The following is a 56,787-nucleotide window of genomic DNA, read 5'->3' on the forward strand; positions in this document are numbered from 1 at the left end:
GTCCTGCCTTTCGGCGTTCCGTCCTGGCGACGTTGTAAACAGTAGACCCTGTGTTGCTCGCCGGTCAAATCCGTGTTTCGCGATTTGAAAAGCGATAGAGCATTCCCCTGAATGCGTTAGCAATGGCCGATGAAGGTCACTCCTGAGAGTGCACAACAATTGGCTTAAGCCTTGGCAGAGGAAAGAGTTTTTATCACCCCGGAACCGGCCACGTGTGTGTCCGTTGCTTCCGGGGAGCCGGCGTCCGCGTGAGCGACCCGCCGAAAACCCTTGGAGAACACTACCAGCACTCTGGTACGCCTCCGACCACAACACCGTCACCGTCGTGAAGCAGTGGCCTCGCGCCTTGCCTTCCTACTCATCGGCCACCCGGGCGACGACCTGAGCCTGTCGTTCACGTTCTCCGCCCGAGGCTGCCACCACCGTGCTGCTGACGACCTCGAAGCCCGCCGCGACCAGCACCTCCTCGTACTCGGCCACCGTGCGGCGGTGCAGCGTCAGGGACAGGTCGTCATGCCCGTAGGCCTGCGTGATGTGCCGGGTCTGCTCCCCCTCCTGGAAGGCGAGCAGCAGGTAACCGCCCGGCATCAGCACCCGGCGGAACTCCGCGAGCGCGACCGGGATCAGCCGGCCGGGCAGATGGATCAGCGAGTACCAGCCGAGGGCCCCGGCGAGCGAGGCCGTCGCGATGTCGAGAGCGGTCATGGTGCCGACCTCGAACCGCAGCTGCGGATGCTCACGCCGGGCCACATCGATCATGGCCGGGGACAGGTCCACCCCGAACACGTCCAGACCGAGATCGGCCAGATACCCGGTGATCCGCCCCGGACCGCACCCGATGTCACCGACCGGACCGCGTCGTCCCTCTGCTCGCACCAGGTCGGCGAAGAGACCGAGCACGGCCCGGGAGGTCCAATTGGTGGCGAGGTGGTCGCGCAGCCGGTCGGCGTAGTCGCCGGCAACCTGGTCGTACGTGGCCCGGACGGGGCGGAGGGCGGGATCGAGGCCGGCGCTCGGACCGGCGGGCTCCCTGAGGTCGGCGGTCCTTTCGCCCCGAACTCTAGGAACGGGGTCCGACATAAACCCATCGTCCCTGTTCACGGCGGAAGGATGAGTCCTCGTGCTGGACCTCGCGGGTTCCCTGGTGGCGGTAGTGGGCCTCGAACTCGACGGTGCCCTCGGTGCCGAACGGTCCGCCGCCGGTGCGGTCCAGCACGATCAGGCGCTGCCAGATGACGTCCTCGTCGAGGTCCAGGCTCTCCGGGCGGTTCTCCGGGGCCCAGGTGCGCAGCAGGTAATCGCTGTCCCCGACGACGAAGGCGCAATAGCGGCTGCGCATGAGCGCCTCGGCCGTCGGGGCTGCCTCCCCGCCGTGATAGCGCCCGCAGCACTGCGGGTAGGGGTCGCCCCATCCGCACGGGCAGCGGTCGTTCTTCTCTCTGGTCGGTTCGCTCATGACTGTGCCTCCGGCACCACGAAGGGCGTGTAGCCCGCTTCCAGATCGGTGACCGTCAGGTCGGAGAACAGCAGGTGCAGCTCGTGGCCGTTGCCCTCCAGCCTGACCTCGTAGAACGAGACGCCCAGGCGCGAGGACCAGCGTTTCGTCTCCCGGGAGGTCTCGGCCCGGCCCGCGCCCGGGTAGAGCGCCTGCCGGCGCATTCCCCAGGCGTAGACGTCGTTGCTCTGCGGTGTCTGCTGATGGACGAGGGACTCGTCCAGCGAGCGCGCCCACACGTCGGTGCCGACGCTCGAGGTGACCGAGACCTTGGGGCAGTGCCGGAACAGGTAGCGCCGGTACCCCTGCCCGGCGGCCGGGTCGGCGCTGCCCTGGACGACCATCTCGTAGTCCCGCATGTAGTCGGTGTACCCGTGGTACACGAGGGCCTGGTCGAAAAGGTCGTCGAGGGCCTGCTCGATCTCGTCCGCGTTCACGGCGGACATCCCATCACGCCGCCCGGCCCCGGCCCGCCCCGACCGGCCAGGACTGTCGGTGGGCGCTGTTATCACTGGAGCATGACCAACGAGAGCATGCGCTTCGGCTTCATCCTCCCCGGTGGTTCGGCGACCGAACAGCTCCGGCAGGCCGTCCTGGCCGAGCGGGCGGGGTGGGACGGCGTCTTCGTCTGGGAAGTGGCCTACGGGGTGGACGCGTGGGGTCTCCTCAGTGCGATGGCCGCCTCGACGTCCCGGATCCGGCTGGGCACCATGCTCACCCCGTTGCCGTGGCGTCGTCCGTGGAAACTCGCGTCCCAGGTGGCCACGCTGGACGATCTCTCGGGTGGGCGGGCCGTCGTCGGTCTTGGTCTGGGGGCACTCGATCCGGTACTGCCCACCGGCAGCGGTGAGGTCACCGACCGCAGGCAGCGGGCGGCCATGCTCGACGAGGGCATCGACCTCCTGCGTGAGCTCTGGCGAGGTGGGCGGTCCTACGCCGGTGAGCACTATCAGTTCGACGCCGGCACCGGAGGTCTCGGCAGTGGCGGTCTGAGGCCGGTGCAGCAGCCGATCCCGATCTGGGCGGTCGGGGCCTGGCCGCGGCCGAAATCGATGGCCCGCATCCTGCGCTGCGACGGCGTGATCCCGGAGTACCACCGCGGCGACGGCCAGGAGGCCCTGCCCGACGACCAGCGTGAGCTCATCGCCTGGCTGGCCGAGCGCGGCCGTACGGATCTCGACGTCGTGCACGAGGGCGAGACCCCGGCCGACGACCGCGCCGCCGCGATCGCGAAGGTGACCCCGTGGGCCGAGGCCGGCGCCACCTGGTGGCTGGAGTCACGGTGGGGCGGGGATCAGCACAGGGAAAAGAAGATGCACGAGGTCATGAAGCGTCTGGAGGCCGGACCGCCACGGGTCTGAGGAAGCCGCCGCAGGCCTGAGGAACAGGTGCACAGCCTGAGGAACAGGCCTGAGGAAAACGTGCGCACCGCCCGAGAACGAGGGACGGGACAGTGACGCCGGGAAGGTTTGCATGATCACGGCAAGCGGGAGGCGGCCCGGGGGCGCTCCCCCTCGTGGCACCGGGACGGAAGGGGCCGGGGACACTTTGCATGATCACGGAGGGGAAGGGGCAGTCGGTGTCCGCCAACCTCTTCACGAGGAACTGGGGTCGGAGGTCTGACGTGGAGTTGCGGGGTCCCCTGGTGGGGGTGAGCGCGGTCGTGGTGCGGGACGGGGCGGTGCTGCTCGGGCGGCGGCTCGGGGCGCACGGGGAAGGGACCTGGTCGTTCCCGGGCGGGAAGGTGGATCCGGGCGAGAATCCGGGGGTGACCGCGGCCCGTGAGCTGGCGGAGGAGACGGGGCTGCGGGCCGTGCGGGTGTCACCGATCCTCTGGACCAGCGACGTGTTCGCCGACGCCGGGCTGCACTACATCACGCTGCATCACCTGGTCGAGGCCGAGGGTGAGCCGCAGGTGATGGAGCCGGAGAAGGCCCAGGAGTGGGTCTGGTGGCCGGACGCCGAGCATCTGCCCTCCCCCATGTTCGGCCCGGCGCAGGCGTTGTGGGCCACGGGGTGGCGTCCGCGAGCGCGCTGAGGCCTCCCGACATACTCGTCCCCATGTCAGTCAGGAACGAGTTTTACGATCTCTTCGTCGGCACCTACACCGAGCGCCTGCCCCACGTGGATGGGCAGGCCCCGGGCATCATGCGCGCCCGCTGGACCGGCGAGGGCGGGCCGGGCGAGGCGACCCTGGCGGCGGTGTTGCGGAACCCTTCCTGGGTCACGATTTTCAAGAACGTTCTGTACGCGGTCTCGGAGACCCGGTCGGACAACGGCGAGGGTGACGTCAGTGCCTACCGCATCGACGAGGAGTCGCACCGGCTGGTGCTGCTGGGCATGCAGCCCTCGGGCGGCGCCGACCCGGCGCACCTGGCGGTCTCTCCCGACGGCCGGTACCTGGCGGTGGCGAATTACAGCGGCGGCTCGGTGGCCCTGTTCGCCCTGGAGGAGGGGGCGGGGCGGATCGGCGAGCGCCTCGACGTCGTCCGGCACGAGGGCTCGGGCACCGACCCGTCCCGCCAGGAGGCCCCGCACCCGCACATGGCCGCCTTCGACCCGCAGCGGCAGGACCTCTACGTGCCCGACCTCGGCCTGGACGCCGTGCTGGTGTACCGGGTCGACGAGGGACGGCTGGTGCCCAAGGGCCGCATCGACTGCCCGGCGCGGACCGGCCCGCGGCACCTGGCCTTCCACCCCTCGGGCGACGTGTTCTTCCTCGTCGGTGAGCTGGGCAACACCCTGTCGACGTTCCGGCGGTCCGAATCCGGTTTCGTCCCGGTGGGTTCGGTGCCGCTGCTGCCGCAGGCCGAGCGTGAGCGGGGCACGGAGAGCTCCGCCGCCGCGGTCCGCGTGCACTCGTCGGGCACCCTGGTGTTCGCGAGCAACCGCGGACACGACAGCGTCAGCATCTTCCGGTACGGCAACGGCGATGCACTCGAGCTGATCGGGTGCGTGCCCACGCAGGGGCAGCAGCCGCGGGACATCGCATTCACCCCGGACGAGCAGCATCTGCTGGTCGCGCATCAGAACAGCGGGTCGGTCGCGGTGTTCGCCGTGGACGCCGGGGCGCAGGGCGAGAAGGTGCTCTCCTATGTGCGGGACTACCAGGTTCCTACGCCGGTGTGCCTGGCCTGGGCCTGATCCCGGCCGGGCCGGAGCCGGACCGGGCCGCCCGGAGTCGATCACTCAGACCGCCCGAGGAGGCGACGCTGTGCAGCGGCCGGGGCCGGAACGGCGGGATTCCGCTACCTTCTGAATACGGCCGCTCACCCGGTGCTGTCTTACTGTACCGGGTGTCGCCTTCGTGCGGATCTTCGGTGCGGAGCATGTATCTGAGCCGATTCTTGCGTCTCCTACCACTGGGACCCCGCCGGACGGCATCATCACGTCTACGTTCTCGGGCGGGGGATGCCCGGCAGCGACGGAGGAGTCTCGATGCATACCGGCAACAGCACGGGGATCAGTCTGGCGACCGGCCTGAACCGGCCCAGGGTACTCACGCAGCACGGAAAGCAACGCCCCGACCAGTACCCGAATCAGGCCGGGGCGCAGAACGCGGGCCGCGGCCCCGGCACGGTGCCGGGCGCCGGCCCGCTCCCGCAGACGGGTCAGCCGGGCGGAGCCCGCTCGACGAAGGTGTTCGTGTTCGGCTGCGACCGGTTGTCGCAGGCCGGGATGGTCGCCTACCTGCGCGACTGCCCGGGCATCGAGCTGGTGCCCGAGGCGGGGATGTCCACGGCCGACGTGACGGTGGTGGCGGCCGAGTCGATGGACGAGCCCAGCCTGCTGGCGCTACGGGCGGTGCAGGAGTCCGGCGCCCGGCGCACCCTGCTGGTGGTGGGCGAGATCGACGCCCGCGGCATGGCCGACGCGTTCGACGCCGGGGTCATCGGCATCCTGCGGCGCTCGGCGATCACGACGCGCTCGCTGACCCGGGCCATCTCCTGCACGCAGGCCGACGAGAGCGTGCTGCCGGCCGAACTGCTGAGCCGGCTGGTGCGGCAGGTGCGCGCACCGCGTCCCCGGGTGTCACCGCTGAAGGAGGGCGATCACCTCGGCGCCAGCTCGACGGTGCAGGTGCCCGCGGCGCAGCCGCACACCGAACGCGAACTGGAGGTGCTGCGGATGCTCGGGGAGGGCTGCGACACCCGGGAGATCGCCCGGCGCCTGGCCTACTCCGAGCGCACGGTGAAGACGGTGATCCAGGACCTGTCCCAGCGTCTGGGTCTACGTAACCGCTCGCACGCGGTCGCCTACGCGGTGCGCAACGGCCTGATCTGATGCCATCGGCAACCCGGTAACGAAAGGATGACCGGACGAGGGGCATTCATTCGTCTCTCATCCGTTACAGGTAGATTCGCCGGTCAGTGATCGCCCGACCGCCGAACCTCAGGAGAAGCTGTGCCGTTGTCGCCCCTGCGGGCCGGTGACCCGGCGACGATCGGGACCTTCCGGCTCGTCGCCCGTCTGGGAACCGGCGGTATGGGAGTCGTCTACGTCGGCACCGACGCCGCGGGCCGACCCGCCGCGGTGAAGGCGGTCAAGGCCGAGTACGCCGCCGACCCGAGATTCCGCTCGCGGTTCCGCCGCGAGGTCGAGGCGGTCCGCGCGGTCACGGGGGCGTGCACGGCCCGCGTGCTGGACGCCGACCCGGACGCCGACGAGCCCTGGCTGGCCACCGAGTACGTCGGCGGCGCGAGCCTGGACGACGTGGTGAACGCCGACGGTCCCCTCACCCCCGAACTGCTGCACGCGCTGGCCTCCGGACTGGCCGAGGCGCTGTGCGCGATCCACGCGGCCGGAGTGGTGCACCGCGACCTGAAACCGGCCAACGTGCTGCTGGCCCCGGACGGCCCGAAGGTCATCGACTTCGGCATCGCGGCGCTGGAGACGGCCACGCTCTCGTCGCGCACCGGGGTCGGGATGGGCAGCCCGGGCTACATGGCGCCGGAGCAGATCACCGGCACCACCGCGATCGGCCCGCCCGCCGACGTGTACGCCTGGGGCCTGACCGTGCTCTTCGCGGCGACCGGCCACCCGCCGTTCGGCTCCGGGCCGGCGCCGGCCCTGATGTACCGGGCCGTGCACGCCGACGTGGACCTGTCCGGCCTGCCGCAGTGGATCGAGCCGCTGGTGCGCGCCACCCTCGACCCCGAGCCGGCCCGACGGCCCGACGCCGGGCAGGTCCTGGCCGGGCTGGTCGACGAGAACGAACGGACGAGGTCCGCCGGCCGGGGCGCGCAGGCTGCCGAACCGGGCAGTCGCCGGGGCCGGCGGGCGGCCCGCGAGGCCGCCGCGGCGCCCGGCCCCGCAAACGCCCGGGAACCGTGGAACCCCGACGAGCCCGCCGTCGCCCGCACCGCCCTGTTCCCGGCCGAGCCAGCAGCGGCAGAAACCGGCGCCACCCAGCGCGTCCTGCGCCGGGAATGGCACCAGCCCGCCGCGGCCCAGGCCCCGAGCCTGCCCTCCCAGCCGCTGTACGCACCGGGCCCGACCCAGATGACCGGCCCCGACAACCACCGCTCCCGGGTCGCCCTGGCCCTGACCAGCGCCGCCGTCGTCGTCCTGGCCGGCGCCCTGGTCTGGATCCTGTTCCTCGCCCCGGACGGCCAACCCGACGACAGCGCGGACCCGGCGCCGACAGCCTCGGTGACATCGACGTCCTCAAGCTCGCCCGAGGAGACCACCACCCCGGGCGAGACACCGACGCCCGAGGCGACCGAGACGTCCTCAAGTACCGAGGAAACCACCCCGGCGACCACGTTCGACGAGAACGGGATCGCCTCGTACAGCACCGAACTGGGTGACCTCGACCTGGCGTCGAGCTTCAGCACCTTCATCGTGTCGCACAACCAGCAGGTGGTGCGGATCGATGCCTCGGCGCCGAACTCCGACCACATCGACAAGAACTTCGTCGAGCACCCGGGTGACGACGACGAGCACGACGAACCGCACTTCACGCTCTTCGAGTGCAACGGGCTCGCCGACGGGCAGGAGCCGGACTACGCGCCGGACGCGCCCTGCGCCGCGGCCACCTACCTGCTCGACCTGGACGACGACGGCGAGGCGACGTTCGACTTCAGCAAGGGCGCCTACCACCTGGACGGCTACTTCGAGGTGGACATCGACGGCGACCCCGACGACCGCGGTGCGACCGTGGTGACGCTGTCAGGCGTCAGCACCGAAGACGCCGTGGAGAACTGACCCGGCCTGCGGGATCAGCACCTCCGGGGTCAGGTCACGCACCCCGCCACGCCCCAGAAGCGTGAGCACCGTGCGGATCTCGTCGTACAGCAGCGAGTGCACCCGCTCCACCCCGGCCTGCCCACCGGCGGCCAGCCCGTACGCCGCGAGCCGGCCGATCACCGCCACGTCCGCGCCCAGGGCCAGGGCTTTGACCACGTCGGCGCCGCGCCGCACACCGCTGTCGAACACGATCGGCAGGCGCCCGTCGATCGCCCGGCGCACCTCGACCAGGGCATCCAGCGCCGCCGGGACGCCGTCGAGCTGACGTCCACCGTGGTTGGAGACGTAGACCGCGTGGGCACCGGCGGCCTCGGAGGCCAGGGCGTCGTCGGCGGTCATGATGCCCTTGGCGAACCAGGGCAGGCGGGTGTGGGACATCAGTGACGCCAGGCGGTCCCACGACCACACCGTGGCGCTGCGCTCGAAGAGCTGCCCGAACACCTGGATCAGGGTGGTCTCCCCGCTGTCGGGGTAGTTGCCGCCGACGTACCGGGCGTCCAGGTCGAAGGAGTTGCGCAGCACCCGTTCGCGCCAGCCGCCGGTCGGGCAGTCGACGGTCAGGCAGATCGCCGCGCACCCGGCGTCCTCGATCCGGGCCAGCATGGTCAGGAAGTTCTTCTCCGGACCCATCGGGTGCAGCTGCGCGATGCGGGTCGCCTCCGGGGCCGCCTGCACCACCTCCTCCAGGCCGAAGGTGCCGGCCTCGGGCACGATGCTCGTGATCCCGGCCATCCGGTTCGCCCGGGCGACCGCCTTCTGGCCCTCGGGGTGGAACAGGCCGTCGGCACCGAACGGGGCGGTCATCACCGGCATGGCCAGATCGATGCCGAGGAAGGTCGCCGACAGGTCCGGGCCGGCCAGGCCGCTCATCACCCGCTGCCGGAAACCCCAGTGGGAGAAGGCGGACCGGTTGGCTAACAGGGTGCTCTCGTCGCCCGCACCGCCCTCGAGGAAATCGGCGACCTCGGGGGCGAGACGGGACAGGGCGGTCTGACGGATCACCGGGAGCGTGGCCACCTCGGGGGCCGCGACCGATTTGAATGCGACCATCGGGCATCCCTCCATCAAAGTGAGAAGATTTTCTCAACTATAGTGCTCAAATAACCACATATCACCCAGACCCGAGAAGTTTTTCTCGTCTTTACTGCGCTTAACGGATGCGAAATCATCAGAGAGAAGCCCGGGATGGGAGGATCGTCGGCAATGGCAGGCGACAACCTCCGGGCCGACACACTGAGAACCCGGCAGAAACTGCTGGACGCCGCGGGCGATCTGCTCCGCGAACGCGGCCTGGCCTTCAGCCTGCCCGACCTGGCCCGGCACTCGGGCGTCTCGACGGCCACCACCTACCGGCACTTCGACGACGTGCACGCGGTGCACGACGCGTTCTACCGGCGCATCCAGAACGCCCTGCTGGCCCGGCTGCACGCGGCCGGCGAAGACCCCGACCCGCTGCGCTCGTTCGAGATCGTCTGTCACGAGTGGGTGCTCAGCGCGATGACCTGGGGCCGCGCGGCCACCCACATCCGCAGCGCCCGCGGTTACCTGGAGCGCGTCCACGACGGCTCCGACCCCCTGCTCTCCGAGCTCGACACCACCTTGACCCGGGCGGTGACACGGCTCGTGGAGGCCGGCGAGATCCCGCCCGTGGACCGGCGCTACTCGGTGCTGCTGTGGATCACGACGTTCGACGAACGGGTGATCGTCGACCTGTCCGAGACGCTGCGCTGGCCTCCGGAGAAGATCGCGCAGATGCTCGGGCATTCGGTGCGGGCCGCCTGGACAGCCACCCTTTCGGCGCAGTCCGATCACTCGACGTGAGCGCTCGGGCACAGATCAGGATGTTGAAATTCAGTGTGCGTGAACGGATCTGAGCATTTGGGAAGACGGTTCAGATGCAGGGCGGGAAATTTCCGCAGTCCTGCATTAACCACCGCTTAGACATGTGATGATGCTCCCCGGAGGGCCGCGCATCGTTACAGGAGGGTCGCCATCAGTACCGCCAGCGAACTGCCGCTGACCGCGGTCCGAGCACGTCCGTCGCTCGTGATCGCCGGCGTCGTCGGACCGACAGTCCATCCCCAGGGACGCTCGGCCGGGCGTCGCTGTGTCGTCGTCCAGATGGGCGGATGCAATCTCTCCTGTACCTGGTGCGACTCGGCCTTCACCTGGGACACGTCGCGCTTCGACCTGGCCCGCGAGGTCGGCTACTGGCGGATCGAGGAGATCGCCGAGACGGCCCGCTCGGCCAACACACCCCTCATCGTGATCAGCGGCGGCGAGCCCCTGCAGCAGCAGAACTCCCCCGCCTGGCCACAGTTCCTCGAACTGCTCGGCGGTTACGAGATCGGGGTGGAGACCAACGGCACCTTCCCGCCGACCGAACTCACCCTGCAGCGCGTCAGCTGGGTCACCGTCTCGCCGAAGCTGGCCCACTCCGGCGACCCGGCCTGGTCGCGCATCAACCGCGAGTCGCTGGTCGCCTGGGGCCAGGTCGCCCTCCAGTACGACATCGACTTCTCCTTCGCCGTCCGGGATCTCAGCGACATCGAGTCCGCCGTGCAGATCGCCAAGCTGCACGAGCTGCCGATCGACCGGATCTGGATCGTGCCCGAGGCGACCACCGCCGCTCTGTCGGCCAGCCGCCTCGCGGCCGTCTCCGAGGCCGCGGTACAGGCGGGCTTCAACCTCTCCGCACGGCTGAGTGCCCTGACGAACCTGTAGGACGGGTCCGCCGAAGGCGCATTCGGCGCCCCGGCCCGATTAAAGTTCATCCTCGTGAGTTCGAACCAGGCCTTCAGCTACCTCCGCACCCGTGAATGGCACCTCAACCTCGGTGTGGGAGGTGGTGGCCGAGGGCAACTGGAGCTGATGGCCGAGGACCGGGAACGGTGGAGCGCGGCCGACGGCCGGGTGCGGGTGATCGAGCAGCGGCCGAACACGGCGCTCAGCGACACCACCGACACCGCGCAGGTCGAGTGGGCCGCCGACCTGCCGAACGACCCCGGCCAGCTGCGGGCCTACCTGCTCAAGGGCGCTCCCTCACCGCAGCACAACGTGCCCGAGACCCTGGTGCTCATCGCCTCGGTGCAGCGTCTGCACACCCAGGCGATCCCGGCCGAGCTGGCCGCCGCGTTCCACGAGATCCTCATCGGTCAGCCCGATCTCGTGGCGCTGGGCGAGACGGTGGACCGGGCCGGGCGCACCGGGCCGGGCTACTCGTTCGAGTTCACCTTCGGGCCGGCCCGGCGGCTGACGCTGATCTTCGACCCGGCGTCGAAAGCACTGCTGGCCACCGAGGAGATGCTGATCGAGCCCGGCCGCCTGGCCGTCGAGGTCCCGGCCGTGGCCAGCTATGTGCTCTACCTGGAGCAGGGACGCGTCGCGAGCACCGACGAGCGGCCCTCCGCGGTACTGCCGGGGTAGCGTGGCGGGGTGTCCGAAACGCCAAAACTTCTTGCCGTCAGTGACCTGCACATCGGTTACCAGGAGAACCGGAAGATCACCGAGTCGCTGTACCCGGACGGTCCCGGCGACTGGCTGATCGTCGCCGGCGACGTCGCCGAGAAGGTCGAGGACGTCGAGTGGGCGCTCCGGCTGCTCGCGGGGCGCTTCGCCCGGGTGATCTGGGTTCCCGGCAACCACGAACTGTGGACGCATCCCAGCGACGAGGTCACGTTGCGCGGGCTCGCGCGGTACGAGCGTCTGGTGGAGCTGTGCCGCGAGATCGGCGTGCTCACGCCGGAGGACGAGTTCCCGGTGTGGACCGGCGACGGTGGCCCGGTGACGATCGTGCCGATGTTCCTGCTGTACGACTACTCGTTCCTGGCCCCGGGTACGACGACCAAGGAGGCCTCGCTCAAGCGGGCCTACGACACCGGCGTGGTCTGCTCGGACGAGCGCTTCCTGCATCCCGACCCCTATCCGGAGCGGGAGGACTGGTGCCGCGCCCGGATCGAGTACACCCAGGCCCGGCTCGAGGCCCTGGCTCCCGACGTGCGCACGGTGCTCATCAACCACTGGCCGGTGGAGAAGCACCCGAACGACATCTTGCGGTACCCGCAGTTCGCGCAGTGGTGCGGCACCTCGCTCAGTGGTGACTGGCACCGGCGCTACCGGGCCGACGTGGTGGTCTACGGCCACCTGCACATCCCGCGGCGCACCTGGGTGGACGGCACGCGCTTCGAGGAGGTCTCGGTGGGTTACCCGCGCGAGTGGCGGATGTGGGGGCAGCGTGCGTGGCTACGCCAGGTGCTGCCGGTGCCCGAGGGGGTAATGGCGCCGGAGGGCGGCACGGACACCACATTTCACCGGTTGTGGCCCAAGCCCGAAGACGACGCCGCCCACGCCTGAGTTTTGGCCCCGGCGGCAGTGACGGCGGCTCTCGCCGCACCCTGACATACGGCGACCTCCGCCGCGCACCACCGCCGGGTATCCATTCAGACTCACCAAGGCCCCGTTCGGTTCCCCGGTTTCTCGAAATTCTTCCGAGTCACGCGTACCGCACCCGGGCGTCGTCGGCGCCACGGGCCGGGGCGATCAGCCGGGCCTCCTGCGCGACCTGCTGTTTCACCCCGGAGGACAGGTCGCCGAACGCCGTGATCTCGAGGTCCAGGACCTTCCCGGCGCGTTTCGCCCGCCAGGTGCCGGCCACGTCGCCGTCCACCAGCACCACCCCCGGGTTGCTCAGCGCCTTGTAGACCACCCGGTGACGCTCCGCCTCCGGCACCACCAGCTCCCGGTCGCGCACCGTCAGCCAGGGGTCCCCTCCGGGCAGCAACCGCACTGCTTGAGGACGCGCATCACGGCGCAGATCCTCCAGGTCGCCTTCCGGCGCCCAGGCTTTCCCGGTGGTCCCGGCGCTCACCCCGGCCAGGCCGGCGGGCAGGTACGGCTTCAGCGCGGTCGCCGACATCCCGGCGTGGGCCGCGAGCGCCGCCGTCGACGCCGGGCCGTTGACGCGCAGGTACCGCAGCAGCATCTCGTCCAGACCGCTGCCGGCCTTCGGGATCTCTTGTCGGCGCAGGGCGGCCGGCAGGGGCTGCAGGAAGGTGGACCGGCCTTCGGTGACCACCTCGACGCCGGCCGCGACCCCGACGAGCTGGAACAGGCCCCCGCTGATGTGCCGGGCCTCGCAGGTGGGGCAGTCGAAGTTCAGGTCGTCGGGCACGGTGGCGCTGACCCGGCGGCTCACCTCGCCCTTCGGCAGCTTCTCGGTGACGGCCTCGCGCAGGGCCGTGGCCGCGGCGACGAAGGCGCCGAGCCCCCGCCGGGCGCCCTCCTTGATCCGGGGGTTGGAGATGCGGCGTGTGGCGTCGGCGTCGTCCACCGGCCAGGTGGCTGCGGCGAGCCGTTTCAGGTCGGCCTCGGCGTGCACGTGCGGAGCCCCGCGCCACGACCAGACAATGCGGGTGCCGGGCGGGCGTTCGGCGTCCCGGGACGCGAGCGCGGTGGCGGCCGTGCCGGCGGGCGTGTCCTGGATGCCGAGACCCAGCAACCCGCCGACCCCCGAGCTGCGATCGAGCCCCTGCCCCCGGAACCGGTACCCGAGCACGTTCTCCCTGGTCAGGTTCATGGATGACGTTCTATCCGAGATGCGGGCATCTCGGGGAAAGTTTGCATGATCACGAAGAAGCTCATCTCTTTGTCCGTGATCATGCGAACCTTCCCCGTCACACCCTGCCGTGTCAGAGCACGGCGCCGGGGTTCATGATGCCCAGCGGGTCGATCGCGGCCTTGATGCGGCGGCTCAGGTCGATGACGTCCTCCCCCAGCTGAGTGGCCAGCCAGGGTTGTTTCAGCCGTCCCACGCCGTGCTCGCCGGTGATGGTGCCGTCCAGGGCGATGGCCAGGTCCATCACCTCGCCGAAGGCCAGGCCGGCGCGGGCCGTGGCCTCACTGTCGGCCGGGTCGAAAACGATGAGGGGATGGGTGTTCCCGTCACCGGCGTGGGCGATCAGCGCGATCGTGACCTCGCGCGCGGCCGCGATCTGCTCGATCCCCGCGACCAGGGCGGGCAGCGCGGCCACGCCGACACCGACGTCCTCCAGCAGCAGTTTGCCCTTCTTCTCCAGCGCCGGGATGGCCTGCCGCCGGGCCACCGTGAACGCCTCGCCCTCGGCCGGGTCGTCGGTGGCGAGAACCTCGGTCGCGCCGTGACGTTGGCAGGCCTCGACGATCGCGGCGAGCTCCCGGTCGGCGGTGGAGCCCTCGGCGTCGGTCTGCGCGACGAGCAGCGCGGCCGCGGAACGGTCCAGGCCCATCCGCAGATGGTCCTCGACCGCGTTGACGGTGGTGCGGTCCAGGTACTCCAGCATGGACGGGCGCAGGCCCGCGGTGATGGCGACGACCGCCCCGGTCGCGGCCCGGGTGTCGGCGAAACCGGCCACGACGGTGCGCGGCGGGGACTGCGGTGGCATCAGGCGCAGGGTCGCCTCGGTGACGATGCCGAGAGTGCCCTCACTGCCGACGAACAGCTTGGTCAGCGACAGGCCGGCGCAGTCCTTCAGCCGGGCCCCACCCAGGCGCAGCGCCCGGCCGTCGGGCAGCACCACCTCCAGGGCCAGCACGTAGTCGGTGGTCACGCCGTACTTCACGCAGCACAGACCGCCCGCGTTGGTGGCGATGTTGCCACCGATGGAACAGATCTCGAAGGACGACGGGTCGGGCGGGTACCACAGGCCACACTCCGCCACCGCCTGCTTGACCTCGGCGTTGAGCAGGCCGGGCTGCACCACCGCGACCCGGCCGGGCCGGTCGACACGGATGTCCCGCATCCGTTCGGTGGAGAGCACGATCCCACCGGAAACCGCTGTGCTGCCGCCCGACAGACCCGTCCCGGCACCCCGCGGCACCACGGCCACCCGGTGTTCCGAGGCCCACCGCAGAGCCGTCTGCACCTGCCCGGTGCTCTCCGCCCGCACCACCGCCGCGGGCGTGCCCGCATCCGGGTCGGCCGCCCGGTCGAAGCGATACTTGTCGGTGCGCACGGGATCGGTGATCACCACGCCCTCCGGCAGCGAGGCCACCAGCTCGTCGAGGGCGGACGGGGTCGGTGCCGGCATGCGTGCTCCTCAGCGTCGAGGGACCTTCCGGCCACCATAGGCGAGCGCGGCCGCCGCGACGAGGAGCGCCCAGAGCAGATGCACCCCGGTCATCGCCAGAAGGGCGAGCACGGTCAGCATCGCGGTCCCGGCGACCACACGGCGCTCGAGCAGGCGCAGGGCCGCCGCCACCCCGACGGCGTACACGGTGACGAACAGGCCGCTGGTGGCCAGCACGATCGAGCCGAGGTCCAGGTCGAGCGCACTGACCACCCCCAGCACCGCGAGCGACGCGGCCACGTTCACCGCGAGACTGCGGCGCGGCACCTCACCCGCCCGGCTTCCCCTCCCCAGCCAGGCGGGCAAGGCCCCGTCGCGGCCCAGCGCGGCGCCGAGCTTGGCCGCGCCGGCGTAGTAGGCGTTCATCGTGCCCAGGGTCAGCAGCACCGCCGCGACCGCCGCCAGTACCCGGGCATTCCCGCCGAACGCCGTGGCCAGCAGCTCACCCAGCGGTGCGGCCGAGTCGGCCGCGGCCGGGCCGAGCACGAGGATCACGGTCAGCGCCACCGCCAGATAGATCACCCCGACAATCACCACGGCCGCCGCCGTGGCCCGGGCCAGGTCCCGGCCCGGGTCGCGGAACTCCCCCGTCAGATGAGTGATCGCCTCCCAGCCGACGAAACTCCAGACCAGCAGGGCCGTGGCCGGGGCGATCGCCGTGAACCCCTGCGGCGCGAAGGGTTCCAGGCGGCCCGGATCGGCGTGAGGCAGTGCGAAGAGCACCGCGACCAGCAGGAACCCGACCAGCAGCACCGACAGGGCCAGCTGCACCCGGCCCGACACCCGCACCCCGAACCCGTTCACCCCCGCCGCGGTGAGCACCATCGCGAAGGCCGTGACGATCGCGGTGGCCCGTCCTCCCCCGACAGCCGACTCGACGTAGTACCCGGCGAAAAGCGCTGCGGCGGAAGAACCCGGCGGCACCGCGGCGTAGAAGCACCAGCCCACCACGGCCGAGGCCCGGGGCCCGAACGCCAGGCGGGCGTAGTGGGCCACCCCGCCCGCGTCCGGATGCCGGGCCCCCAGTGCCGCGAACGTGAAGGCCAGGGGCGCGGAGGCCACGACCATGAACACCCAGCCGATGAGGGACGCGGGTCCCGCCGCCTTCGCGGCGAGGGCGGGCAGGGCAATCACCCCGGTCCCCAGCACCGCCCCGACGTAAAGAGCTATCCCCTGCCCCAGCCCCAGCCCGACCACCCGTTCCGCGCCGGGCGTCCCCAAAACCTTGTCCGTGATCATGCAAAACCTCCCCGGAGTTCTAGAACTGTGATCTCGAGAGTTCTAGAACACTGGGGAGGTTTTGCATGATCACGGAGGGTTGGGGGGCGGCGGCCGAAGGGTGGGCGCGTTGTCATGCGCCCACTGTGGGCCGGGCGGGGTGGGCCTCGACAGTGGCAGAAATGCCTTCCGGCGCTGGATTCCTGCCAGTACCGTGAACCGTGTGCACACGGTCGCGCTCGCCCTCACCGACGGCATGCCGATGTTCGAGTTCGCCGTGCCCTGCGAGGTGTTCGGGCTCGACCGGTCCGATCTCGCCGACCCCTGGTACGAGCTGCGGTTCTGCGGTGCGCAGCCGAAATACCGCACGGCGGCGGGTCTCACCCTCACCCCGGACGGCGATCTGGACACCCTGGAGCACGCCGACACCGTGCTGGTCCCGGCCCTGAACCGGGCCCATCAGCTGAAGCCCCCGCCCGACCTGGTCGACGCCGTGCGCCGGGCCCACGATCGCGGGGCACGGATCGTCTCCATCTGCGCGGGCTCGTACCTGCTGGCCGAGGCCGGGATTCTCGAAGGGCGCCGGGCCACCACGCACTGGATGCACGCCGTCGACTTCACCCACCGCTTCCCCGGGGTGCGGTTCACCCCCGACGTGCTCTACGTCAGCGACGGCGACGTGCACACCAGCGCCGGCACCGGCGCGGCCATCGACCTGTGCCTGCACCTGGTACGCCTCGACCACGGGGCGGCGGTCGCGAACGAGGTGGCCCGGCGCATGGTGGTGCCCCCGCACCGCGACGGGGGCCAGCGCCAGTTCGTGCCCCCGGCCCAGATCGGTACCACCGGCGACGACCCGCTCGGCGTGGCCCTGGGCTGGGCGCTGGAGCGCCTGCACGAGCCCCTGACCGTCGCCGATCTCGCCGCCCGGGCCCATCTGTCCCCGCGCACGTTCGCCCGGCACTTCCGCGCACGCACCGGCGTCACCCCGTTGCAGTGGCTGATCCAGCAACGGGTGCGCCTGGCCCAGGAACTGCTCGAGACCACCGACGAGCCGATCGAAGCAATCGCGGTCAGAACCGGTTTCGGCTCACCGGCCGGTCTGCGTCAGCACTTCCAGAGGGTCACGACGATCTCGCCGTCCAGCTACCGGCACCTCTACCGACCCCGTCAGGGAGCCGTGCGGGCGTCATAGTCCTTCTGCCGCTGCCGGATCTCGCCGGCGTGCTCGACGGTCCAGCGGTAGAGCACACCGAACGGCTCCTGCAGCGAACGGCCCAGCGGGGTCAGCGAGTACTCCACCCCGACCGGCGAGGTGGGCAGCACACGGCGCTCGATCATGCCGTTGCGCTCCAGTTTCCGCAGGGTCTGGGTGAGCACACGCTGGGTGATGCCCTCCATCCGGCGCTTGATCTCGTTGAACCGGCGGGGTTCCTCCAGCACCGCCATCGCCATCACCGACCACTTGTCGGCGATCTGGTCGAGGATCGGCCGGCTCGGGCAGTCGACCCGGAAAACCCAGTCCGGGTCGGTGATGTCGAACGTCGCATCGGTCATCGCGTCGGTCATCAGGTATCCTCCACGATCCTTACGATGCTGAAAGTGCGTTATTGACGGCTCCGTCAGCCCCTTGGAGGCTAGGTATACATCAGATACCTGCAAGACGTCACCAGGAGATCCCCATGAGTCACCCCACCCCCGAGACCCTGCACGTCACCCGTGAGAACGGCGTGATGCGGGTCGTCATCGACAACCCGCCCGTGAACGTGCTCAGCCTGACTCTGATGGCCGAACTGGGGACGCTCCTGGCCGGGTTGCACGACGACGCGGACACCCGGGTGGTCGTGTTCGAGAGCGCCGACCCCGAGTTCTTCCTCGCGCACGTCGACTTCACCCTGGTGGACGACCCGACCGCCGGTGACCCGACCGCCGGGGCACCGGCCGGGCTCAACGTGTTCCAGGCCCTCGGCGAGGCGCTGCGCGGCCTGCCCCAGGTCTCGATCGTCAAGCTGGCCGGGCTGGCCCGCGGCGGCGGGGCCGAGTTCGTCGCGGCGGCCGACCTGAGCTTCGCGGCGATCGGCCGGGCCGGTCTCGGCCAGATCGAGGCGCTCGGCGGCATCGTGCCCGGCGGGGGCGGCACCCAGTACCTGCGGGACCGGGTCGGCCGCTCACGCGCCCTGGAGATCGTGCTCGGGGCAGACCTTTTCGACGCCGAGACGGCCGAGCGCTACGGCTGGGTCAACCGGGCCGTGCCGGCCGACGAGATCGACGCGTTCGTCGACCGGGTCGCCCGCAACATCGCGGACCTGCCCGAGGGCACCGTCGCGGCCGCCAAGAGTGCCCTGCCCCCGGCCGATCTCAGTGCGGGCATGCTGCTCGAGCACCAGGCCTGGGCCGGCCAGTTCGTGAAACCCGCCGCGGAGAAGCTGATCCGCGGCGGTCTGGCGGCCGGCGTCCAGACCCGCGAAGGCGAGCGCCGCCTGGAAGACCTGATGCGAGCGCTGTAACCCCCGCCCAACCCCCGTGATCATGCAAAGTCTCCCCGGGGAGACTTTGCATGATCACGAACGAAGGTCAGCCCACCGCCAGCCCGTGCGCGTGGGTCATCGAGTTGACCGCCTTGGCCGCCCGCCGGCGGGCGTGCAGGATCGGCTCGGTGTACCCGCTGGGCTGCTGCGCACCGAGGAAGATCAGGTCGCTCGCGGCCAGGAAGGCCTGACTGCCGTCCAGGTCGTCGGCCATCGGCCGGTACTGCGGGTCACCCTCGTTCTGCCGGTCGACCACGGCCGCCATCCGGGCCAGGCTCTCGCGCACCTGCTCCGGCGAGATCACCTCGTGGCGCAGCCAGTTCGCCAGCAACTGGCTCGAGATACGCAGGGTGGCACGGTCTTCCATCAGACCGACGTCGTGGATGTCGGGCACCTTGGAACAGCCGACGCCCTGGTCGACCCAGCGCACCACATACCCCAGGATCGACTGGCAGTTGTTGTCGACCTGCTCGGCCCGCACCGCGTCGTCCCACTCCTGAGGCGACCCGAGCGGGAGCTGCAGGAGATCCGTGACCGAGGTACGTCGTCCTCTGCTCGAAAGCTCTTCCTGCACCGCCCGCACATCCACCTCGTGGTAGTGCAGGGCGTGCAGCGTGGCGGCGGTCGGCGAGGGCACCCAGGCCGTGGTGGCACCGGCGCGGGGCTGATTCACCTTCTGCTGCAGCATGTCGGCCATCAGGTCGGGCATGGCCCACATGCCCTTGCCGATCTGGGCGCGCCCGGAGAACCCGGCGGCCAGGCCGATGTCGACGTTCTGGGTCTCGTACGAGGCCAGCCAGTGCTGCGAGCGCAGGTCTTCCTTGCGCACGATCGGGCCGGCCTCCATCGAGGTGTGGATCTCGTCACCCGAGCGGTCGAGGAAGCCCGTGTTGATGAACACGATGCGGTCCTTCGCGGCGTCGATGCAGGCGGCGAGGTTGAGCGACGTGCGCCGTTCCTCGTCCATCAGGCCGAGCTTGACGGTGTTGCCCGGCAGCTGCAGCAGTTCTTCGGTACGCTCGAAAAGGCGGACGGCGAAGGCCACCTCGTCGGGCCCGTGCATCTTCGGCTTGACGATGTAGACCGAGTTGGTGCGACTGTTGGAGGCCGACTGCAGGCCGGGCAGCGCGGCGAGCGTGGTGATGACGGCGTCCAGGATGCCCTCGGGAACCTGCTGGCCGTCGGCGTCGAGCACGGCATCGGTGGTCATCAGGTGCCCGACGTTGCGCACGAACATCAGGGCCCGTCCCGACACCGTGAGCTGCTCACCGTGGTTGCGGGGCACGGCGTAGGCGCGGTCGCGGTTCAGGGTGCGCTCGAACGTTTTTCCGCCCTTGCTCACCGGGGCGGTGAGATCGCCCCGGCTCAGGCCGAGCCAGGTGCGGTAGTCACGCACCTTGTCCTCGACGTCGACCGCGGCGACCGAGTCCTCGAAGTCGACGATGGTGGTGACGGCCGACTCCAGCACGATGTCCTGCACGCCGGCGTCGTCGGTGCGACCGATCGGGCCCTGGCGGTCGATGACGATCTCGACGTGCAGCCCGTGGTGCACCAGCAGCAGGCGGTCCGGCTCGACCGCGGTGCCGGTGTACCCGGCGAAGGCGGCCGGGTCGGACAGGGTTGTCTTGCCCGACGGCACGTGCACGACCAGCTCACCGCCGGAGACCGAGTAGCCGCCCGCCTCGCTGTGGCTGCCCGTCACGAGAGGGGCGACCCGGTCGAGGAAGTCCCGCCCGAACGCGATCACCCGGGCGCCGCGGGCGGGGTCGTAGCCGGTGGCGGTGCCGTCCTCCTCGTGGCTGATCGCGTCGGTGCCGTAGAGCGCGTCGTACAGCGAGCCCCAGCGGGCGTTCGCGGCGTTCAGCGAGTACCGGGCGTTCGACACCGGCACCACCAGCTGGGGACCGGCGATGCGGGCGATCTCCTCGTCCACACCGGTCGTGCCGATCCGCACCGACTCCGGTTCCGGCACCAGGTAGCCGATCTCCCGCAGGAAGGCCTCGTACGCGATGACGTCGAAGGTCTGACCGGCCCGTTCCCGGTGCCAGCCGTCGATCGCGACCTGGAGGCGGTCACGCTCGGCCAGCAGCTCACGGTTGCGGGGCGCCAGGTCGGCGATGAGCCTCTCGAGCCCGGCCCAGAACGCATCGGCCCGTACGCCGCCGGCGGACAGGGCCTCGCCCTCGACGAACTCCTTCAGAAGGGTCGCGACCTGCAGCGACCCCAGGGAGGTGTACTCGGTCATGCATCCGCCTCACGTGCCGGGGTTTTCTGGGCCGCACACCACTTTATGGCGTGATCCGGGGCTGTCGAGGGCTTGGGTCCACCGCGCGTTCGGCCATCGGTCACCGGTTCGCCGCCGGAAGTCCTCTGGGCCGCCCGGGTGACAGCCGCCTCCCCCGGGGTCCTGCCCGTTCAGCCGCCCGTTCACCGGGCCGAACCCACATCCGGCAGGTACGGATCAGGGACGCATCAGGAGGACGCAGCAGGTGAGTTCCGGACGTCGTACTGCTGCTCCCCTGCTCGGGGCTCTCGTGACGGTCCTGGCCGTCCTCGTGCCCGGCACCGCTGCTGCCGCCCCCTCCGCGAGCGGACCGACGTCCTCAGGCGGTGCCGAACGGGAGCCGACCCCCGCGGAACTGGCCGCGCAGGCGCAGAAGGTGACCACCCTGCGGGAACTGGCCCAGGCCCGGGCGGGCAGCGTGAAATCGGCCCGGCAGGCGTCCGCGGCCGCCGCCCTGCTCGCGGGCCAGGCCCTGGAGGCCTACACCACCGCGCGCCGGGCGCTGGAGATCGCGCAGGAGCAGGAGGACCGGCTCGACGACGAGCTCAGGATCGCCACCACGCAGGCCCGGGCCGCCGGCGAGCGGGTCGGGTTCTGGGCTCGGCAGTCCTACCAGAGCGGCAGCGGCCTGAACGCGAGCCCGATGCTGAACACTCTGCTCGGCACCAACGGCGGCGGGCAGGACGCGGACGGGTTCACCACCACCCTCTACACCCTGCGGCGCATCGGGGAGAGCCGGGCGGCCGACCTGAGCGCGGGACGCCGGGCCCGGGCCCGCGCCGAGAAGGCGGCCGCCGACGCGACGCGCGCCACCGGCACGGCTCTCGCGGCGGCCCGGACGGCGGACGAGGCGCGCACGACCGCCGACAACGCCGTCGCCCGGCAGCAGCGGATCCTGGACGACGCGCAGGCCGCTCTCGGCTCGAGCCGGGGCCGGGTGCGCACGGCGGAGAAGAAGGAACGGCAGTTGCGGGCGGCCCTGCAGTCGGAGCGGTCCCCGGACCCGGCGGCGAACGTCGTCACCGGCGTCACCGGGTCGTGCACGGCCGACGTCACCGGCTACCCCAACGGCGAGATCCCGCTCACGGCGCTGTGTGCCCTGGCCACCGCGCCCGGGCAGTATCTGCGGGCCGATGCCGCCTACGCGTTCGACCAGCTCAGCACCGCCTACGCGCAGCAGTTCGGCACCCCGATCTGCGTCACCGACTCCTACCGGGACTACGCGACCCAGGTGCGGCTCTACGCCACCAAGCCCCAGCTGGCGGCCCGGCCCGGCACCAGCAACCACGGCTGGGGCACCGCGACCGACCTGTGCGGCGGCGTCCAGCACTTCGGCACGCCGGAGCACGAGTGGCTGTTCGTCAACGCCCCGGTGTTCGGCTGGTTCCACCCGGCCTGGGCCCAGCCGGGCGGCTCCCGGCCGGAGCCGTGGCACTGGGAGTTCGGCGGCTAGGGGCTGTTTGATCCCTGTTCGCCCATCCGGGGCACCGGTGCCGCCATGATGTGCCGGTGACCACTGATCCGGGCGTCAGCAACGCCGCCGAGAGCCGCCGACAGCAACGCGCCTGGTACGTCTACGACTGGGCCAACTCGGCGTTCCTCACCACCACGCTGACGGTGCTGCTGGGCCCGTACCTGACCGTGCTGGCCAAGCGGGACGCCTGCCCGGGCCGGGACACCGACCTGGCCTGCGACACCTCGCTGCACGTGCTCGGGGTGCCGGTCTCGCCCGGTTCGCTGTCGCTGTACACCGTGACCTTCGCGACCCTGTTCTCGGCGCTGCTGCTGCCCCTGGTGGGCGCGCTGGCCGACCGCTCGGGGCGCAAGCGCTCGATGCTGGCGTACTTCGCCTGGACCGGCTCGGCGGCCGGGGCGGCCATGGTCTTCCTCAGCGGCGACAACTGGCAGCTGGGGGTCGTGCTGCAGCTGATCGCCACCCTGGCCTACGCCTGCTCGATCGTGGTCTACGACTCCCTGCTCATCGACGTGGCCGGCCCGGACGAGCGCGACCGGGTCTCCAGCCGGGGCTGGGCGATCGGCTACGTCGGCGGCACCCTGCTGCTGGTGGTCAACCTGGTGCTGGTCACCGCCCACGACGCGGTGGGCCTGTCCACCGAGGGCGCGGTACGGCTCAACCTGCTGCTCGCCGGCCTGTGGTGGGGCCTGTTCACGATCGTCCCGTACCGGCGGCTGCGTGACCGCCCGCCGGTCGACCCGGTCCCGACCGACGTCTCGTCGGGCGCCCGGGCCGCGTTCCGCCAGCTCGGCGACACGTTGCGGCACCTGCGCGGCTACCCGCAGACGATGGCCTTCCTGATCGCCTACCTGGTGTTCAACGACGGCATCCAGACCATCATCTACGCCTCCGGCATCTACGCCCAGGAACAGCTCGGCCTGAGTTCCGACCAGCTCATCCTGGCCATCCTGATCGTGCAGTTCGTGGCCGTGATCGGCGCCCTGTCGTTCGGCCGGATCGCGGCCCGGATCGGCGCCTACGCCACCGTGCGCGGCAGCCTGGTCGTCTGGTGCGGCGTCATCGGCATCGGCTACTTCCTGCCGCACGGCCAGTTCCTGCCGTTCGCCTTCCTCGCCGCCCTGATCGGTCTCACCCTGGGCGGCACCCAGGCGCTGTCCCGGTCGTTGTACAGCCACCTGATCCCGCGGGGCCGGGAGGCCGAGTACTTCAGCCTCTACGCGGCCTGCGAGCGCGGCACGAGCTGGCTCGGCACGCTGGCCTTCGGGCTGACGTTCCAGCTGACCCACTCCTACCGGTACGCCATCATCGTGCTCATCGCGTTCTTCGTGGTGGGCGGCCTGCTGCTCAACCGGGTGAATGTCGGCAAGGGCATCACCCAGGCCGGGAACCCGGTACCCGCAGTCATCTGATGTCACTTCCGGCAATATTGTCACTCCGCGCAACCGACCATTGACTACATGCTGAGATATTTCGCCCAGCCTCTATCTCAATGGAATAACGCTCTGTACGCTCAGGTTGACGAAATGAGTCGTCCGATGAGCGGATCACGACGACACATCACAGGAACATCTCGCCGGACCCCGGCGTTGTGCGAGTGTGAGACTGGCCGTCAGTCGCGGAGGGAGCCGTCATGGGTGAGCGGAGCATGCGCGGGACGCGCCTTGGAGCCTCGAGCCTGGAGAGCGAGTCGGGAATTCAGCCGGCCGCCCGTCAGGACATCACGTACCACTGCAAGAACGGGCACTCCATCGTTGTTCCGATGGCGATGGAAGCTGATGTGCCTCCGCTCTGGGAATGCCGCTGTGGCGAGTTCGCACTACGCGAAGACGCCGAGCTCCCGGAACCGAAGGCCACCAAGCCCGCGCGTACGCACTGGGACATGCTGATGGAACGTCGCACCACTGCCGAACTGGAGACCCTGCTCGAAGAACGGCTGGCGCTACTGCGCTCCGGCCGCTTCAACGGACGTCGTTCGGCATAACGCGCGCGAAGCGCCACTACACGAGCAGAGCCCGGCATCTCCCCCGAGGGGGAGGCCGGGCTTTCTCGTGTCCGGTCCCCGATTGAGGACGACGTTGAGCCCCCCGCTCAAAGGTCGCGGCATGCAGGTGGCCGGCCGAGCAACACCGGGCGCGACACTGAACTCCCCAGCTCCCGGCAAGCGAGCCAATGGCCGGCGAGCCCACCTCGAAGCCAAGCCACCTGCTGGCTCACCGCGGCTGGCTCACCGCCGTTCGGCTCACCGAATTCGGCCCACCGCCGGCGGGGCCGCCACAGTTCGCTCACCTAGCTCACCGCAGTCACATCACCGCTCCCGACCGTCTCTCGATCCCTTGCTTCCCGCAGGGGTCAGGGGCGCCCGTCGCCCTCGTCCACGACCTCGCCCTGGATCACGTCGTCGCGGCCGAAGCCGGCGCCGAAGCGGCCCGGAGCACCGGCTGTCGGGCCAGTCGCTCCCGGGGCCCCCGGGGCCCCCGGGGCCCCCGGGGCTCCGGGGCCGAACTGGACGCGGTTGACGTAGGCGCTGCGCATGCTGACCTGATCGGCAGCGGCCCGGCGGAAGTAGCGTTCCAGCGGCCGGCGGGCCAGGGGCCGGGTGAACGGCAGCACCAGGAGCAGCGCCGCCACGTCGGTGACGAAGCCCGGGAAGGTGAACAACAGGCCCGCGAGGATGAGGATCGTCGCATCGGCCAGGTCACGGCTGGGGGGCGTGCCCGAGCGCACCGACGAGGTCAGCGCGCGCCAGGCGGCGACACCCTGACGCCGCACAACGGTCATGCCGACGACCGAGCCGAGCAGGAACAGGCCCCACACGGCCAGGCCACCGATCACGGTGCCGACCTCGATCGCGATGATCAGTTCCAGCAGCGGCAGCAACAGGGCCGCCGCCAGGAACCACCTCAGTCGGCCGCCGGGCCGCCGGCGCTGCTGGGGTCGTGCGCCTGCTTCTCCGGCTCCTGGGGCAGCCCGGGTGTACGCCCCACCGCCCGGTTGGCCAGCCTGCTGACCTGGGCGCTCCGGTACCGGACGCCCCACCGTGTCACTTGCCACAACGCCTCCACCACGATCGCCTGGTCCATCTTGCTCGTACCGTGCTCTCGTTCAACGAACGTGATCGGTACTTCGTCCACGCGCAGACCCTGCCGAATTGCCCGCCTGGTCAGATCGACCTGGAAGCAGTAACCCTGCGAGTCCACGTCGTGCAGGTCGAGCTTCTCCAGGGTGGTGCGACGGAACGCGCGGAACCCCGCGGTCGAGTCCTTCACGTGCAGATTCAGGGCCAGGGCGACATAGGTGTTGGCGCCCTTGCTGAGCAGCTGACGACGGCGCGGCCAGTTCACCGAGCTGCCGCCGTCCACGTACCGGGAGCCGATCGCGAGGTCCGCGCCGGCCTCCACCCGGTCGAGCAGGTCGGGGAGTTGCTCCGGGGGGTGCGAGCCGTCCGCGTCCATCTCCACGAGCACGTCGTAGCCCTGCTCCAGGCCCCATTCGAAGCCCGCGATGTAGGCCGCGCCCAGCCCCTGTTTCCCGGCCCGGTGCATCACGTGCACGTGGTCGTCGGCGGCGGCCAGCTGGTCGGCGAGCTCACCGGTGCCGTCCGGGCTGTTGTCGTCGGCGACGAGCACGTGGGCCTCGGGCTCCGCCGCGCGCAGGCGGCGAAGGATGAGGGGCAGGTTCTCGAGCTCGTTGTAGGTCGGGATGATCACCAGCACCCGGCCGGACCGGGCCTGCGAAGTCATGCGGGGAAGTTCGCCTCTCTCAGCTGGTCTTTTCACGACGGCTCAGCGCGGTGCCGAGCACCAGGCCGAGCGCGAGCGCGGTGAGGATCCACTCCGGCCACTCCCCCACCCGGGTCGCGATCGTCAGCTCGGTCCGCAGCGGGACCGTGGCCTCCAGAACGTCCTGGGTGTAGTGCCCGGAACGTGCCACCACCGTTCCGTCCGGGAGAATGATGCCACTGACTCCGACGGTGCTGATGTTGACCACCGTCCGCCCCGACTCGATGGCCCGCAACTGCGACTGGGCCAGCTGCTGCACGCTCTCGTCGGTGTAGCCGAACGTGGCGTTGTTGGTCTGCACCGCGAGCATGGTGGCGCCGGCCTTGACCGAGTCGCGCACCAGGCTGTCGTAGGCGACCTCGAAGCAGATCACGTCGCCGACCCGGACCTGGCCCTCGGTGCCCATCCGCATCACCCCGACCGGGTTGTCCCGCAGCTTGTCGCCGGAGACGAAGTCCTTGGAGATCAGGTCGACCTTGCTGCTGAAGAGCCGGAAGAAGTCGCGGTAGGGCATGTACTCGCCGAACGGCGCCGGGTGCCGCTTCACGTAGGTGCTGTCGTCACCGGTGCCGGCGCCCTCGTCGGGCCGCCAGACGATGCCGGTGTTGGACACGTAGTCGCCCGGGCCCTGCACGACGGCACCGATCAGGATCGGGACGCCGATGGCGTCGGTCGCGGCGCTGATCTCGGCCGCGGCGTCGGCGTTGATGTACGGGTCGATGTCGCTGGCGTTCTCCGGCCAGAGCACGACATCGGGTGGCTCGGCCTCACCGGTCGCCACCTTCTGGGCCAGTTGCATGGTGGCGTTGACATGGTTGTCGAGCACGGCCCGGCGCTGGGAGTTGAAGTCCAGACCGGCGCGGGGCACGTTGCCCTGCACGGCGGCCACGCGGGTGGTGCTGTCGCCCTCGGTGGGGAGCGGGATCAGCGTGCCCAGGCCCATCACGGCCAGGGCGAGCGCCACGCCCAGGGCGGGCAGGGCCAGCTGCCGTACGGCGCGCGACCGCAGCACCGGCCCGGCCTTCACCACGGCCCAGGCCAGCAGGGTGCCGGCGACCGCGACGGCGAAGGAGACCAGCGGGGCGCCACCGATCGAGGCCAGGGGGGCGGTCGGGGCGTCGGACTGGGAGAACGCCAGGCGACCCCAGGGGAAGCCGCCGAACGGCCAGCGGCCCCGTACGGCCTCCTGCGCCACCCACAGCCCACCGGAGGCCAGGAGCAGGCCGGGCAGGCCGCCACGGGCCCGCCAGACGCGCGGCAGCAGGGCTCCCATCGCCGCCACGTACAGCGCCTCGGTGATGCTGAGGGCGACCCACGGCAGGGCGCCGACGTAGATGCCGATCCACGGGATCAGGCGCAGGAAGAAGACCAGGCCGAAGACGAAGCCGAGCAGGGCGCCGAACCGGCCACTGACGCCGCGGGTGGCCACGGCCAGGCCGGCCACGCCGACGGGGGCCAGCGGCCAGATGCCGATGCCCGGGAAGGCCAGGTGGAGCACGTAGCCGCTGACACCCGCGAGCAGGAGGCGGGCCCAGGCCAGACGGCCGGACGAGGTGCGCAGGGAGGCGGCCAGGGCGGGACCCGCCTGCCGGAGCCGGGTGACCGGGCCACGCCGGGCCCGGGCCTTAACCGGATGAGCGATGCCGGCCTCGCGGCCCAGATTGGTGCCGACGCCGGGCTCGACCACGGCCGAATCGCTCATCCCGCAAGAGTACGGGAGCCCACCGGAGCATCGAACGGGCGCTGGCCAGGGTCAGGGCCGTCTGGCGTGACGGCCAACCCCGGACCAGCGGTCCCGAACCACTGTGGAACCGACGTGGCTGCCTGACCGGCAGGTGCCCGGCCGGATCCGCACCACCCTTCGGACCGCCACTGCCCGCACTGGATGCACGGACAACACCGTTGTCTACTGAGTGGCGCCGGACCCGGCCGACGTCCCTGGCCATCGCTGTGATCGTAGCGATCGCGCCGTCGAGGCTAGTGAACTCGGGCCCCTTCATCAATTCGACGCGCTGACCTGCGGATTTTCTCTATATCCGCAGGCCAGCGCGTTAAATCTGAGACTAGAGAGGTGATCGGCCAAACAGGCCGTTTCCCAGAGTCACGGCGTGTTGACCTCGAGTAATGACACGGATGAGTTTTCGGCATCACATCGTTATCCGGGCACTACCACCGTCCCCCGGGCCCGGATCGCCACGATCGGTTCCGGCAGCACCTGTGACGCGGAGATCCCCAGATCAGGACGAAGACGGCAGAGGACGACGGCGGTGAAGTCGATCTCCCGCGACCGCCGGCCGATCCGGGTCACCGTGCCCGTCGTCCGCAACACATCCCCGGCCCGGATCGGCCCGAGGAACTGGATGTCCGCGTACGAGGCGAACAGCCCCTCGTCCCCGTCGGTGCGGATGCAGATCTCGGTGGCCACGTCGCCGAAGCAGGCCAGGCCGAACGCGCCGTCCACCAGGTCCCCGGCGTAGTGGGCGTGGGCCGCGGACACGTATCGCTGATGGACGACCACCAGACCCAGTCGCGGATCGGCACCTTCGCGGTCGTCCCCGACCGGGCCGCCCCGGGACCGGGCGCTCCCCGTCCGCGTGCCCACCTCGTCGTTGATCGACTCAGAAAACAGTCCGCCGTCAGTCACGCTTCGCCCCTCCCGCCGGTACCAGTGCATGCGCCAGGTACGACGCCACCTCGCCCGGGGTGGTGCCGCGGCCGAAGATCCGGTCGACCCCCAGGGCCGTGGCCGCGCCCTCGTCGAAGCGCGGCCCGCCGGCCACCAGCAACGGCCGCCGCCCCGCCGGGTAGGCCTCGGAGAACGCCGCGGCCACCTCCCGGGTGGTCGTGAGGTGCGCGTCCTTCTGCGTGACCACCTGGGAGATCAGCACCGCGTCGGCCCGCTCGGCCCGGGCCCGTTCCACCAGCTGCGGCACGGCCACCTGGGCGCCCAGGTTCACCACCCGCATCTCCCGGTAGTACTCCAGGCCCTTCTCCCCGGCGAAACCCTTGATGTTCAGGATCGCGTCGATGCCCACCGTGTGGGCGTCCGTGCCGACGCAGGCCCCCAGCACCACCAGCTTGCGGCGCAGACCCTGCCGGATGCCCGCGTTCACGTCTTTCGGCGTCAGCAGCGGGTAGTCGCGCTCGGTCACGGTGACCGCGGAGAGATCGACCAGGTGCCGCACCGGCCCGTAGACCACGAAGAAGGTGTGCTCCGGCCCCAGGGCCTTGGAGTGCACCACCATCGCCGGCTCGATCCCCATCGAGACCGCCAGCTGGGCCGCGGCCCCCTCGGCGAGTTTCCCGGCGGCCACCGGCAGGGTGAACGACACCTGCACCATCCCGTCACCGGTGGTGTCGCCGTAGGGCCGCACCAGCCGCTTCTCCCCCGCGCTCACTGCGGTGCCTCCAACGCCTCGATGGCCGGATTGAGATACGTCTCGGCCCTTTTCACCACACCGTCCAGTCCCCGGCCGCCGTCGGCCGGCCGTTTCATCCCGGCGAACGTGCCGTGCCCGATCGCGGTGAGCAGACCCTCGTCCACCATCGACTCCAGCAGCCCGACCGCCTCACCCAGCACCTCGCGCGCCCGGGTGGCGATGAAACCGTCCGGCGGGGGCCGGAAGTCCTCGGTCAGGCCGGAACACGCGTCGAGCACGTAGCGGACGTTGTCGAGAGCCAGGTCGCGATCGCTCAGCCAGGGCGTCACCACCGCCTCGGTCATCATCCCGACCAGCAGAATGCCCTGCCCCGTCAGCACTCCCGCGAGATTGAAGAACCCGTCGAGCAGATACCCGCGAAACACGTCGCCGGTCATGTGGCGGGTCGGCGGCATCCACTTCAGCGGGGCCGCCGGGAACAGCGTGCGGGCCAGCAGGGCGTGCGCCAGCTCCAGCCGGAACGACTGCGGCACCGCGGGATCGATCTCGAACGCGTGCCCCAGCCCGATCAGCTCGTCGGGCAGGCCCGCCTCTTTCGCGAAGAACTCGTTGAGCAGCTGCGACACCGTCACGGTGTGCGCCGCCTCGACCGCATCGGCGGTGGTGAGGTAGTTGTCTTCCCCGGTGTTGATGACAATGCCCGCCCGGGCGTGGATCTGGCGGCTGAACCGCTGGTCGACGAACGTGCGCACCGGGTTGATGTCGCGGAACAGGATCCCGTACATCGAGTCGTTGAGCATCATGTCGAGCCGCTCCAGGCCCGCGAGCGCCGCGATCTCCGGCATGCACAGCCCGGACGCGTAGTTCGTCAGCCGCACGTACCGGCCCAGCTCCCGGCTCACCTCGTCGAGCGCGGCCCGCATCAGCCGGAAGTTCTCACCGGTGGCGTAGGTTCCGGCGTACCCCTCGCGGGTCGCCCCCTCGGGCACGTAGTCGAGCAGGCTCTGCCCGGTCGAGCGGATCACCGCGATCACATCGGCCCCGGCCCGCGCCGCGGCGCAGGCCTGCGGGATGTCCTCGTAGATGTCGCCCGTCGCCACGATCAGGTAGATCCACGGCCGGCGCGGGGCGTCACCGTACCGGCGGACCAGGCGCTCACGCTGCTTGCGGCTGGTGTCGATGCGCCGGATCCCGGTGCCGACGGCCTTGCGGGCCGCCGACCGGGCCCGCACCAGGTCACGCCCGGCCGGGATCCGGAACCCGCCCCCGCCGGTGGACGCCTTCTGCGCCAGGGTCAGCAGGTCGGGGGCCTGGCCGCGCACGAGCGCGTCCCAGATCGGAAGGGCCACACCGTGTTCCAGCCCCACCTCAGTGCGGACCGCGTCGACCAGCCGGTTCACCCAGGGCACACGCTCGCTGTCGGCGCCCTCCAGCCCGGCCAGGCGCACCGTGGCCCGCTCGACCGAGACCGTGGTGTGCGTGGTGGCGAGCTGCACGATCGGGCGCCCGGCCTTGCGGGCCAGGGTCCGGGCTCGGCGTACCTGGGCGGGATCCAGGCGAATCAGCGCACTCTGGCTCGTTTCCACGGAAGAATCATCGCATCGAGGGTCCTTTTCAGGAAGACTTACAGCCGTTCCGATGCGACTAAGGTCCCTCGTATGCATTCTGGAGGTAAGCCCCTGACCCTGACGGACGACACGCTGCTCCGCCTGCCCAAGGCCGAGCTCCATGTCCACCTCGAGGGTTCCATGCCGCCGGAGACCCTGCTGGCCCTCGGCGAGCGGCACGGCATCGACGACGTTCCGCGCACGCTGGACGAGGTGCGGCGGTTCTTCGAGTTCCGCGACTTCGCCCATTTCATCGAGGTCTACCTGACCATCGTCCAGGTGCTGCGCCAGGGTGAGGACTTCTCCGCCCTGGCCTACGGCAAGGGCGCCGAACTGGCCCGGCACAACGTGCGTTACGCGGAGGTCTTCTTCACCCCGCCGCTGCACACCCGCCGGGGCGTGCCCGCCGACGAGATCTTCGAGGGCCTGGAGGAGGGCCGGCAGCGGGCCCTGGCCGAGCACGGCGTGGAGATGGTCTGGATGGCCGACATCCCCGGCGAGGACGGGCAGGCCGGGGCCGACCTCACCTTGCAGCAGCTGCTCGACCACCGCCCGCCCGGATTCGTGGCGCTCGGCCTCGGCGGCCCGGAGATCGGTACGCCGCGCCCGCAGTTCGCCCCGCACTTCGACGCCGCGATCGCGGCCGGGTACCACAGCGTCGTGCACGCCGGGGAGACCACCGGCCCGCAGACGATCCGGGACGCCCTGGAGTACCTGCACGCCGAGCGGATCGGCCACGGGACCAGCCTGATGCAAGACCCCGCGCTGGTCGAGCACGTGGTGCGCGAGCGGATCCCGGTCGACGTCAGCGTGACCTCGAACCTGTGCACCCGGGCCGTGGCGAGTCTGGACACCCACCCGCTGCCGCAGATGGCCGCGGCCGGGGTCAACGTCACGATCAACTCCGACGACCCGCCGATGTTCGGCACCGACCTGAGCGCCGAGTACCGGATCGCCCGCGACCTGCTGGACGCCCCGGCACTGTTGCGGGCCACCCGGGCCGGTTTCGAGAACTCCCTGCTCCCGGAGGACCGGAAGGCGGCCTACCTGATGGAGTTCGACGCCGTCATCGGCGGGTGAGCACCAGCTCCGGCACCGGGTCGCCGCCGTAGAGTTCCTCGGCCAGCACGGCGAGCGTGACCGGTTCGGCCGACACGTTCGCCACCCGGAGGCCCGGTGACGTCCAGGCGGTGAACTCGGCCCGGTCGCCCTCGCCCAGCCGGACGGTCGCCGGTCCCGGGCGGTGGGCGGCCCGGCGCCCGCCCAGGGTGTGCGCCTCGATCGCGGTGCGCAGATCCAGTCGCTGGGCCCGGTTGTGGTGCCGCAGCGCCGCCCGCACGCCCTCCCAGGGCGCGAACGGCGTCACCGGGCTGTCCGACCCGAAGGCCAGGGCGACCCCGGCCCGCAGCATCGACAGGAACGGGTTCAGCGCCAGGGCCCGGTCGACGCCCAGCCGCTTCGCGTACATCTGGCCGTGGCCGCCCCAGAACGCGTCGAAGGCCGGCTGGACGCTGGCGATGATCCCGAGATCGGCCAGCGTGTAGACGTCCCGCCCGCTGACCCCCTCGACGTGCTCGAGACGGTGCCCCGCCGCGGCGAGCGCGGCGTTTCCCACGATCTGCGCCGCCTGCCGCAACCCCTCCACCAGCTCGGCCACCGCATGGTCGCCGATCACGTGGAACCCGCCCTGCACACCGACTTTCGTGCAGGCCACGATGTGGTCGCGCACCTGCTCGGTGGTGGCGTAGAGATACCCGCGATGATCGTGCGCGTCCTCGTAGCCGGCCAGCAGCCCGGCGGTGCGCGACCCGAACGCACCGTCCATCATCAGGTCTCCCGCCAGCCCGGCCAGCCGCCCGCCGAACCGGTCCAGCACCTCGCGGGCCTCGGTCTCGGTCGCGACGAGTTCCCCGCGGTAGGCCACGACGTCGGCCGGGCCGGGCTCCGCGAGATCCAGCAGCGCCAGAAGGTCTTCGTCCGGGGCGATGTGCGGGGCCGACATCTCGTGCAGCTCGACGATGCCCCGGTCCGCCGCGTGCCGCAGGGCCAGCAGTTGCAGCTCGCGCCGCTCGGCCGCGGGGATCGCGAACCGGGTCGCGTGCCGCGCGGCGTGGTGGGCGTCGCGCTCGATCCGGCCGCCCTCGTGCCAGCCCTCCAGCTCCTTCAGCCCGGCCCGGTCGGCCAGGGACCCGGAGACGACGGCCGAGTGCACGTCCACCCGCGACAGGTACACCACCGCCCCGCCACCGGCGTTGTCGAGCTCCTGCGCCGTCGGCGGGCGCCCCTCGGCCAGGTTCAGCTCGTCCCAGCCGTGCCCCAGCACCTGCCGCCCGGGCTGACGGCGGGCCAGATCGGCCACCCGGTCGAGGATCTCGGTGACCGAGCGGGCCCCCGAGCAGTCCACCCCGGCCAGCAGCAGACCGGTGTCGGTGACGTGGGCGTGCGCATCCACGAAACCCGGCAGCAGCAAGGCCCCGTTCAGGTCGACCACCTCGTCGGCGTCGTCCGCCGCACCCTCGGGCGTGATCCGGACGATGACACCGTCGCGCACCAGCACCTCCCACCGCCGCGGCAACTCCTCGAGGAGGCCGGGTGGTTCCGGCAACTGGGCGCGTCGGTAGAGGGTCGAACTCACGGGGTCAGTGTGGCGCATCCGGCGGTCGGGCGGTCACCCTCACAGCCTGCGAGGACGACCGCCCTGCTCCGGTCAGCTCACCGCGACGTCGAAGATGTGCATGATGCCCTTGTCGGTGCTCTCCGGCAGAGTCACCGACGCGACCGTCCGGCCGGCGTCGAGAGTGACCGGGGCGGAGGCGAAGACCCGGAACGTGCCGGTTCCCGCCGTGCCGTTGACGTTGTTCCGGCCGTTCAGGGTCACCGCCGCCCTCTCCCCCGCCGCCGGGCTCGCGGCCCAGTCGCTGAGGGAGAACGGCACGTCCTGGGTCGTGCCGTCCGTGTAGGTCACCACGGCCGTGCCCCTCGCCGGGCCGTTGGTGGACAGGCCGAGGAACGACAGCGGGCCCGAGCCGGTCACGGCGATCTTCTGGCCGTGCGGGATCCAGTTGTCCGGCTCGCCCGGGCCGGCGGAGGGCCAGGTGAAGTCGCCGACCGCGGACCCCGGCGTGACGCCCGCCGCGGCCAGGGAGTCACGCGACAGCGACCAGTCGCTGAGGTCGATCGAGCCCAGGTTGCCCTGACCGTCCGGGGTCGTGCCCACGCTGTTGAGGGCGTTCGAGCCCTCGGTGTAGGAGGGCGGGACGTCGGACGCGCCGGTACCCCAGGTGCCCGCGGTCGCCTTCATGGTGAAGTCGAGGGTTCCCCCGGCCTGGGCGAAAGAGCTGTCCAGCCAGGACTTCGACCGGGCCGTGCCGTTGACCTTCAGTCCGTTGACGTACTTGGCGCCCCGGGCCACACCGGAGGCGCTGATCTTGATCCTCCGGGAGACACCCACCGGCTCGATGACGATCCGGTCGAACATCGGCGCACTGACCACCAGGTCACCGGTGCCGTAGATCGCCGGGTACAGGCCGATGTTCGCCCAGACGTACCAGGCGCTCAGCGCACCCTGGTCATCGTTGCCGGGCAGCCCGCTCGGCGTGGTGTCGTACATCTCGTCGACGGCCCGGTAGAGCACGTCCGTGGTCTTCGAGGGTGCCTGGAGCCAGTTGTAGACCCACGGCGTCCCGAAAGCCGGCTGGTTGGAAAGGTAGTTGCCGGTCTGGGTGTAGGCCCCGGCGTCGAGCCGCTCCATCAGCGTGTCCAGCGCCGCCGTGGATTTCGCCACCCCACCGCGCTTCTCGATCAGCGTGGAGAGGTTGTGGGGCACCAGCCAGCCGTACTGGTAGCCGGTCGACTGGTTGAACTGACCGCGCCCGGCGGAGTCGTCGCGCCCGCGCAGGTCGAAGGTCCGGTCGAAACCGCTGCGCGAGCGCGGCCTGATGTGTTGCGTCGGCGGGTCGAAGACGTTCATCCAGTTCTGCGACCGGGCCGAGAAGAACTCGTAGGCCTTCTGGTCGCCGAGACGGGAGGCCAGCTGCGCGATGGCGAAGTCGTCGATCGAGTACTCCAGCACCCGCGACGTGGCGAAGTCACCCTTGGCGTTCTCGATCAGGCCGGTGGCGAAGTACTGGTAACCGTCGGTACGCGAGGTCTTCGTGGCGGGGAGCACCTGGGTGGCCTTCATCGACGCCAGGGCGGCTTCCCGGTCGTAGTCGGTGGCGCCCATGTCGTCGAGCGTGGCCAGAATGACCTGGTAGTTGTCGCCCTGCATGCGCGCAGCGCCCGGGGCCCACGAGTTTCGTTGCTGCGTGAGCAGAACGATCGACCGCTGGATGTCGTTCGCGACCTTCGGGTACGTCAGGGCGATCAGCTGCACCTGGCTGCGGTAGGCGTCCCAGCCCGAGCCGGCCCAGTTGATGTTCCGGTAGAAGTGGTGCCCCTTCCCGACGGTGTGCCGGGCGTTGTCGAACCCGACGTACTCGCCGTTGACGTCCTCCCGCACGTTCGGGTTGCCGAACGCGTGGTAGAGGGCCGTGTAGAACTTGGTGCGCTGCTCGGCGGTGCCGCCCTGCGCGTCCACCGTTCCCAGCGCCTCCTTCCACGCCTTCTTCGCGTCTCCCCGCACGTCGTTGAAGCCGTCGTCACCGACCTCGGTCTCGCGGTTGAGGGCCGCGTTCTCGATGCTCACGTAACTGAAACCGGTCGTGGCGACGACCTTCGCACCCGGCTGGAAGGTCAGCCAGGCGCCGGTGTCGTGCCGGTAGTCGACCCCGACGTCCTGCGTGCTCTTCGTCGCGTGGGTGGAACCGGCGGTCATCGCGTCGTCGGTCCAGGTGCCGTACGAGGCGAAGTCGTGGTCGTACGTGGTGGAGAAGTACGCCTTGTAGTAGTTGCCGTTGTCGCAGACGTCGACACCGTACATCCAGCCCGAGACCGTGCGGGTCTTCGGGTCGATCGTCACCTCGCTGCCGAAGGTGCGGTTGTTCGGGCCGGATACGTCGAGAATGAGGGACGAGCTACCGCTCTTGGGGAAGTCGTAGCGGCTCACGGCGGTGCGGGTCGAGGAGGTCATCTCCGCCTCCACCCCGTTGTCGAGCTTCACGCCGTAGTACCCGGGCTGCGAGGTCTCGTTGGCGTGGCTGAACGGCAGGTAGTAGTCCCTGATGTTGCTCGCGGGGCTCTTCGGGAGCACGCCACCGGTCAGCTCACCCGCGTACGGGATCGTCGGGAACTCGTAGCCGCCGAACCGGCCCGTGCACCCCGTCCCCTCGTAGCGGGTCAGGCCGAAACCCCGGATCAGCGAGGCGGTGTACTCGTAACCGCCCTTCTGGCTGACGTTGGTGTTGCCCTCCCCCCAGGTCGTCGGGCTGGGCTGCACCATGCCGAACGGCACGCTCGCCCCCGGGTAGGTGTTGCCGTAGGCGTCGTTGCTCTTGTTCTGTGTCGTGTCCAGCTCGGTGCCGATGAACTGGTTCACCGCGTCGAAGGCCGAGATCCCGGCGGCGTGAGCGGTGGTCGGCACCACCGGACCGATAGGGGCCAGGCAGACGGCGAGTGCGACGGCGGGGAGCCGGACGCGCCAGGAACTCCAAGAAGACATGCGATCCCTCACACATATGGACAGATACGGCGTCGTCACTTTTTCCCCCGCGAACCGTCCTAACATGGCGATCACCCGGCCTGGCGGCGTCTTGAAGATCAATTCTCGGTGCGGCGGCGGGTGGTTGTCGCCCTGAACGCGTACTGCAGTGCAGGATCGGATATTCCGCTTCGGCATCGCGTTGACCGTAATCTCACCCGCATGACTGGTGAAGCGTTCGGCCCCTGGATCGGCAGACGGCGCACGGTGAGGTGCTGGGGCGCGGCCTTCGGTCTCGGCCTCCTGACCCGACGTTTCGTGAGCATGCCCCCATCCCTCGAACGGGCCGCCGTGCCCGCCGTTCTCGCCCCGCCCCTGGCCCTGCAGCTGTGGACCTGGACCCGCAACCGGCGCACCCGGCAGCGCTGGCGCCGGCAGGCCCGGCCGCAGTGGACGCCGCGGGGCCAGGTCGACGTCCACCTCGACACCCTGCTGCGGCACGGCCTGGCCGCGGCCTTCAGCCAGGACCACACCCTCCTCGCCGAGACGGTCGACGCCATCAACGCCCAGGGCCTCGACACCACCCGGCAGCTCCGCGACCTGCTGGTGGCCGTCAACGCCATGGCTCTTCACGCCGTCAGCGACGGGACCTGGCCCGGGTACCGCGAACTGAAGGCGATCGCGGAGGAATTCGCCACCGCCCGGCCGATGTTCGAGATCCCAGACCTTCAGCTGGGCCTGTTCTTCACCGGACTGCCCAAGCCCCGGCCGACATCCCTGGTGTTCTTCAGCAGCCACACCCTGTTCATCGGGTTCGCCGTCGCCGGGTGGCTGCTCGACGACGTCCCGCGCCCGGCCGGGATGACCCGGTGGCAGTTCCTCCAGGAGATCGAGAACGCCCTGAAGACCGGCGCGGGCCGCCTCGCCCGGGTGCGTCTCGTGTGACTCAGGGCTTTTGAGCGCGGCGACAGGCCCGTCGGCCCCCGGGCGTGGATCCGCGGCCGGGACGGCCTGGCAGTGACGCACAGCGACCGTTCGCGGTTAAGCTGGTCATTGACCGACCGTCGAGATCAGGGCAGTGGCGCGCTGATCCGGATTCGCCGATCTGAGCGGAGTCTTCTGGTGATCGAAACCGAGCGCGCCGAGCGCAGTCTCAACGTCACCCGGCGGGCCTCCGGCGCGCTGCTGGGAGAGACGTCCGAGGCGCTGCAAGAGGCTGCGGGCAATCTGCTGGACAAGGCCGTCGCCCGGCTGGAAGAGGGCGACGAGGTTCGGGCCCGGGCTCTCGTGGAACGGGCACTGCACCTGCCCTACGACGAGTTCGAGGAGATCCGGCCGGCCGTCTGGTGGCTCGAGCTGGAGGTGTCGACGCAGTTCAGCGACGAGGTCGAGCTTGCCGCCGAGGGCGATTCGGGCTGGCTGGCCCGGGCCGAGATCTTGCTGTCCGAGATCTCCGACCCGGTGGTGGCGGCGGTCGTGCGGGCCGCGCTGAACGACATCGCCTCGGAGTTCCGCCTTCCCCGTCGCGAGGACCGGTGGCTGCACCGGCTGATCGCCGGTGAGCCGTTCGGCCGGGAACCGCTCAGCGAGATCGACGACTTCGAGGAGCTCACCGTCGCCGTGCTCGGGGTGCTGCGGGTGCTCAACCGGCAGGCCGAGCTCTTTGCCGAGGGCTGAGAGCTACCGGGCAGCCTTCGTCATCGCCTGCACCACCCGCGAAACGCTGCTGGAGACACCCCATTGCTCCGCGAACGCCATCAGTGCGTCGTGGTCGGGCGGGGTGTCGGGCAGCGTGTCGTCCAGGCCCGGGATCGGTGCGTCGGGGGCGACCGTGACCACGGCCGGGGCGGCGTCCAGGTAGTCGGAGGCCTCGACGATCTTCTTGCGCTGGCCGGGTGAGAGGTCCGAGGCCGGATCGGCCGCCGCCGCCCGCAGAGCGGTCAGGGTGCCGAAGCGGTTGAGCATGCCGGCGGCGGTCTTCTCCCCGATGCCCGCGACACCGGGCAGACCGTCGCTCGGGTCTCCACGCAGCGTGGCCATCTCGGCGTACATCGGCCCGGTACCGACCCCGTACTTACCGGAAAGCCATTCCTGGTCGACGATCTCGAGCCGCCGCAGCCCTCTGCCGACATAGAGCACCCGAACCCGCGCCGCATCGTCCGCCAACTGGAACAGATCCCGGTCGCCAGTGACCACGTCCACCAGCCCCTGACCCCCGGCGACCTGCCGGGCCGTGAGGGTGCCGATCACGTCGTCCGCCTCGTACCCGGCGGCCCCGGCCCGGCAGATGCCGAGCAGCGACAGCGCCTCGATGATCAGCGGCACCTGGGGCGTGAGCAGGTCGGGCACCTCCTCCTCGTTGGTGCGCGGGTTCGCCACCCGGTGCGCCTTGTACGAGGGAATCGCCTCGACCCGGAACGCCGGCCGCCAGTCCTCGTCCCAGCAGGCCACCAGACGGCGCGGCCCGCGCATCGTGACCAGGTAGGCCACCGAGTCGAGGAACCCCCGAACCGCGTTCACGACCGTGCCGTCGGGGGCGGTGAACGTGTCGGGCACGCCGTGGAACGACCGGAAGTAGAGCGACGCGGCGTCGAGCAGCATCAGCTCGGGGCGGGGGTCGGGAAACGTGGGAGGCACGGGAAAGATCCTGCCAGGTCCGGCACCCCCCTGGTCAGGCAATTCGCTCACGCAACGGGTACATCTGAGTGACGCTCTGCGATGTGGTGACATCGCAGAGCAAACGCTGTGCCACCTGTAACTTCCGGCCTGTAACGTTCGCCGGATGGAGGAGATCGACCGACAGATTTTACGGCTGCTTTCCCAGGACGGCCGGATGAGTTTCACCGATCTGGGCCGCGCGACGGGTTTGTCCACATCTGCGGTGCATCAGCGGGTCCGGCGCCTTGAACAGCGCGGCATCATCCGGGGCTATACGGCGGTGGTGCAGTCGGAATCGGTGGACCTTCCGCTCACCGCGTTCGTCTCGGTGACGCCGCTCGACCACGCGGCACCCGACGACGTTCCCGAGCGGCTCGTGCCGATCGGCGAGATCGAGGCCTGCTACTCGGTGGCCGGCGACGAGAACTATTTGCTCAAGGTGCGGGTGGCCACGCCGGCCGCACTGGAGGGCCTGCTCGCCCGGATCCGTGCGGTGGCCGCCGTACGCACCCGGACGACGATCGTGCTGTCCACCCCCTACGAGGCGCGTCCGCTCTCGATCTGATCGCCCCACCACCTCTGGCCGGCGGTGGGCAGGGTGTCGATCGGGTCGTAGTAGACGTAGTCACCCGCGCCCGGATCGTCCGAGGTCTCGATGGACGTGCGGTAGTTCTTCGTCCAGGTGCTGATACCGCGCACCGGGTCGTAGCTCTCGGCCTGGTGCACCCAGCGCTTACCGACGAACGGGACGTCGCAGACGATGCGGGGCGTGGCGAAACCGGGCAGATAGCCCATGATCGCGTGCTGGAGTTCCTGGGCCCGGGACAGTGGCAGACGCCAGTGTTCCGAGGCCGGGATCATGTCGCACATGTAGAGGTAGTACGGCGTGATCATGGCCTCGTCGAGCAGGGCGAAGCTGAGGTCGAGCAGCTGCCCGGGTGAGTCGTTCACCCCGCGCAGCAGGACCCCCTGATTGCGGACGTCCCGCACGCCGGCCTCGAGCAGGGCCTTCGCCGCCGCGGCCACCGCCGGGGTCAGCGAGTTCACCGAGTTCACGTGCGTGTGGACGGCCAGGCTCACGCCCTGCCGCCGGGCCCGGACCGCCACGCGGTGCATGCCCTCCAGCACATCGGGCTGCAGCCAGTGCTGCGGCAGTCCCATCAGTGCCTTGGTGGCCAGCCGGATGTCGCGGATCGACTCGATCTCCAGCAGATGGGTCAGGAACGACTCCAGCTGCCGCCACGGAACGTTCGCGACGTCTCCCCCGGAGACCACGACGTCCCTGATCTGGGGGTGCGCGCGCAGGTAGTCGAGCATGGCCGCGTACCGGTCGACCGGTTTGCCGGCCAGTTTCAGCTTCGTCACGGAAGGGGTGGACGTGCCGACGAGGTCCATCCGGGTGCAGTGCCCGCAGTACTGCGGGCAGGTGGAGACCAGCTCGGCCAGCACCTTCGTCGGGTAGCGGTGGGTGAGCCCTTCGGCCACCCACATGTCGTGCTCGTGCAGCGAGTCCCGGCTCGCGCGGGGGTGACTCGGCCAGAGGGCCAGCCGGTCACTCGCGACCGGGAGCATGTAGCGGCGCACCGGGTCAGTGAAAATTGAGGACGACGTGGTCACGTCGGTCAGCATGGTGTTCAGCATCTGGGGCGGGAGCAGCATCGACATCGTCGCGTGGTCCTGCTGGTCGCGGGCCAGGTCGGCGTAGAACTCCTCCGGCACCAGATCACCCAGCACGTCGTGCAGCTGCTTCGCCGACTTCACGCAGTGCGAACGTTGCCACTGGGCACTCGACCACTCCTGCGCCGACACCGTGCGCCACCCTGGGAACCGGGTCCAGTCGGGCTCGACGAGTTCACGGCGCCGGTACTCGTAAGGCTGCGCCGTTCGGTTGACCGGAGATTTTGACGCCATGAGTTCCGTCACGCCTAGAGAATAAGCAAGAATTTCCGCTCTGAGGAGAGTTCTACGGGAGGATTTTCAGCATGCCGATTTCCGCAACAGGGCCGCACTCGCCGCTGGGACTGCACCGCGTGCTCGTACCGGAGGGGGTTCTGCCGCAGGCCGCCTGGCGGCTCGACCCGTCCGGCCCCCTGGCCCCGGACGAGGTCCGCATCGACGTCGAGCGGCTGAATCTCGACGCGGCCAGCTTCCGGCAGCTCCTCCAGGAGCACGACGGCGACGGGGCGGCCGTGCGCGAGGCCGTGCGATCGATCGTCGGCGAGCGCGGGAAGATGCACAATCCGGTCACCGGATCGGGCGGCATGCTGATCGGGACGGTGGCGCAGGTGGGACCGGACTCGCCCCTGGGTCTCGTCGCGGGGCAGAGGGTCGCGACGCTGGTGTCGCTGACCTGCACGCCGCTGGTGCTGAACGATCTCGAGGCCTGGGACGGGCTCTCGGAGCAGGTGCCGTGCTCGGGCCGGGCGATCCTGTTCGGCCGGTCGATCGCCGCGGTCCTGCCCGGCGACCTGCCGGCCGAGCAGGCCCTGGCGGTCTTCGACGTCTGCGGGGCGCCGTCACTGACGGCCCGGGTGGTGGCCTCGACCGCGGGGCCGGGGATGACGATCGGCTACCCGTCACGAGAGACTGGCGGCTCCGGATCGGGCCGGAACGCGGGTGTGGTGTGCGTGATCGGGGCGGCCGGCAAGAGCGGCAGCCTGTCCCTGGCCGCGGCCCGGTCGGCCGGGGCGGCTCACCGGATCGGTGTGGTGCGCTCTCCCGAGGAACGTGAATCCCTGCTCGCCGCAGGCCGTCTCGACGCCCAGCCGCTGGCCACGGCAGTGGTGGTGGCCGACGCCCGCAATCCCGTTCAGCTGGCCGAGAAGGTCTGTGCCGCAGGCGGTCCGGCCGATGTCACGGTGGTCTGCGTGGACGTTCCGGGCTGCGAGCACGGCGCGGTGCTGGCCACGGCCGGGCGGGGCACGATCATCTTCTTCTCGATGGCCACGTCGTTCAGTGCGGCGGCGCTGGGGGCCGAGGCCCTGGCCGCCGACATCACGATGCTCGTCGGGAACGGCTACTCGGCCGGGCACGCCGAGCTGGCCCTGAAGGAGTTTCGCGGATCGCCGGGGGTGCGCTCACTGTTCGCCGGGCGGCTGTGAGGGCGGCCGGACCGGCCGGGCGGGGCACTTCGCCCGCCCGGCCGATCCGTCGTCAGGCCCGCGTCGGACCGGAAGCCACGACCCCCCGGCTGATCGCCTCGACCGCCGAGCGCGCCGTCCGCACCAGCGCGGGATCGTCACTGGCCTGGGCGATCTGGCCGAGCAGGTCGATCACCTGCTTGCACCACCGCACGAAGTCACCCGCGGCCAGATCGGCGTCACGCAGTACGGCCTGCAACGGCTGGCCGCCCGCCCAGCGGTGGATGGCCCACGCCAGCCCCAGGTCCGGCTCGGGCGTGACGTCGAGCTTGTGCGCGCGCTCCTCGTCGTCGAGCACCGACCAGATGCGGGTCATGGTGTCCAGCGCCAATGTCGGCCCGCCCTGGGGAATCCTCGGGCTGAGCCCCTTCTCGTCCCGGCGGGACTGGTACACGGCGGCACTGACCACGGCCGCCAGACCGGGCATGTCGAGGTCTTTCCAGACCCCCTTGCGCAGGCACTCGGAGACCAGGAGGTCCGACTCCGAGTAGATCCGGCGCAGTTGCTCCCCCGCGGGCGTCACCTTGTCGCCCGCCAGGTACCCGCGCTCGGTGAGCAGGTCGCAGACCCGGTCGAAGACCCGCGCGATCGTGTTGGTGCGCCCCTCGATCCGGCGCACCAGCGCATCGGTCTCGCGCCGGAGACGGAAGTACCGCTCGGACCAGCGGGCGTGGTCCTCGCGCTCGGCGCAGCCGTGGCAGGGGTGGCTGCGCAGCTGACGCCGCAGCCGGTTCAGCTCCTCGTCCTCGTCCACTGCCGATTTCTTGCCCTTGGGACGACGTTTCGTGACGTCGTCGTCGTGCCGCAGGGCACCCAGGGCGTTGCGCACCGACGACGCCAGGTCGCGGCGGGCGGTGGCGTCACGGCCGTTGAAGTTCTTCGGCACGGTGATGCGCGTGGTCGCCTCGACCGGGGTGGGCACGTCCATCAGCGAGAGCCGGCGCACCTGGCGCTCGATCGACAGGATCGACGGACGTGGGCCCTCGAGGCTGTCGCCACCGCCGACGCCCGGGTCCAGCACCACGGCCCAGCCGGGCTTGCGGCCACCGGGCACCCGGATCACGTCACCGCGGCGCAGACGCTCCAGTGAGCCGATCACGTCGGAGCGCCGGTCGCGCGAAGCGCTGCGGGACAGGTGGGTCTCGCGTTCGCCGATCTTGCGGCGCAGCGACGCGTACTCGCGGAAGTCACCGAGGTGACAGTTCATCGCCTCGGCGTACCCCTCGAGCGCCTCCTCCTGCTTGCGCGCCTGCTTGGCCAGGCCCACCACCGCCCGGTCGGCCTGGAACTGCGCGAACGAGGTCTCCAGGATCTCCCGGGCCCGGGCCCGCCCGACCTGGCCGACCAGGTTCACGGCCATGTTGTAGGTGGGCCGGAAACTGGAGCGCAGCGGGAAGGTCCGGGTCGAGGCCAGACCACCGACCACCTCCGGGTCCAGACCGGGCTGCCAGAGCACCACCGCGTGACCCTCGACATCGATGCCACGACGCCCGGCCCGTCCCGTCAGCTGGGTGTACTCCCCCGGCGTGATGTCGGCGTGGGTCTCCCCGTTCCACTTGACCAGCTTCTCCAGCACCACGCTGCGGGCCGGCATGTTGATGCCCAGCGCCAGCGTCTCGGTGGCGAAGACCGCCTTCACCAGACCGCGGGTGAACAGCTCCTCGACGACCTCCTTGAAGGCCGGCAGCAGCCCGGCGTGGTGCGCGGCGACGCCCCGCGAGAGCGCCTCGGCCCACTCGTAGTAGCCGAGCACCGCGAGGTCCTCGTCCGGGATGTCCGCCGTCCGCGACTCGACCACGTGCCGGATCTCGGTGCGCTCCTCCGGGGAGGTGAGCCGCAGGCCCGAGTACAGGCACTGCTGCACCGCCGCGTCACAGCCGGCCCGGCTGAAGATGAAGCTGATCGCCGGGAGCAGCCCGGCACTGTCCAGCGCGTTGATGACCTCGACGCGGCTGGGCGTCGCACTGGGCCGGCGCGGGCCGCCCCGGGTGTAGGTGCTCCGGCTCTTGGCCCCGCGCGCCGCCGTCGTGCCCCCGCGCCGGCCGCCCACCCCCTGGAACTGCCGCTCGCGCCGGTTCGCGTCGCGGGTGATCTGCAGCAGTTCCGGGTTCAGGTTGTCGGTCGAGGAGCTCTCGGCGAACAGGTCGTAGAGCTGGCGGTTGGCCATCACGTGCTGCCACAGCGGCACGGGCCGGTCTTCGGAGACCACGACCTCGGTGTTGCCCCGCACGGTGTCCAGCCAGGCGCCGAACTCCTCGGCGTTGCTGACGGTCGCCGAGAGACTCACCAGCAGCACGTCGTCGGGGAGGTGGATGATCACCTCTTCCCAGACGGCGCCGCGGAACCGGTCGGCCAGGTAGTGCACCTCGTCCATGACCACGTAGGCGAGGCCGTGCAGGGCCGGGGAGTCTGCGTAGAGCATGTTGCGCAGCACCTCGGTGGTCATCACGACCACCGGGGCATCGGCGTTGATGGCCGTGTCACCGGTGAGCAGACCCACGTTCTCGGCCCCGTGCATGCGGGCGAGATCGGCGTACTTCTGGTTGCTCAGGGCCTTGATCGGCGTGGTGTAGAACGCCTTGCGGCCCGAGTCCATGGCCAGGAAGACGGCGAACTCACCGACGACGGTCTTGCCCGATCCGGTGGGGGCGGCCACCAGCACGCCCCGCCCCCCGGCGAGCGCCTCACAGGCGTCCAGCTGGAACCCGTCGAGATCGAAGGGGTACTTGCCGCGGAAGCGCGAGAGCGGTGTTTTGCTCTCCTCAGCGCGCTTTCGTGCCGCGGCAAAACGTTCGGCGGGCGACGTCACCCGGCTTACGCTACCCGTCAGTGCTCCGGAGCGAGAACCCATATCGCACCCGGTACTGCCTCACATTCCACCGGGAGCGGTCCGATGCGCTCGCCGTCGGCGTACGCGGCCAGTTCCGGCGAACCCGGCAGCGTCTCGATCCGCAGGTGCCGCACCCGGCGGATCGCGACGTTCCGGTGGGAGGCGTGGGTGCCCCGGTAGAGGCGGGGGAAGATTGTCAGCAGGCGCACGGCGCGCATCGGTTCCACGGTCAGCACGTCGAGCAGACCGTCGTCGGGCCGGGCCTGCGGGCAGATCCGCATCCCGCCCCCGTAGGAGGCGCAATTAGCGGCCGTGACCAGCATCGACGTGCGTTCCTCGGGTTCCCCGTCGAGCTGCAGACGGTAGTGCGGTGGGCGGAATCCCGGCAGTTCGCGCAGGGTCGCCAGGGCGTAGCGGGCCCGCCCCGGTGCGCGTTTCCAGCCGTTGGCGCGCTCGTTCACGAGGGCGTCCAGACCGGCGGCGAGCACGCCGAGGAACCAGTGGGTGTCACCGGACGAGGTGGTCACCCGGCCCGCGTCGCGCACGACGGGCCGGTGCAGATGGTGGACGACGACCGCGGCGGCGCTCTCGATGTCCCGGACCGGGAGTCCGAGTTCGCGGGCGATGTCGTTGCCGGTTCCGGCCGCGACCACCCCCAGCGGGACATCCGTGCCGGCCACCGCGTTCAGGCCGAGGTTGACCATGCCGTCGCCCCCGACGACGACCAGCGCGTCGGGTCGCTCCCGGAGGGCGACCGCGAGCACCTTCCGGGTCTCGTCAGCGTCGTGACCGGCGACTTCGTGCACCGTGAGCCCGGCCCGCCGCAGGAGCACGGAGGTCAGGGCGCCCGCGAGGAATCCTCTCCCGGCCCCGGCGACCGGGTTGACGGCGAGTATCACGGTGCCGGTCACGGGGGTGGTGCCCGGGACCAGATGAAGGCGGGTCGTCAGGTGCGGTCGAGCCGTTCCGGTGAGTCGATCGGCGTGTCGTCACTGATCGGGGCTCGGTCGCGGATCGGGTCGTCGTCCGCGGTCAGCGGGCTCGACTCGTCGTCACCCAGGCCGAAGATCGGGTCGTCGGAGCGTTTGCGGGCCCGGCGGCGATCGTTGAACAGGGACACGAAGACCGAGATCGTGTAGAGGCCGACCAGCGGCAACGCCATGATGATCATCTGCGTCGCGTCGGGCGAGGGTGAGACGATCGCGGCGAACAGGAACGCGACGAAGACGGCCAGGCGCCAGTGCTTACCCATGTTCCGGCCGCTGACCAGGCCCATCATGTTGAGCCCGACGAGGAACAACGGGGTCAGGAAGGCCACACCCATCGCGATGATGAGACGGCTGGCGAAGGTGATGACCGTGCCGGCGTCAGGCTGGTTGAGCGAGCCCTCGAGGGCGAAGTCGGCGCCGAAGGCCACGGCCTTGGGCAGCACCAGGATCGCCAGCCAGACGCCGGAGAGGAACAGCGGCACGGCGAACGCGACGAACCACAGCGAGGTGCGGCGTTCTTTCCTGGTCAGGCCCGGGGTGATGAACGCCCAGACCTCGTACAGCCACACCGGGCTGGAGAACACGATGCCGGTGTAGACCGCGACCTTGACCTTGATGTTGAACGCGTCGGCGATGGCGCGGTAGGTCAGCGTGACCTTCTGGCCATGGGCCGACGCCTCGTTCAGCGGGTCGATGATCACCGCGTGCATGATCGGCTCGTACAGCCACCACCCGACGCCCGCCCCGACGATGATCGCGACGACGCTGATCACCAGCCGGCGACGTAGCTCCGCCAGGTGTTCCCGCAGGGCCATCCTGCCCTCGGGATTCTTGGGTCGCCGCTGTGGCTTCCGCACCGCCACCGACGGTCAGTTCCTCTCGCGAATGGGGGTCGAACGGGGCCCGGAGGACCGACCGTCAGATGTCGTTGCGGTTCTGGTAGCCGGCCTGCTCGCGCTGCTGCTGCGGCGAGTAGACGCGACCCTCGATCGGCTCTTCGTACACCGGTGCCGTGCGGGGGTCGTCCTCGCGGCGACGGGCCGACGTGTCTTTGTCGTCGTCCTGCATCTGCTTGATCTCGGACTTGAAGATACGCATGGACCGGCCGAGACCGCGCGCAGCGTCGGGAAGACGCCGGCTGCCGAAAAGGATCACCACCACGAGGACGACGATGATGATGTGCGAAGGCTCTTTCAGAAAGCCCATGACATGTCCTTTCCACTGAACCCGTAGCGCACAGATTGCCCAACGGTCGGTGTCATCGTACGCGCTGCCCCGGTCGACCGGCAGACCCTGTGCCCGCCCGGCTCACCGGTTTTGCGGCGCGGGGGGCACCCTGCGCACGCTGCGCCAGGTACCGCTCCTGCCTGAGTTCCAACGGATCGGTGAACACGGCTGGTTCCCGGGACTGGGCCTTTTCGGCGACCTGTTCCAGTTTGGTGCTGATCTCGGCGAAGCGGTCGGACGCCGTCGCGAGCTCGCGCAGCAGGGCCTTGGCCCTGCGCCACAGCGACAGGCCGATCGTCGCGAGCACACCGAGGGCGCCCAGCACCAGAACGACCCAGATCAGGACCCACACCCACACGGACACCCGCCAACCCTAGGGCATCCGTGGGGGTACATGACGAAACCGGGGTACCCGTCGGCGGATACCCCGGTTCCGATGCTCGGGCTCGTGTCCGAGCCCCGACCTCTAGCCCGGCATCAGGCGGCTGTCTCGGGTGCCTGGGCCCGGGGCCGGGGGCCCTGGGCCGCGGCCGCCGCGGCGAGTAGGTCGGCCTGCTCCAGCCAGAGAGCGAAGTCCAGCACGTCGTCGTAGTTCAGCGTCGGCCCCTCGTGCTCCTCGAGCACCTCGGCCGGCACGTTCCACGGCTCTGCGACCACGCCACCGGAGATGAGCAGGGCGACCACGTCACGACCGGCCGGCTTGCGCACCTCCTCGTGGCAGGTGGTGCAGATGAAGGCGTAGTAGGACCAGCTCTTCACGGAGCAGACGACGAGACGCACCTGGTGCGGGGTCAGCTCAACATCACCGCAGCTCGGGCACGACGCCTTGATCGTCGTCATTTGCGATCCACCTCCAGCAGAGCCGCCATTCATCGTCGACCAGTTCTTCGGCCACGGCCCGCGACTCCTTAACCGCCGACAGTAATACCTAGGCCGCCCCGGTGACGCGGGGTGGATCCGCCACGCACGGCGTGTCGCCCGAGCCGGATCAACGGCCCGTATCAACGTCAGCCGGACGGCGTAACGCCGCCGGACGGGAACGATCGGGAGAATCGGCGCAGAGCGAATCGGCGCCACCATCAGCGAGTTACGGATCATGAAGGGTGGACGCCACCCGAACGAACGACCGCCGGGACTCAGTGTGAGGGCTCGTGGTGCGCCGGTGACATCGCGGTGCCGTAGGCGGCCAGCGCCTCGGTGGCCGTGTCGACCACCTGCCGGGCCAGGGCGGTTGGCTCGACCACCCGCCCGGCACCGCCCAGGCGCAGGACCAGACGCGGGATCCAGTCCGGCGAGGCGACCCGCATGACCACGCGCATCCGGCCGCCGGGCAGTTCCTGCGTGTCCTCGACCGGGTAGTACTCAGCCACCCAGCGACCGCGCGGCTCGACCTCCAGGGTCACCATCAGGTCGTCCGGGGACGGCGTGAAGAGCTGCTCGTCGACGGCCCGGGAGACCGCGTCGCCGGGTGGGGTGCCGTCCACGTCGAGCAGGCGCAGCCCGGCCACCCGGTCGAAGCGGAACAGCCGCACGCCCTCGGCCCGGTGGCACCAGGCCTCCAGGTACCAGCGCCCGTCGATGCTCGTGACCTGCATCGGGTCCACGTCCCGCTCGGTGATCTCGTCCCGCGCGGGCACCAGGTACTGCAATCGCAGCCGCCGGTGCCGGCGCAAGGCCTCACGGGCGGTGCCCAGGGCCTGCTCCACACCGCTCTGCCCGGGGGTCAGGTCGATGTCGAGACGACCGGCCGCCGGCACCGCGTCCTGCGCGGCGGCCGACAGCTTCACCAGCGCGGAGTCGACGGCCCGGCGCTCGCCGGGCTCCTGGAGGTCGGACAGCGTGCGCAGACCCGCGATCAGCGCGATCGCCTCGTCCTGGTCCAGGCGCAACGGCCGGGCGATGGCATCGGCGTTGGCCAGGTAGATACGACCGCTGTCCCACTCGGCGGCGATCAGGTCGTCCGGCATGTGCCCGGGGGTCCCGCAGACGAACAGCAGCTCCAGATCCTTCACCAGCTGCTGCTCGGTGATCTTGAAGTTCCGGGCGGCCTCGCCCAGCTCGATCCCGGGCCGGTTGAGCAGCCAGGGCACCATCGTGAGGAGACGGGACAGGCGGGCGGTCGCCGCGACAGCGCTCATGGCTGGGACACCACGTCAATCGTCTCTTCCGGAGTGATCAGCTGTTCCGGGGCGGCCAGTTCCGCCTGGGTGGCCAGGGCGCCCTTGAGCCGGCGGACGACCTCACCGCGCAGATCGGCCGGTTCCAGGGCGATCGCGTCCGGCCCGAGGCCGGCCAGTGACTGCGCGAGCATTCCCGCGTCCCCAATTCTGATCTGCAGTTCGTCCCACCCCGGGCGCTGCGCGGACGGGACCGAGGCCACCACCTGCCGGCGCAGCCCCGCACCGCGACCGGTGCGAAGGAGCACCGTGGCGACCCGGTCGTCCACCGGGGGGACGTGCTTGCCGATCATCGACTGCGCGTCGAGGCTCTCCGGCACCCCGTAGGCCCCGGTCCGGCCCCGGCGCTTCACGTCGCTCTCGATGCGCGAGAGCCGGAACACCCGTGCCGCGCCCCGGCCACGATCGTTGCCGATCAGGTACCAGCGCCCGTTACGGCTGGCCACCGCCCACGGCTCCACCTCGCGCACCGCCAGGTCACCGTTCGGCTTGCGGTAGGAGAAGGACACTGCCTGCCGGTCGCGCGTGGCCGCGTAGAGCGGGCCGAAGGCCGGTTCGGGGGTGCGGATGCGCGGTTCCAGCCCGGCACCGGCATCGTCGGTGTCCACGCCCAGCGCGGTGAGTTTGGTCAGGGCCCGGGCCGCCGGGCCCGCCAGACCGGCCTGCTGCCAGACCCGGCTGGCCAGCCCGACCACGGCGAGCTCCTGCGCGTCCAGCTCGATCGGCGGCAGCGCGTAGTCGTCGCGGTCGATGCGGTAGCCCGGCTCGTCGTCGAACCAGCGCTCGTCGGTGCCGGTGACCACCGGAATCCCGAGATCGCGCAGGTCTTCCTTGTCGCGCTCGAACATCCGGTCGAAGGCCTCGGCGGTGTCGCCGTCGGCGTACTGCGGCACGGCAGCGCGAATCTGCTCCTTCGTCAGCCACCTCCGGGTGGCCGCAAGGCAGATGACCAGATTGAGCAGCCGCTCGGTACGCCGCGAGGACACCGCACCAAGCTACCCGAGCCGGGGTGAGGGAGAGATATCGTCACGCGCGTGATTGTGTGGCGAGAGGGTCGAGTCACGTCCGAACGACGCGAATGGGACGGGGCGGTCGAGTACGAGGCCGTCGTGGAGGGGCGCACGATCCGCGCCCTGGCCTACCCGTCGCTCGTCGGGCGACCGGTCGAGGGGCAGCGGGTCCTTCTCAACGTGACCGCGCTGGAGCGGGGTCTGGGCACCGGGGGCTACGCGCTGGTCGCCGCGCTCCTCGACACCCTGCCCCCCGATCCCGAGCCCGGTCCCGGCCACCTGGTGAAGGCCCGCTACACCCCGCTGCAGGCCATGGTGCTCGGGGTGGACGAGCAGGAATCCCCCTTCCACTCCGTCCTGGCCGACGCCGACGACCTGCAGGGCCTGCCCGTCATCGTCGCCGACCTGCACAGCTCACTGCCCGCGATCCTCGCCGGGCTCCGTCAGGCCGCACCCCAGGCCCGCGTCGCCTACGTGATGACCGACGGCGGGGCCCTCCCCGCCTGGTTCTCCCGCACCATCGCCGGCCTGCGCCAGGCCGGCTGGCTGGACACCTGCATCACCGTCGGCCAGGCGTTCGGCGGCGACCTGGAGGCCGTCAGCGTGCATTCAGGCCTGCTCGCGGCCAGACACGTCGCCCAGGTCGACGTGGCCGTCGTCAGCCAGGGCCCGGGCAACCTCGGCACCGGAACCCGCTGGGGCTTCTCCGGGGTCCAGGCCGGCGAGGTGCTCAACGCCGCCTCTGTCCTCAACGGACGCGGCATCGCCACCCTGCGCATCTCCGGCGCCGACGCCCGCGAACGTCACCGCGGCGTGTCCCACCACTCCCTGACCGCCTACGGCCGGGTCGCGCTCGCGGCGGCCGATGTCGTCGTCCCCGACTTCAGTTCCCTGCTTGAGGACGCGTCCGAGCTCGCCTTCGCAGGCGGCAACCCCGAATCGGCGGCCGTGGGTGACAACGCCCCCATCCCCCTGCCCGACCTGGCCGAGCTGGTCGACCGTCAGGTGGCCCCCCTCTTCGCCCCGGCCGGCCGGCACCGCGAGGTCCGGATCCCGGTCGACGGCCTCCTCGACGCCCTGCGCGAGAGCCCGGTGGGTCTGTCGACGATGGGCCGCAATCTCGCGGCCGACCCCGCCGCCTTCCTCGCCGCAGCAGCCGCGGGCCGTCACGCAGCAGCCCTCCTCCCCCACCCCCCTACGTGACCCAGCACCCCGGGTGACCCCAACGTCCTCAGTGACCCGACGTCCCCCAACGCTCGTGGTGACCTACGCCCCCAACGCCCTTCGTGATCATGCAAACCCTCCCGACCGAATGGTCTGTCGGGGGAAAGGTTGCATGATCACGAAGAGATGGGTGCGGCCTTGAAAGCCCAGCCCGCCCCTCACCTCTCACCTCTCACCTCTCACCTCTCACCTCTCACCTCTCCCTCTCACCTCTCACCTCCCCCTCTCACCTCCCCCTCTCACCTCTGCCTCTCACCTCTGCCTCTCACCTCTTCCCCCCACCTCTTCCTCTCACCTCTCTCACATATCCCTCTTTCCCCACCTCTTCTGCCAGACCGCGGAAGCCGGCGGATCCAGAGATGTCCGCTCCCCCGAGACCCGCGTCGCCCACCACTAACTCCTCGCTGACCACCTCGTCCAAAATCATCATCGAAGTGGTCATCCCCGTGGCCTTCGTCCCTGACGCTGTAGCCTGTTATCGCCGCACCTGAGCATCGTGTGCATTTCTTACGCCCTACCCGCAAAGAGTGCGCACGATGTCTGCTGACGGGTCAGTAGGCCGCTATCAGGTCCACGACGAAGATCAGGGTCTCGTTCGGGCCGATGTCCGGGCCGATGCCGCCTGCTCCGTAGGCCAGGTCCGGCGGGATCACCAGCAGGATCCGGCTGCCCACCCGCTGGCCGACGAGGCCTTCGTCCGAGCCGCGCATGACCTGCCCGGCACCGATCGTGAATTTGACCGGCTCCCGGTGGCCCCACGAGGAGTCGAACACCCGGCCGTCCCGCCAGGTCACGCCGGTGTAGTGCACGGCAATGATCTGCCGCGCCCGGATCTGCGCTCCGGTGCCCCGGATCAACGGACAGACGATCAGCGCGGTCAGGGGTTCTCCGCCAGGCACCATGATCACTGGTGAGCCGTCGTCGGCCACGGTGACTGTCGGCAGCTGGAGGCCGGACACCGGCGAGTCAGCCGGGCCCGGGCTGTCGATGTCGAGCCGCATCGGCGCACTGAACGCCCCGGAGAGTTCCGGGGCCGGGGCATCGTCCGCACCGGCCCGCAGGACGAGGGTCGCGCGGGCGCCGTAGCCGTCCTGGCCGGCCGGTTCCCAGTCGAACAGCACCTGCTCCCCCACCGCCAGCTCGCGGTATCCCGCCGCCCGGACAGCGCTCCAGTGCGTCCACGCGGCACCGCCCGTGACGTCCGGAGACTCGATCACGCCCCTGCCCTCGTCCGGGTTCCAGCTACGCACCACCCCACGGATCGCCATGGCCCCTCCCTACCGCCGGTTGTCACGGTTCTTCGTGCGGTGAACGACGAAGCGCCCCTCCACCGCACAGGTGGAGGGGCGCTGGACGCTGGAGATCAGCGGGCGTCGACGAGGTCCACGACGAAGATCAGGGTCTCGTTCGGGCCGATGGCTCCACCGGCGCCGCGGGCGCCGTAGGCCAGGTCCGGCGGGATCACCAGACGACGGCGGCCACCGACGCGCATGCCGGCGATGCCCTGGTCCCAGCCCGCGATGACCTGGCCGACGCCGAGGCGGAACTTCAGTGCCTCGCCGCGGTTCCAGGAGGCGTCGAACTCCTCGCCGCTGGAGAACGCCACACCGACGTAGTGGGCGGTGACGGTGTTGCCGGCCACGGCCTCCGCACCCTCACCGACGACCTCGTCGGTGATCGTGAGCGTGGTGGGCGGGGTTCCCTCGGGGAACTCGATCTCCGGGCGCTTGAGCTCAGCACTCATGGTGTTTCTCCTTAGTGACGTGCGTGGTCGTCGGCCGCACCGGGGCAGCCAGGTGGGCGACCGGGTGTCAGGGCGCCGTCAAGCTTGCTTCACGGCCGCCCCGCACTCAAATCGACTCAGCCGGTGGTGTCGAGGATGTCGACGACGAAGACCAGGGTGTCGGTGCCCTTGATGCCGGCGTCCGACTGGCCCTCGGCGCCGTAGCCCTCGTCCGGCGGGATGACGAGCAGGACCTGACTGCCGACCTTCTTGCCGACCAGGCCCTTGTCCCAGCCGGAGATGACGCGGCCGGCGCCGATCTCGAAGCTGGCCGGGGAACCCTTGGTCCAGGACGAGTCGAAGACCTTGCCGCCGGGCCAGACCACACCCGTGTACTGCACGGTGATGGTCTGCCCCTTGGCCACCTTCGCGCCGGTGCCCTCGATGAGGGGCTGCACGACGAGGGAGCCGGGGGCCTTGCCGTCGGGCAGGGTGATGGTCGGTGCGCCGGTCTTGTCGAGCTTGACCGTGGGCAGGCCCTTCTTGGCCGCGACGCTCTTGCCGGTGGCCCGCTTCAGCACGTCGGCGGCGTCTTCGATGTCGATCACGAAGATCAGCGTGTCGGTCGGCCCGATACCCGCGGACGAGACACCCTGGGTGCCGTAGCCGTCGGCCGGCGGGATCGTGATCAGGACACGAGAACCGACGGTCGCGCCCTCGAGGCCGGTGACCATGCCCTTGATGACCTGGCCGTCGTCAAGGGTGAACGCCGATGTGTCACCGTCGTAGTTGCTGTCGAACTGCTTGCCGTCGGCACCGTTGATGCCCAGGTAATCGATGGAGACGCGCTGGCCCGCCGTGACCTTCGCACCGTCACCGGCGGAGAGGATCTTGCGGGTGGTCTTCTCGGTCGAGAACGGCGTGGGCACGTCGACCTTGGGGGTGTCACCGACCTTGCCGGTGACCTTGATCGCTTCGATGTCGGTCGTCGTACTGGACGCGGCTTTCCCCGCACTCCCGGAGGAGGCGCTGGAGCAGCCGGAAACCACGGCCGCGGCGGCTACGAGAACCGCGCCGGCGCGCAAGAGGGCTTTGCGTGAGAGCACGTTCGACCTTCGTCGTGGGAACGGGACGCCGAACACCCTAGGGCATATAGCTGAGGGTGCCCGGCATCCGCCCAGGTGCCCGGGAGCGGCCCGGGTCACAGTTGGCTCACATACTCTGGATCAGTCGCTCCACGCGCTCGTCGACGGAGCGGAACGGGTCTTTGCACAGAACGGTGCGCTGCGCCTGGTCATTGAGCTTCAGGTGCACCCAGTCGACCGTGAAGTCGCGACGGCGTTCCTGGGCCCGCCGCACGAAGTCGCCGCGCAGTTTCGCCCGGGTGGTCTGCGGCGGCACCGACGTCGCCTCGAACACCTCGATGTCGGCCCCGACCCGTTCCACCATGCCCTTTTTCATGAGCAGGTAGTGCAGTCCGCGGTCGCGATGGATGTCGTGGTACGCCAGGTCGATCCGGGCGATGCGGGGCGAGGACAGCGGCAGGTTGTGCTTCGCCCGGTAGCGCTCGATCAGCCGGTGCTTGATCACCCAGTCCAGCTCCCGGTCCACCAGGGACAGGTCGCCGGTGCCGATGGCCCGCAGACCGCGCTCCCAGAGATCGAGAACCCGCTTCACGTTGTCGGTCTGGAGTCCGCGGCTCTCGACGAACTCCTTCGCCCGGGCCAGGTACTCCTCCTGGATCTCCAGGGCCGTGGCCTCGCGGCCGTTGGCGAGGCGGACCTTGCGCCGGCCGGTCAGGTCGTGGCTGATCTCGCGGATGGCCCGGATCGGGTTCTCCAGGGTGTGGTCGCGCAGCACCACACCGGCCTCGATCATCCGCAGCACCAGGTCGGTGGCTCCGACCTTGAGCATGGTGGTGGTCTCGGACATGTTCGAGTCACCGACGATGACGTGCAGGCGCCGGTACCGCTCGGCGTCGGAGTGCGGTTCGTCGCGGGTGTTGATGATGGGACGCGACCGGGTGGTGGCGCTGGAGACGCCCTCCCAGATGTGGTCGGCCCGCTGGGACAGGCAGTACACCGCACCGCGCGGTGTCTGCAGCACCTTGCCGGCCCCGACCAGGATCTGCCGGGTCACGAGGAACGGGATCAGGATGTCGGACATCCGGCCGAACTCACCGTGCCGCGAGACCAGGTAGTTCTCGTGACAGCCGTAGGAGTTACCGGCCGAGTCGGTGTTGTTCTTGAAGAGGAAGACATCGCCCTGGATTCCCTCCTCGTGCAGTCTGCGCTCGGCGTCGACCAGCAGACCTTCGAGGATGCGCTCACCGGCGCGGTCGTGGACGACCAGCCGGCGGATGTCGTCGCATTCGGGGGTGGCGTACTCGGGGTGCGAACCGACATCGAGGTACAGCCGGGCACCGTTGCGGAGAAAGACGTTACTGGAACGGCCCCATGAGACGACCTTGCGGAAGAGGTACCGGGCGACCTCGTCGGGCGACAGCTTGCGCTGCCCCTCGAAGGCGCACGTGACCCCGTATTCCGTCTCCAGCCCGAAGATTCGGCGGTCCATTCCCTTACTGTAGGTGCCTTCTCGCCCAATGGCACCAGTGTGGGGCAATGGGTTGATCGTGGAGTTCGTTCCGGGCTCGCCACCGTCGGGCCCGCCGGGGAGTTCTTCGGGCCCGAACGGCAGCGATCCGGTCATGCTCCTGCGCCCCCTGCGTCGTTCCCGGGGTGACCGGGCTCCTGGTCGGGCTCGGTCGAAACCGGGTCACCCGCCTGCGGTACAGGGTTCACCGGGCTCGGCGGTGCCTGCTCCCCGGTCAGCGTGTCGTGCGCCCCGGGCCGCGAGTCGTCGCTGCTGGGCACGTCGGTGGTGGGGTCGTCGGGGGCGAGCAGCGCCTCGAGCAGCTGCCCACCGAGCCGGCGGAAGGCCCGCCGGGGCCGGGCCCGGTCCAGCACCGCGACCTCAAGACGATCAGGCGTGAGGGCCCGGTCGGCCCCGTTGGTGCTGTCGCGACCGAGCATCTCGACGGCCAGGGTCAGCGCCGCCGACAGCGTCAGACCGGGCCGCCAGCGTTCCTGCATGCCCGACGAGATGGTGTCG

At 70.4% G+C, this 56,787-nt stretch carries 53 protein-coding genes (1 of these 53 only partly in view); 20 read left to right on the top strand and 33 right to left on the bottom strand.

Features of this window, described 5'->3' with window-relative positions:
• Positions 1 to 354: 354 nt before the first annotated feature.
• From LR393_RS04960 to LR393_RS04970, 3 genes are read right to left on the bottom strand one after another with little or no spacing between them, the layout of a single operon-like run.
• The gene (locus LR393_RS04960) at positions 355 to 1,080 is read right to left on the bottom strand and encodes a class I SAM-dependent DNA methyltransferase (protein WP_231481959.1); all 726 of its coding nucleotides are present in this window, start codon (positions 1,078 to 1,080) and stop codon (positions 355 to 357) included.
• A complete protein-coding gene (locus LR393_RS04965; protein WP_231481960.1) occupies positions 1,061 to 1,456 on the bottom strand; it encodes a YchJ family protein in 396 nt (131 codons plus the stop codon). The genes LR393_RS04960 and LR393_RS04965 overlap by 20 nt, the downstream gene beginning before the upstream one ends.
• Entirely contained in the window at positions 1,453 to 1,932 is a 480-nt protein-coding gene (locus LR393_RS04970) for a YxiG-like protein (RefSeq protein WP_231481961.1), read from the bottom strand. Before LR393_RS04970 ends, LR393_RS04965 begins: the two co-directional genes overlap by 4 nt.
• Positions 1,933 to 2,013: 81 nt before the next feature.
• Here LR393_RS04970 and LR393_RS04975 point away from each other — a divergent pair, with 81 nt between their 5' ends.
• From LR393_RS04975 to LR393_RS04995, 5 genes are all read left to right on the top strand, one after another.
• Positions 2,014 to 2,856, top strand: a complete 843-nt coding sequence (locus LR393_RS04975; protein WP_231481962.1) for an LLM class flavin-dependent oxidoreductase — start codon at positions 2,014 to 2,016, stop codon at positions 2,854 to 2,856.
• Between the two features lie 191 nt (positions 2,857 to 3,047).
• Positions 3,048 to 3,533, top strand: coding sequence for a nucleotide triphosphate diphosphatase NUDT15 (locus LR393_RS04980; RefSeq protein WP_231481963.1), 486 nt, complete (start codon positions 3,048 to 3,050; stop codon positions 3,531 to 3,533).
• Between the two features lie 23 nt (positions 3,534 to 3,556).
• Complete coding sequence (locus LR393_RS04985) at positions 3,557 to 4,639, top strand: lactonase family protein (RefSeq protein WP_231481964.1); 1,083 nt, start codon at positions 3,557 to 3,559, stop codon at positions 4,637 to 4,639.
• 294 nt (positions 4,640 to 4,933) lie between these two features.
• Positions 4,934 to 5,779, top strand: a complete 846-nt coding sequence (locus tag LR393_RS04990) for a helix-turn-helix transcriptional regulator (RefSeq protein ID WP_231481965.1) — start codon at positions 4,934 to 4,936, stop codon at positions 5,777 to 5,779.
• 120 nt (positions 5,780 to 5,899) lie between these two features.
• Positions 5,900 to 7,702: a serine/threonine-protein kinase gene (locus LR393_RS04995; protein WP_231481966.1), complete on the top strand. Its 1,803-nt coding sequence runs from the start codon at positions 5,900 to 5,902 to the stop codon at positions 7,700 to 7,702.
• On the opposite strand, the gene LR393_RS05000 is transcribed toward LR393_RS04995, so the two are convergent.
• Positions 7,667 to 8,794, bottom strand: coding sequence for an alpha-hydroxy acid oxidase (locus tag LR393_RS05000; protein ID WP_231481967.1), 1,128 nt, complete (start codon positions 8,792 to 8,794; stop codon positions 7,667 to 7,669). The genes LR393_RS04995 and LR393_RS05000 overlap by 36 nt on opposite strands.
• A 153-nt stretch (positions 8,795 to 8,947) precedes the next feature.
• On the opposite strand from LR393_RS05000, the gene LR393_RS05005 reads away from it, so the two are divergent.
• The 4 genes from LR393_RS05005 to LR393_RS05020 all read left to right on the top strand — a co-directional run bounded on the left by LR393_RS05005 (position 8,948) and on the right by LR393_RS05020 (position 12,097).
• On the top strand, positions 8,948 to 9,565 hold the full coding sequence (locus tag LR393_RS05005; RefSeq protein ID WP_231481968.1) for a TetR/AcrR family transcriptional regulator: 618 nt from the start codon (positions 8,948 to 8,950) through the stop codon (positions 9,563 to 9,565).
• A gap of 225 nt (positions 9,566 to 9,790) precedes the next feature.
• The gene (locus LR393_RS05010) at positions 9,791 to 10,468 is read left to right on the top strand and encodes a 7-carboxy-7-deazaguanine synthase QueE (RefSeq protein WP_331282906.1); all 678 of its coding nucleotides are present in this window, start codon (positions 9,791 to 9,793) and stop codon (positions 10,466 to 10,468) included.
• A gap of 54 nt (positions 10,469 to 10,522) precedes the next feature.
• Positions 10,523 to 11,170, top strand: coding sequence for a hypothetical protein (locus tag LR393_RS05015; RefSeq protein ID WP_231481970.1), 648 nt, complete (start codon positions 10,523 to 10,525; stop codon positions 11,168 to 11,170).
• A 9-nt stretch (positions 11,171 to 11,179) separates the two neighbouring features.
• Positions 11,180 to 12,097 carry a metallophosphoesterase family protein gene (locus tag LR393_RS05020; RefSeq protein WP_231481971.1) on the top strand — a complete coding sequence of 306 codons (918 nt, stop codon included), beginning with the start codon at positions 11,180 to 11,182 and terminating at the stop codon, positions 12,095 to 12,097.
• Between the two features lie 139 nt (positions 12,098 to 12,236).
• Here the strand turns inward: LR393_RS05020 and LR393_RS05025 are convergent, their stop codons facing one another.
• From LR393_RS05025 to LR393_RS05035, 3 genes are all read right to left on the bottom strand, one after another.
• Positions 12,237 to 13,319, bottom strand: a complete 1,083-nt coding sequence (locus tag LR393_RS05025) for a DNA glycosylase AlkZ-like family protein (protein WP_231481972.1) — start codon at positions 13,317 to 13,319, stop codon at positions 12,237 to 12,239.
• A gap of 112 nt (positions 13,320 to 13,431) precedes the next feature.
• Positions 13,432 to 14,808 carry an FAD-binding oxidoreductase gene (locus LR393_RS05030; RefSeq protein WP_231481973.1) on the bottom strand — a complete coding sequence of 459 codons (1,377 nt, stop codon included), beginning with the start codon at positions 14,806 to 14,808 and terminating at the stop codon, positions 13,432 to 13,434.
• A 9-nt stretch (positions 14,809 to 14,817) separates the two neighbouring features.
• The gene (locus LR393_RS05035) at positions 14,818 to 16,086 is read right to left on the bottom strand and encodes an amino acid permease (RefSeq protein WP_231481974.1); all 1,269 of its coding nucleotides are present in this window, start codon (positions 16,084 to 16,086) and stop codon (positions 14,818 to 14,820) included.
• A 202-nt stretch (positions 16,087 to 16,288) separates the two neighbouring features.
• Here LR393_RS05035 and LR393_RS05040 point away from each other — a divergent pair, with 202 nt between their 5' ends.
• Positions 16,289 to 17,260 (top strand): GlxA family transcriptional regulator, encoded by a 972-nt coding sequence (locus LR393_RS05040; protein ID WP_231481975.1) that lies wholly within the window; start codon positions 16,289 to 16,291, stop codon positions 17,258 to 17,260.
• Here LR393_RS05040 and LR393_RS05045 read toward each other — a convergent pair.
• Positions 17,236 to 17,634, bottom strand: coding sequence for a winged helix-turn-helix transcriptional regulator (locus LR393_RS05045; RefSeq protein ID WP_231481976.1), 399 nt, complete (start codon positions 17,632 to 17,634; stop codon positions 17,236 to 17,238). The two genes, LR393_RS05040 and LR393_RS05045, sit on opposite strands and share 25 nt — an antisense overlap.
• 113 nt (positions 17,635 to 17,747) lie before the next feature.
• Between LR393_RS05045 and LR393_RS05050 the strand changes: the two genes are divergently transcribed.
• A complete protein-coding gene (locus LR393_RS05050; protein ID WP_231481977.1) occupies positions 17,748 to 18,572 on the top strand; it encodes an enoyl-CoA hydratase/isomerase family protein in 825 nt (274 codons plus the stop codon).
• A 67-nt stretch (positions 18,573 to 18,639) separates the two neighbouring features.
• Here LR393_RS05050 and LR393_RS05055 read toward each other — a convergent pair whose 3' ends face one another.
• Positions 18,640 to 20,838, bottom strand: a complete 2,199-nt coding sequence (locus LR393_RS05055) for a malate synthase G (RefSeq protein WP_231481978.1) — start codon at positions 20,836 to 20,838, stop codon at positions 18,640 to 18,642.
• A gap of 244 nt (positions 20,839 to 21,082) precedes the next feature.
• On the opposite strand from LR393_RS05055, the gene LR393_RS36185 reads away from it, so the two are divergent.
• From LR393_RS36185 to LR393_RS05070, 3 genes are all read left to right on the top strand, one after another.
• The gene (locus tag LR393_RS36185) at positions 21,083 to 22,330 is read left to right on the top strand and encodes a M15 family metallopeptidase (protein ID WP_231481979.1); all 1,248 of its coding nucleotides are present in this window, start codon (positions 21,083 to 21,085) and stop codon (positions 22,328 to 22,330) included.
• 56 nt (positions 22,331 to 22,386) lie between these two features.
• Complete coding sequence (locus LR393_RS05065; protein ID WP_231481980.1) at positions 22,387 to 23,763, top strand: MFS transporter; 1,377 nt, start codon at positions 22,387 to 22,389, stop codon at positions 23,761 to 23,763.
• Between the two features lie 221 nt (positions 23,764 to 23,984).
• Complete coding sequence (locus LR393_RS05070) at positions 23,985 to 24,335, top strand: RNA polymerase-binding protein RbpA (RefSeq protein ID WP_231481981.1); 351 nt, start codon at positions 23,985 to 23,987, stop codon at positions 24,333 to 24,335.
• Positions 24,336 to 24,703: 368 nt separating this feature from the next.
• Here the strand turns inward: LR393_RS05070 and LR393_RS05075 are convergent, their stop codons facing one another.
• The 6 genes from LR393_RS05075 to kamD form a co-directional block, all read right to left on the bottom strand.
• The gene (locus LR393_RS05075) at positions 24,704 to 25,231 is read right to left on the bottom strand and encodes an FxsA family protein (protein WP_231481982.1); all 528 of its coding nucleotides are present in this window, start codon (positions 25,229 to 25,231) and stop codon (positions 24,704 to 24,706) included.
• A 23-nt stretch (positions 25,232 to 25,254) separates the two neighbouring features.
• Entirely contained in the window at positions 25,255 to 26,094 is an 840-nt protein-coding gene (locus tag LR393_RS05080) for a polyprenol monophosphomannose synthase (RefSeq protein ID WP_231481983.1), read from the bottom strand.
• A gap of 19 nt (positions 26,095 to 26,113) precedes the next feature.
• The gene (lnt, locus tag LR393_RS05085; protein WP_269326705.1) at positions 26,114 to 27,835 is read right to left on the bottom strand and encodes an apolipoprotein N-acyltransferase; all 1,722 of its coding nucleotides are present in this window, start codon (positions 27,833 to 27,835) and stop codon (positions 26,114 to 26,116) included.
• A gap of 453 nt (positions 27,836 to 28,288) precedes the next feature.
• Positions 28,289 to 28,660: a 3-aminobutyryl-CoA ammonia lyase gene (gene kal, locus LR393_RS05090; protein WP_345718721.1), complete on the bottom strand. Its 372-nt coding sequence runs from the start codon at positions 28,658 to 28,660 to the stop codon at positions 28,289 to 28,291.
• 109 nt (positions 28,661 to 28,769) lie between these two features.
• Positions 28,770 to 29,531, bottom strand: coding sequence for a lysine 5,6-aminomutase subunit beta (gene kamE, locus LR393_RS05095; RefSeq protein WP_231481985.1), 762 nt, complete (start codon positions 29,529 to 29,531; stop codon positions 28,770 to 28,772).
• Positions 29,528 to 31,099 (bottom strand): lysine 5,6-aminomutase subunit alpha, encoded by a 1,572-nt coding sequence (gene kamD, locus LR393_RS05100; RefSeq protein WP_231481986.1) that lies wholly within the window; start codon positions 31,097 to 31,099, stop codon positions 29,528 to 29,530. The genes kamE and kamD overlap by 4 nt, the downstream gene beginning before the upstream one ends.
• Before the next feature lie 72 nt (positions 31,100 to 31,171).
• Here kamD and add point away from each other — a divergent pair, with 72 nt between their 5' ends.
• Entirely contained in the window at positions 31,172 to 32,200 is a 1,029-nt protein-coding gene (gene add, locus LR393_RS05105) for an adenosine deaminase (RefSeq protein WP_231481987.1), read from the top strand.
• Here the strand turns inward: add and LR393_RS05110 are convergent.
• The gene (locus LR393_RS05110) at positions 32,187 to 33,755 is read right to left on the bottom strand and encodes an amidohydrolase (protein WP_231481988.1); all 1,569 of its coding nucleotides are present in this window, start codon (positions 33,753 to 33,755) and stop codon (positions 32,187 to 32,189) included. The two genes, add and LR393_RS05110, sit on opposite strands and share 14 nt — an antisense overlap.
• Before the next feature lie 72 nt (positions 33,756 to 33,827).
• Positions 33,828 to 36,719, bottom strand: a complete 2,892-nt coding sequence (locus tag LR393_RS05115; RefSeq protein WP_231481989.1) for a GH92 family glycosyl hydrolase — start codon at positions 36,717 to 36,719, stop codon at positions 33,828 to 33,830.
• A 201-nt stretch (positions 36,720 to 36,920) separates the two neighbouring features.
• On the opposite strand from LR393_RS05115, the gene LR393_RS05120 reads away from it, so the two are divergent.
• Both LR393_RS05120 and LR393_RS05125 read left to right on the top strand, forming a co-directional pair.
• On the top strand, positions 36,921 to 37,643 hold the full coding sequence (locus tag LR393_RS05120) for a hypothetical protein (protein ID WP_231481990.1): 723 nt from the start codon (positions 36,921 to 36,923) through the stop codon (positions 37,641 to 37,643).
• 177 nt (positions 37,644 to 37,820) lie between these two features.
• Positions 37,821 to 38,375: a hypothetical protein gene (locus LR393_RS05125; protein ID WP_231481991.1), complete on the top strand. Its 555-nt coding sequence runs from the start codon at positions 37,821 to 37,823 to the stop codon at positions 38,373 to 38,375.
• A 3-nt stretch (positions 38,376 to 38,378) separates the two neighbouring features.
• On the opposite strand, the gene LR393_RS05130 is transcribed toward LR393_RS05125, so the two are convergent.
• Positions 38,379 to 39,299, bottom strand: a complete 921-nt coding sequence (locus LR393_RS05130) for a 5'-3' exonuclease (protein WP_269326734.1) — start codon at positions 39,297 to 39,299, stop codon at positions 38,379 to 38,381.
• A 181-nt stretch (positions 39,300 to 39,480) separates the two neighbouring features.
• On the opposite strand from LR393_RS05130, the gene LR393_RS05135 reads away from it, so the two are divergent.
• Positions 39,481 to 39,921 (top strand): Lrp/AsnC family transcriptional regulator, encoded by a 441-nt coding sequence (locus LR393_RS05135; protein ID WP_231481993.1) that lies wholly within the window; start codon positions 39,481 to 39,483, stop codon positions 39,919 to 39,921.
• Here the strand turns inward: LR393_RS05135 and LR393_RS05140 are convergent.
• Positions 39,894 to 41,267 (bottom strand): KamA family radical SAM protein, encoded by a 1,374-nt coding sequence (locus LR393_RS05140; RefSeq protein ID WP_345718720.1) that lies wholly within the window; start codon positions 41,265 to 41,267, stop codon positions 39,894 to 39,896. The two genes, LR393_RS05135 and LR393_RS05140, sit on opposite strands and share 28 nt — an antisense overlap.
• Positions 41,268 to 41,338: 71 nt before the next feature.
• On the opposite strand from LR393_RS05140, the gene kdd reads away from it, so the two are divergent.
• The gene (gene kdd, locus LR393_RS05145) at positions 41,339 to 42,457 is read left to right on the top strand and encodes an L-erythro-3,5-diaminohexanoate dehydrogenase (RefSeq protein ID WP_231481995.1); all 1,119 of its coding nucleotides are present in this window, start codon (positions 41,339 to 41,341) and stop codon (positions 42,455 to 42,457) included.
• 52 nt (positions 42,458 to 42,509) lie between these two features.
• On the opposite strand, the gene LR393_RS05150 is transcribed toward kdd, so the two are convergent.
• The 8 genes from LR393_RS05150 to LR393_RS05185 all read right to left on the bottom strand — a co-directional run bounded on the left by LR393_RS05150 (position 42,510) and on the right by LR393_RS05185 (position 50,705).
• Entirely contained in the window at positions 42,510 to 45,347 is a 2,838-nt protein-coding gene (locus LR393_RS05150) for a DEAD/DEAH box helicase (RefSeq protein ID WP_269326709.1), read from the bottom strand.
• Entirely contained in the window at positions 45,323 to 46,237 is a 915-nt protein-coding gene (locus LR393_RS05155; protein ID WP_231481997.1) for a diacylglycerol/lipid kinase family protein, read from the bottom strand. The genes LR393_RS05150 and LR393_RS05155 overlap by 25 nt, the downstream gene beginning before the upstream one ends.
• Positions 46,238 to 46,272: 35 nt before the next feature.
• Positions 46,273 to 47,130, bottom strand: coding sequence for a twin-arginine translocase subunit TatC (tatC, locus tag LR393_RS05160; protein WP_231481998.1), 858 nt, complete (start codon positions 47,128 to 47,130; stop codon positions 46,273 to 46,275).
• A gap of 103 nt (positions 47,131 to 47,233) precedes the next feature.
• Positions 47,234 to 47,521 (bottom strand): Sec-independent protein translocase subunit TatA, encoded by a 288-nt coding sequence (gene tatA, locus LR393_RS05165; protein WP_231481999.1) that lies wholly within the window; start codon positions 47,519 to 47,521, stop codon positions 47,234 to 47,236.
• A gap of 52 nt (positions 47,522 to 47,573) precedes the next feature.
• Positions 47,574 to 47,906: a hypothetical protein gene (locus LR393_RS05170; protein ID WP_231482000.1), complete on the bottom strand. Its 333-nt coding sequence runs from the start codon at positions 47,904 to 47,906 to the stop codon at positions 47,574 to 47,576.
• 113 nt (positions 47,907 to 48,019) lie between these two features.
• Positions 48,020 to 48,382, bottom strand: coding sequence for a hypothetical protein (locus tag LR393_RS05175; protein ID WP_052527724.1), 363 nt, complete (start codon positions 48,380 to 48,382; stop codon positions 48,020 to 48,022).
• 296 nt (positions 48,383 to 48,678) lie between these two features.
• The gene (locus LR393_RS05180; RefSeq protein WP_231482001.1) at positions 48,679 to 49,680 is read right to left on the bottom strand and encodes a helix-turn-helix transcriptional regulator; all 1,002 of its coding nucleotides are present in this window, start codon (positions 49,678 to 49,680) and stop codon (positions 48,679 to 48,681) included.
• On the bottom strand, positions 49,677 to 50,705 hold the full coding sequence (locus LR393_RS05185; protein WP_231482002.1) for a helix-turn-helix transcriptional regulator: 1,029 nt from the start codon (positions 50,703 to 50,705) through the stop codon (positions 49,677 to 49,679). The genes LR393_RS05180 and LR393_RS05185 overlap by 4 nt, the downstream gene beginning before the upstream one ends.
• 48 nt (positions 50,706 to 50,753) lie before the next feature.
• Here LR393_RS05185 and LR393_RS05190 point away from each other — a divergent pair, with 48 nt between their 5' ends.
• Positions 50,754 to 51,932 carry a DUF3866 family protein gene (locus LR393_RS05190; protein WP_231482003.1) on the top strand — a complete coding sequence of 393 codons (1,179 nt, stop codon included), beginning with the start codon at positions 50,754 to 50,756 and terminating at the stop codon, positions 51,930 to 51,932.
• Positions 51,933 to 52,218: 286 nt separating this feature from the next.
• Here LR393_RS05190 and LR393_RS05195 read toward each other — a convergent pair whose 3' ends face one another.
• The 6 genes from LR393_RS05195 to prcA all read right to left on the bottom strand — a co-directional run.
• Positions 52,219 to 52,395: a hypothetical protein gene (locus LR393_RS05195; protein ID WP_231482004.1), complete on the bottom strand. Its 177-nt coding sequence runs from the start codon at positions 52,393 to 52,395 to the stop codon at positions 52,219 to 52,221.
• A gap of 109 nt (positions 52,396 to 52,504) precedes the next feature.
• Complete coding sequence (locus LR393_RS05200; RefSeq protein ID WP_231482005.1) at positions 52,505 to 53,221, bottom strand: FKBP-type peptidyl-prolyl cis-trans isomerase; 717 nt, start codon at positions 53,219 to 53,221, stop codon at positions 52,505 to 52,507.
• A gap of 95 nt (positions 53,222 to 53,316) precedes the next feature.
• Positions 53,317 to 53,697, bottom strand: coding sequence for an FKBP-type peptidyl-prolyl cis-trans isomerase (locus LR393_RS05205; RefSeq protein ID WP_231482006.1), 381 nt, complete (start codon positions 53,695 to 53,697; stop codon positions 53,317 to 53,319).
• A gap of 116 nt (positions 53,698 to 53,813) precedes the next feature.
• Complete coding sequence (locus tag LR393_RS05210) at positions 53,814 to 54,782, bottom strand: FKBP-type peptidyl-prolyl cis-trans isomerase (protein ID WP_231482007.1); 969 nt, start codon at positions 54,780 to 54,782, stop codon at positions 53,814 to 53,816.
• 106 nt (positions 54,783 to 54,888) lie between these two features.
• Positions 54,889 to 56,250 (bottom strand): Pup--protein ligase, encoded by a 1,362-nt coding sequence (gene pafA, locus LR393_RS05215; protein WP_231482008.1) that lies wholly within the window; start codon positions 56,248 to 56,250, stop codon positions 54,889 to 54,891.
• A 131-nt stretch (positions 56,251 to 56,381) separates the two neighbouring features.
• Positions 56,382 to 56,787 carry the 3' portion of a proteasome subunit alpha gene (prcA, locus tag LR393_RS05220; protein ID WP_231482009.1) on the bottom strand. The gene runs 473 nt beyond the window's last position, so 406 of the gene's 879 nt are visible here — the last part of the coding sequence; its start codon lies off the right edge, out of view — the gene reads right to left on this strand; its stop codon occupies positions 56,382 to 56,384.

This window comes from Kineosporia mesophila (assembly GCF_021129235.1).
GTDB lineage: Bacteria > Actinomycetota > Actinomycetes > Actinomycetales > Kineosporiaceae > Kineosporia > Kineosporia mesophila.

Excerpts from the sequence above, each read along its gene's own strand:
- LR393_RS04960 (WP_231481959.1), bottom strand. The coding sequence starts at position 1,080 with ATGTCGGACCCCGTTCCTAGAGTTCGGGGCGAAAGGACCGCCGACCTC.
- LR393_RS04965 (WP_231481960.1), bottom strand. The coding sequence starts at position 1,456 with ATGAGCGAACCGACCAGAGAGAAGAACGACCGCTGCCCGTGCGGATGG.
- LR393_RS04975 (WP_231481962.1), top strand. The coding sequence starts at position 2,014 with ATGACCAACGAGAGCATGCGCTTCGGCTTCATCCTCCCCGGTGGTTCG.
- LR393_RS04980 (WP_231481963.1), top strand. The coding sequence starts at position 3,048 with ATGATCACGGAGGGGAAGGGGCAGTCGGTGTCCGCCAACCTCTTCACG.
- LR393_RS04985 (WP_231481964.1), top strand. The coding sequence starts at position 3,557 with ATGTCAGTCAGGAACGAGTTTTACGATCTCTTCGTCGGCACCTACACC.
- LR393_RS04990 (WP_231481965.1), top strand. The coding sequence starts at position 4,934 with ATGCATACCGGCAACAGCACGGGGATCAGTCTGGCGACCGGCCTGAAC.
- LR393_RS05000 (WP_231481967.1), bottom strand. The coding sequence starts at position 8,794 with ATGGTCGCATTCAAATCGGTCGCGGCCCCCGAGGTGGCCACGCTCCCG.
- LR393_RS05005 (WP_231481968.1), top strand. The coding sequence starts at position 8,948 with ATGGCAGGCGACAACCTCCGGGCCGACACACTGAGAACCCGGCAGAAA.
- LR393_RS05025 (WP_231481972.1), bottom strand. The coding sequence starts at position 13,319 with ATGAACCTGACCAGGGAGAACGTGCTCGGGTACCGGTTCCGGGGGCAG.
- LR393_RS05030 (WP_231481973.1), bottom strand. The coding sequence starts at position 14,808 with ATGCCGGCACCGACCCCGTCCGCCCTCGACGAGCTGGTGGCCTCGCTG.
- LR393_RS05035 (WP_231481974.1), bottom strand. The coding sequence starts at position 16,086 with ATGATCACGGACAAGGTTTTGGGGACGCCCGGCGCGGAACGGGTGGTC.
- LR393_RS05045 (WP_231481976.1), bottom strand. The coding sequence starts at position 17,634 with ATGACCGACGCGATGACCGATGCGACGTTCGACATCACCGACCCGGAC.
- LR393_RS05050 (WP_231481977.1), top strand. The coding sequence starts at position 17,748 with ATGAGTCACCCCACCCCCGAGACCCTGCACGTCACCCGTGAGAACGGC.
- LR393_RS05055 (WP_231481978.1), bottom strand. The coding sequence starts at position 20,838 with ATGACCGAGTACACCTCCCTGGGGTCGCTGCAGGTCGCGACCCTTCTG.
- LR393_RS05070 (WP_231481981.1), top strand. The coding sequence starts at position 23,985 with ATGGGTGAGCGGAGCATGCGCGGGACGCGCCTTGGAGCCTCGAGCCTG.
- LR393_RS05080 (WP_231481983.1), bottom strand. The coding sequence starts at position 26,094 with ATGACTTCGCAGGCCCGGTCCGGCCGGGTGCTGGTGATCATCCCGACC.
- lnt (WP_269326705.1), bottom strand. The coding sequence starts at position 27,835 with ATGAGCGATTCGGCCGTGGTCGAGCCCGGCGTCGGCACCAATCTGGGC.
- add (WP_231481987.1), top strand. The coding sequence starts at position 31,172 with ATGCATTCTGGAGGTAAGCCCCTGACCCTGACGGACGACACGCTGCTC.
- LR393_RS05115 (WP_231481989.1), bottom strand. The coding sequence starts at position 36,719 with ATGTCTTCTTGGAGTTCCTGGCGCGTCCGGCTCCCCGCCGTCGCACTC.
- LR393_RS05120 (WP_231481990.1), top strand. The coding sequence starts at position 36,921 with ATGACTGGTGAAGCGTTCGGCCCCTGGATCGGCAGACGGCGCACGGTG.
- LR393_RS05130 (WP_269326734.1), bottom strand. The coding sequence starts at position 39,299 with ATGCTGCTCGACGCCGCGTCGCTCTACTTCCGGTCGTTCCACGGCGTG.
- LR393_RS05135 (WP_231481993.1), top strand. The coding sequence starts at position 39,481 with ATGGAGGAGATCGACCGACAGATTTTACGGCTGCTTTCCCAGGACGGC.
- LR393_RS05140 (WP_345718720.1), bottom strand. The coding sequence starts at position 41,267 with ATGGCGTCAAAATCTCCGGTCAACCGAACGGCGCAGCCTTACGAGTAC.
- kdd (WP_231481995.1), top strand. The coding sequence starts at position 41,339 with ATGCCGATTTCCGCAACAGGGCCGCACTCGCCGCTGGGACTGCACCGC.
- LR393_RS05150 (WP_269326709.1), bottom strand. The coding sequence starts at position 45,347 with ATGGGTTCTCGCTCCGGAGCACTGACGGGTAGCGTAAGCCGGGTGACG.
- tatC (WP_231481998.1), bottom strand. The coding sequence starts at position 47,130 with ATGGCCCTGCGGGAACACCTGGCGGAGCTACGTCGCCGGCTGGTGATC.
- tatA (WP_231481999.1), bottom strand. The coding sequence starts at position 47,521 with ATGGGCTTTCTGAAAGAGCCTTCGCACATCATCATCGTCGTCCTCGTG.
- LR393_RS05175 (WP_052527724.1), bottom strand. The coding sequence starts at position 48,382 with ATGACGACGATCAAGGCGTCGTGCCCGAGCTGCGGTGATGTTGAGCTG.
- LR393_RS05180 (WP_231482001.1), bottom strand. The coding sequence starts at position 49,680 with ATGAGCGCTGTCGCGGCGACCGCCCGCCTGTCCCGTCTCCTCACGATG.
- LR393_RS05195 (WP_231482004.1), bottom strand. The coding sequence starts at position 52,395 with ATGACCACTTCGATGATGATTTTGGACGAGGTGGTCAGCGAGGAGTTA.
- LR393_RS05200 (WP_231482005.1), bottom strand. The coding sequence starts at position 53,221 with ATGGCGATCCGTGGGGTGGTGCGTAGCTGGAACCCGGACGAGGGCAGG.
- LR393_RS05205 (WP_231482006.1), bottom strand. The coding sequence starts at position 53,697 with ATGAGTGCTGAGCTCAAGCGCCCGGAGATCGAGTTCCCCGAGGGAACC.
- pafA (WP_231482008.1), bottom strand. The coding sequence starts at position 56,250 with ATGGACCGCCGAATCTTCGGGCTGGAGACGGAATACGGGGTCACGTGC.